Below are 55,825 nucleotides of genomic sequence, written 5' to 3'. Positions count from 1 at the left end.
ATGGTTCCGGTTGAAACGATCGAGCGCATCGAAGCCGAGCAGCACAAGCGTCTGGTCGCGGCAGGGAAAATCCCGGCCAATGCCACCCGTGTAACCTCGTTGGAACAGGCTTAAACCATGTCGAACTTAGTGACCAATGTTGGACACGCCCATGGTGACCATGGGCACGATGACCATCACCACGACTCGGGCGAGATGACCGTATACGGTTTCTGGCTCTACCTGATGACCGACTGCATTCTGTTTGCGTCGATCTTCGCGGTGTACGCAGTACTGGTAAACAACGTCGCCGGTGGCCCGTCGGGCCACGACATCTTCGAACTGCCATACGTGCTGGGCGAAACCGCTCTGCTGTTGTTCAGTTCGATCACCTACGGCTTCGCCATGCTGGCGTTGTACAAAGGCAAGAAGCAGCAGGTTCTGGGCTGGTTGTTCATGACCTTCCTGCTCGGCGCAGGCTTCATCGCCATGGAGATCAACGAGTTCCACCTGCTGATCTCCGAGGGCTTCGGTCCTAGCCGTTCGGGCTTCCTGTCGGCGTTCTTCACCCTGGTCGGTACCCACGGTCTGCACGTATCCGCGGGTCTGATCTGGATGGGCATCATGATGTACCAGGTCAACAAGCACGGCCTGACGGCGACCAACAAGACCCGTCTGAGCTGCCTGAGCCTGTTCTGGCACTTCCTGGACGTGGTGTGGATCTGCGTATTCACCGTTGTTTACCTGATGGGGACCCTGTAATGGCTAATGCACACTCCCATGACAGCCATGATGCTGGCCACGGCAGCGTAAAGTCGTACGCCATCGGCTTCATCCTGTCGGTGATCCTGACCGTCATCCCGTTCGGCCTGGTGATGTACCCGACCTTGCCGAAGTCCACGACGCTGGCAATCGTCCTGCTGTTCGCGGTAATCCAGGTGATCGTTCACCTGTACTACTTCCTGCACCTGGACCGTTCGATTGCACAACGTAACAACGTGATCGCGTTTGTCTTTACGGCCATCGTGATCCTGCTGCTGGTTGGCCTGTCGCTGTGGATCATGTTCAGCATCCACACGTACATGATGGCGAAGTGAGGTAGACCCGATGTCGCTCAAGCACTTTATCCAAATCACCAAACCGGGGATCATTTTCGGTAACGTGCTTTCTGTGGCAGGCGGGTTCTTCCTGGCCTCGAAAGGGCATGTAGATCTGGCGGTGTTCCTGGCCGCCATGATCGGCACTTCCCTGGTTGTGGCCTCCGGTTGCGTGTTCAACAACTGCATCGACCGCGACATCGACCTGAAGATGGAACGCACCAAGAACCGGGTGCTGGTGCAGGGCTTGATCTCCCTGAAACTGGCCCTGGTCTACGCGACCATCCTGGGTGTTCTCGGCGTTGCCTTGTTGTACAAGGTGGCCAACCCGTTGGCCGCCCTGTTCGCGGTAATCGGCTTCATCATCTACGTCGGCTTCTACAGCCTGTACCTCAAGCGCAAGTCGGTTCACGGCACGCTGGTGGGCAGTCTGTCGGGCGCCATGCCGCCAGTGATCGGTTACGTTGCCGTGACCAACAGCTTCGACATGGCCGCACTGACCCTGCTGGTGATGTTCAGCCTGTGGCAGATGCCGCATTCCTACGCCATCGCGATCTTCCGTTTCAACGACTACCTGGCCGCATCGATTCCGGTGTTGCCCGTCAAGCGCGGAATCGAAGTGGCCAAGAAGCACATCCTGCTCTACATCCTGGCGTTCCTCGTGGCGACCTTGATGCTGACCTTCAGCGGTTACGCCGGCATGAGCTACCTCGCCGTTGCCGCGGCCATGGGCATGTACTGGTTGTACATGGCCTGGACCGGCTACAAGGCGGTGGATGACACGGTCTGGGCACGCAAGCTGTTCGTGTTCTCGATCTTCACCATCACCGCCCTGAGCGTCATGATGTCCCTGGACTTCAAGGTGCCGGCCGAGCTGCTGCTGACGTACGCGCCGTAAGGCTCGATGGCTTCACGAAAAACCCCGCACATTGAGAGATGTGCGGGGTTTTTTGTTGGGTGCTATTTAAGGTTGAGCGTGTCTTTGGGAAACGACTGTCTGCTTATAGAGAGATCTCCTACCTTCAGAAAACTTTTCATTAGTTAGGATCCCAGAGGCTATTTTCTAATGGGGCAGGTTTGGATGAAAAAGCGCGATCTGTTTGCTGAGTTAATGCAGGGCGTCGCAGAGATGGCGGCACACCGTGAAAATGTGGCGAAGGATGCCTCAGCGGCCGGTTGCTATCACTTCGTGAAACACCTAGATTTGGATCCAACTATGTCGATGACCTGCCACAAATCGAATCTCCGGCAATCATCGGTCTTAACCTGCGGTTCTTCATGCACTGATCAAAAGGCTGGGCGAAATGACTGAGAGGATGACCTGCGACGAACGCTTCATTGCCCTGGCACAAGAGCTGAACTACGACATCTATGGCGAGAACACTGCCGGCGGCAATTACGCGCCGCTGATCCGTCATCGCGATGAGTTGTACATCAGCGGCATGGTGCCACGGGTCAATGGCAGGATTCTGTATCCCGGTCGCGTGGGGTTGGAGTTGACGCTCAAGGATGCCCAGGCTGCCGCGAGCATCAGTGCCATGCGCTGCCTGGCACTGATCGTCGATGCGGTCGGTTCGCTGGACAAGATCCGCGCCTTGTTGCGGGTCACGGTGTATGTGAAGTCGACCCCGGACTTTGTTGACCTGAGCGAGGTGGCCAACGGCGCATCGGACGTGTTCAGCCATGTGCTCGGCGATGCTGGCCGGCACACCCGCACCACGGTCGGTGTCTATCAGTTGCCGAAGAATGCTGCGATCGAGGTCGACATGATCGTTGCGGTACAGCCGGAAGTCTGACCGCCGCAACGCCCAAAAAAAGCCCCGCCTGAATCTCAGAGCGGGGCTTTTTTGTCGGCGCCGGATTTACTGCGCGGCGATGCTGTAACCCTCGAACGCCGTCTGCTGTTGCAGTGCGGTGATGATGTTCTTGCGGTTGATTGCGTGTTCGGTGCCGGCGTTGTCGACAAAGGTTTCGCCTTCCAGCTCGGCTTCTTCGCCTTCACCGACAAAAGTGAAACCGAGGAACTCCAGCGCCTCACGGTCAACGTTCATGCGCGAGCGCGGCGTGCGCAGCGGCAGGGTCACGCTGCTGCCGTCCTTGCTGATGGTGAAGATTTCGACTTCTTTCTTGGCGCGAGCAGCTTTGCCCTTGCCGCCACTCGGGTTGCTGATCGCCTGATGGGTCTGGTTCAGCACCTTGAGGGCCAGGCCGTAGACGATTTCCTGGAACGCCGGATCGTCCTTGAAGCAGGACAGGATGCGGCCGATCGAGAACTTGCTGCTCAGGTCTTCAAGGGCGGCGAGGTCGGCGGCTTCGGCGTCTTTCAGCGCCTTGAGCTGGCCCATCAGCTCATAGGCCTTGTCGTCGTCGAAGCTGTCGTGTGCCTGACGGATCGCGGCGCGCAGCTCGCGGATCTGGTCGCTTTCGCGGGTCGACTGGAAAGCGTCCAGCACCATCTCGCTGATGATTTTGGCTTGTGGGAGGTGTTGTGAAAGATTGATGGAGTTTTCGTATTCCGCTTTGGACGATTCGGTGACTACGGATTCAGCGGTGTTGAAATCGGACATTGAAATTTCACTACTTTTTTAACTTGAGTGGAAACGAGAAAGCGCGAGGTCTTTTTCAGGCCGGTTAATTTAGGGGAGCGGGGCGGCGTTGTCACGGAACAACAGTCCGGTGGTGCGGATTATTTGTCCGGCGTGTTCAGGTTCATCGAGCGCACCATCCACTGTTCCGCGGTTTGCTGATCGGTCGGCAGCGTGAAGCGGAAAGTCGCCCCGCGCCCGGCGACATCGATCAACTGAATCTCACGCCCGTGCAGTTGCAGGATACGGTGGACGATGCGCAGACCCAGTCCGCCGTCACGTCGCGCCCCGCCAATATTGAACGGACGCAGGAACAGACCTTCGCGCAGCTCCGGAGCGATGCCGGGGCCGGTGTCGCTGACGGTGACTTCGACCAAGACGCCCAGGGGTTTCACATCCAGCTCGATTTCACCGCCCGCAGGCGTGTAGCGCAAGGCGTTATCCACCAGGTTGGTCAGCACCCGTTCGATCAACCCGAGGTCGGCGCAGACCGTTGGCAGGTTGGGCACGAAGCTGGCCTTGAGTTCGACATGGCGGGCTTCGGCCGCCAGTTCGAATTTCTGGAAGATGTCCTGCAGCAGATCGATCAGTGAAAAGCGTTCCAGTACCGGTTGCACGAAACCGTGTTCCAGACGCACCAGCTCCAGCAGCGATTGCGCCAACCCGCCGACCTTGCGGCTCTGATCCAGCGCAATGCCCAGATAGCGGCGGCGTTCTTCGGCGGTGAGCGTAGCGTCCTTGAGTGACAGGGTTTCCAGATAACCGTGCAGCGAGGCCAGTGGCGTGCGCAGGTCGTGGGAGATATTCGCCACCAGTTCGCGTCGCTCCTGATCCTGGCGGGTCAATGAGCGCCACTGCTCACCGAGGCGTTTTTGCATTTGGCGGAAGGCGCCATCAAGCACGGCGATCTCATCCGGGTCAGCGCTTTTATCCACAACTGCTGACGGAGCGGGCAGCGGTTGCGGCGTGCCATCAATGTCAAAGCGGCTGACGGTTTCGGTCAACCGGCGCAAGGGGCGGGTAATCAGGTTGAACGCCGTGAGCCCCGCGATCAGGCACAACAGCGCCACCAGCCCGATCGACAGTAGCGCCGTATTGAGTGCGGCACTGGTCGCGCCCCGTTCAGCGAAGCGATCGTGTTCTTCGCTGAGCAACACCACGTACAGATAACCGGCGGATTTGCCGTTGACCTTCAATGGCGCAGCGCTGAACACCTTGCGCCCGTCGGCACTGCGCGGGTCATCACCGAGGATCGGCAGCGGCTGGTCATTGAGCAGGCGGCGGATCGGCGCCAGATCGACGGTCTCCCGGCGTAAATGGCCTTCCGGCGCCGCGTTGCCGACAATCCGTCCCTCGGGGTCGAGCAGGTATACCTCGACACTCGGGTTGACCAGCATCAGCTTGCTGAACAGTTCGCGCACGGCACCGGGCATCAGGCCATTGCTGTCCATCAGCACCGTGTCATGGGCGATGTGCTGCGCCAGGTCCCGCGACAGGCCTTGCACCACTTCCAGTTCATGCATCTTGCTCGAGCGCACTTGCAGCCATGCCGAGGTGCCGCAGCACACCAGCAGCAAAACGGCGAACACCAGCGACAGGCGCTGCGACAGGTTGAGTCTCATGGTTGTTCCGTGCCGAATTTATAGCCGCGACCCCACACGGTGAGGATGCGGGTCGGTTGCGCCGGATCGCTTTCGATCTTCGCCCGCAGGCGATTGATGTGGGTGTTGACCGTGTGCTCGTAACCTTCATGGCTGTAGCCCCACACCGCGTTCAGCAGGTCCATGCGCGAGAAAACCTTGCCCGGCTGCCGGGCGAAGAAATACAGCAGGTCGAACTCTCGCGGAGTGAGGTCCAGACGCGCGCCATTGAGGGTGACGTCGCGGGTGATCGGGTCAATGTTCAGACCATCGAGGCTGAGGCTGCCGGCGTCCATCTTCAGGTTGCGCGCCATGGCGTCGACCCGGCGCAGCAAGGCTTTGACCCGGGCCACCAGCTCCAGCATGGAAAACGGTTTGGCGAGGTAATCGTCGGCCCCCAGTTCCAGACCCAGAATGCGGTGCAGTTCGCTGGAGCGCGCGCTGGTGATGATGATCGGCGTATAGCGCGCCATCGCCCGGGCGCGGCGGCAGATTTCCAGGCCGTCGACGCCCGGCAGCATCAGGTCGAGGATCAGCGCATCCCATTGCCCCTGCTGCAACAGGCGCATGCCTTCATCGCCGTCGGCGCTGTGCACGACGTCGTAATGCTCGTCGCGCAGGTGCAGGCAAATCAGGTCAGCGATGTGTTGATCATCCTCGACCACGAGGATGCGTCTGGTCGGTTCCATCAAGCTCAATCCTTCGGCGCAATGAGTGCATTGTGCGGGTTTTCCTCGGGGCGAGTTATCACGAATTCGTTAACTTCCCGTGAGGATTTGGCGATCAACCCAAGCCTAGGCTGTGTTCCATGACAGGCACCTGGATTTTTTGGAGACGGCCATGTTTTCACGGCGACAGATTCTCGTAGCGAGCGGCGGGCTGGGGCTCGCAGCCCTGGTGGCGGGTGTATTGCCAAAATTGTCCCCGGGCACCGCGCTGGTCGAGCAGGCGCAAGCGGATGAGGCGTTTGAGGTGACCCATAGCGACAGCGAATGGCACTCGCTGCTCTCGGATGAGCAATACGCCATCCTGCGCGAAGAAGGCACTGAACGGGCCTACACCAGCCCGCTCAACAACGAACATCGCAGCGGCACATTCGCCTGCGCGGGCTGTGACCTGGCGCTGTTTTCATCGGCAACCAAGTTCGACAGCCACACCGGTTGGCCGAGTTTCTGGGCACCGCTGGAACAGGCGGTGGCCACGCGTCAGGACCGTTCCTTCGGCATGGTCCGCAATGAAGTGCACTGCCGGCGCTGCGGCGGGCACTTGGGGCATGTCTTCGATGACGGTCCGAAACCGACCGGCCTGCGCTATTGCATGAATGGCCTGGCGATGACGTTCAAACCCGTGGCGGCATGAGCCATGGCACTTTTTCGATCTTCACTTTCTACAGGACGACACCATGTGGCTCTTGGTTCTCGCTTATCTGGGCGGTGTGCTGACGATCGTCAGTCCGTGCATCCTGCCTGTTCTGCCTTTTGTCTTCGCTCGCAGCGGGCAGCCGTTTATCAAGAGTGGCTTGCCGCTATTGACCGGGATGGCGCTGACTTTCGCCCTCGTCGCCACACTGGCGGCGGTGGGCGGCGGTTGGGTGGTGCAAGTCAATCAGTACGGGCGCTGGCTCGCGTTGCTGTTCGTTGCACTGTTCGGGCTGACGCTGCTGCTGCCGCGCCTCGCCGAGCGCCTGACGCGACCGCTGGTCTCGGCCGGCAGTCGGCTGTCCGAGGCCGCCGGCCAGGACAATCGTCCGCGTCCCGGCGCCTCGTTTTTGATCGGCGTTGCCACGGGACTGCTCTGGGCGCCGTGCGCCGGACCCATCCTCGGTTTGATTCTGACCGGCGCCGCGCTGCAAGGGGCAAGCATCGCCACCACGCTGTTGTTGCTCGCCTACGCGGCGGGCGCCGCGACTTCACTGGCGGCGGCGCTGCTGCTGGGCGGTAAGGTCTTTGCGTTGATGAAGCGCTCGATTGGCACCGGTGAATGGATCCGGCGCGGGTTGGGGGCGGCGATGCTCGCGGGTGTCGCGGCGATTGCGCTGGGCCTCGATACCGGGCTGTTGGCGCGGCTGTCGACGGCGTCCACGGGCGGCATTGAACAGGCACTGGTGGGCCAACTCTCCGGCAAATCTCCCGCTGGCAACGGCGCGATGATGGCGCAGATTCCCGCGGCGGGCGCAGCCATGAAAGTCGCCGACAAGGCTCCGGGTACATTGCCAGTCGAAGGCCAGTTACCGCCGCTCAACGGCGCCGTGCAATGGCTCAATTCGCCACCGCTGGACGCTCAGGCATTAAAGGGCAAAGTAGTGCTGGTGGATTTCTGGACCTACTCCTGCATCAACTGCCTGCGCACCTTGCCATACGTCAAAGCCTGGGCGGAAAAGTACCGCGATCAAGGCCTGGTAGTGATTGGCGTGCACGCCCCGGAGTTCGCTTTCGAGCGCGATGTGGGCAATGTCACTAAGGCCATGAAGGAGCTGGGCATCAACTACCCGGTGGCCATCGATAACGACTACAAGATCTGGCGCGCTTTCAACAACGAATACTGGCCGGCGCATTATTTTGCCGATGCTCAGGGACGGATTCGTTACCACCATTTTGGCGAAGGCGACTACGCCGAATCGGAACGCGTGATCCAGCAGTTGCTGCGTGAAGCCGGGGCGAAAACCGTCGCCGACGGCTTGATCAACGCTGACGCCCAAGGCGTGCAACAGGCGCCGGACATGAATCAGGTGCTGTCACCGGAAACCTATGTCGGCTACCAGCGTGCGGAACATTTCGTACCGGAAAGCGGCCTGGTGCCTGACAAGGCCGCGACCTATAACCCACCGGTCAACCTGACGCTGAATGACTGGAGCCTTGGTGGCCAGTGGGCCGTCGGTGCCGAACGCGCTACCGCCAGCGCGCCGGCCAGCCGCATCGTCTATCGCTTCCATGCCCGCGACCTGCATCTGGTGCTGGGCCCGGGCGCGGATGGCAAACCGGTGCGTTTCAAAGTCTCGATTGACGGTCAGGCGCCAGGTGATGCCCACGGTGTCGATGTCGCCGCGGATGGCAGCGGCCGTGTGACCGAGCAGCGCCTGTACCAATTGGTGCGGCAAACCGATGCGGTGAAGGATCGGACCTTCACCATCGAATTTCTTGACCCGGGCGTATCGGCTTACGCCTTCACCTTCGGCTGATCGGGAGTGCGCAACATGAAAGCTCAAAACAACTGGCGACGTGCGTTGCTCGGTGTCGCCATGGCGGGTGTGATCGGCCAATGCTCGGCGTTCTCTTTCGGTGCAGAGGACGCGGTGGTCATCCCGCCGCCAGCCCTCGACGAAACCACTCAGGCGCACAGCGAAACGGCGGTGTTCGCCGGTGGTTGCTTCTGGGGTGTGCAAGGGGTTTTCCAGCACGTCAAAGGCGTGCAGACAGCCGTCTCGGGTTATGCCGGCGGCGCGGCGGATACGGCGGAGTATGAACGGGTCAGCGCAGGCGACACCGGTCATGCCGAGTCAGTGCAAGTCACCTTCGATCCGACGCAAGTCAGCTACGGCAGCCTGCTGCAGATCTACTTCTCGGTGGCCCACAACCCGACCGAACTCAACCGCCAGGGGCCGGACAGCGGTACGCAATATCGCTCGGCATTGTTCCCGGTCAACGCCGATCAACAACGGGTGGCCCAGGCCTACATCGCTCAACTCGACGCGGCGCATGCCTACAGCACACCGATCGTTACGAAACTGGAAACCTACAACGGTTTCTACCCGGCGGAGGACTATCACCAGGACTTCCTGACCGAACATCCGACTTATCCGTACATCGTGATCAACGACATGCCGAAGGTCGCGCAGTTGAAGCAGTTGTTTGCGCAGCGTTATCAGGAGAAGCCGGTGTTGGTGAAAAGCGGGAGTTGATTCTCACGTGTTACTTGAGCCTCGGGCGCTCCATGGCAATCACCGATGTTTCAAACCCCAAACTGGCAAAAAACGCCTCCGCACCTTCACGTCCGGCGCGCAGTACCCAAGTGATCTCCGGGTTGTCACCCATGACATGCTCGACCAGCGCGCGGCCGACGCCGGCGCGTCGATGCTGGTCATCGACCACGACCATCGACAGATAGCCGTTGGACAAACCGTCGGTGATGCCTCGGGCGAAACCGATGATCTGCTCGCCGCTCAGTGCGACGGCAGTGCGTTGCGAGTTCTCGATGAGTTGAGCGAAGTAGTCGCTGGAGCCTGTTCGGTGGCTCCAGCCATTTTGCCCAAGAAACAGCCGAACTGGCTCCACTTCGTCGGGCAACAGATCGCGTACGGTAAGGTCGTTTTTCATCGATAGCAGCATCCTTGTCGGCAATCATCGGAGCGTAGTCGATAGCAACCGGGTCAGGATCTGCCCCAGGTTTTCATCGCGAACTCGACGAAGCGCCGCAGCTTGGGCAAACGATAACGATCCGGCGCGTACAGCAGATGCAACGGACGGCTCGGTGGCTGGTAATCGGGGATCACCGTCACCAGTTTGCCGTCGCGCAGGTCCTGTTCCACCAGCGCGTCCGGCAGCATGACGATACCCATGCCGGTGCGCGCTGCCTGATGCAGGCCGGCCGAGGTGTTCATCAGCATCGGGCCGCTGACGTCGACCAGAATCTCGCCGTGCGGGCCGCTGAGGCGCCAGCGTTTTTCCACCGATTGCCAGTCGTCGCCGGCAGGGTAGGCGAACGACAGGCAGTCGTGTTGCTGCAGGTCTTGCGGGGTGATCGGCATGCCGCGCCGGGCGACGTAGGCCGGCGAGGCGCACACGGTCAGGGTGTAGTCGATCAGCGGCCGGGCGATCAGGTTCGACTGCTCGAAATGCCCCAGCCGAAATGCCACGTCGAGGCCACTTTCCAGCAGGTCCGGTCGGCTGTTGGTCAGCACCACATCCATTTTCACCTGCGGGTATTGCAGGGAAAACTCGCTGAGTGCCGGGGCCAGGCGTTCGACGCCAAAGGTCAGCGGCGCGGTGATGCGCAGCAGGCCACGGGGTTCATCAAGGGCCTGTTCGGCGAGACGTTCGGAGTCGGCCACCAAACCCAGAACGTCGAGGCAGCGCTGGTAGTAAACGCTGCCGAACTCGGTCAGCCGCTGGCGGCGAGTGGTGCGCTGCAGCAACTGCACGCCGAGCCGTTGCTCCAGTGCGCGCAGGTGATTTCCGACCATGGTGGTGGACATTTCGCACTGCAACGCGGCCGCCGTCATGCTTCCGGCTTCCACGACCTTCACGTAAACGCCCATCGCCTGCAACAGGTCCATTATCAAGCTCTGCTGTTAAATGATTGAAGTTTTGCCGAGTTTATCCAGTTCTGGTGGCTAACCATACTGCAAACACACCGACCTTCACTGGAGTTTGAAGTCATGACCGCCGCCCTGATGAACACCTACCAACCGCTGGCCTTGAGTTTCACCAGAGGCCTGGGCACTCGCCTGTGGGATCAGGCCGGTCGTGAATACCTGGATGCCGTCGCGGGTGTCGCGGTGACCAATGTCGGGCACTCGCATCCGCGCATCGTTGCTGCCATCAGCGAACAGGCCGCAATGCTGCTGCACACCTCCAACCTGTACAGCATCGACTGGCAGCAACAACTGGCGCGGAAACTCACGCAGCTGTCGGGAATGGAGCGGGCGTTCTTCAACAACTCCGGCGCCGAGGCCAATGAAACCGCGCTGAAGCTGGCCCGGTTATACGGCTGGCGCAAAGGTATCGAACAGCCGCTGGTGGTGGTGATGGCCAACGCGTTTCATGGCCGCACGTTAGGCACTTTGTCGGCCAGCGATGGCCCGGCGGTGCGGTTGGGTTTCAATGATCTGCCGGGGGATTTCGCCAAAGTGCCCTTTGGTGATCTGGCGGCGCTGGATCAGCTGCAGCAAAAGCACGGCGCGCGCATCGTGGCGATTCTGGTCGAGCCGATCCAGGGCGAAAGCGGTGTGCAACTGGCGCCGCCCGGCTACCTCAAAGCCCTGCGTGACCTGTGCAATCGGCACGCCTGGCTGCTGATGCTCGATGAAATCCAGACCGGCATCGGCCGCACCGGCCAGTGGTTTGCGTTCCAGCATGAAGGCATCGTGCCGGACGTCATGACCCTGGCCAAAGGCCTCGGCAACGGCGTGCCGATTGGCGCCTGTCTGGCACGGGGCAGAGCGGCGGAGCTGTTCACCCCCGGCAGCCATGGCAGCACCTTCGGCGGCAACCCGCTGGCCTGCCGGGTCGGCTGCACGGTGCTGGACATCATCGAAGAGCAAGGCTTGCTGGACAATGTCCGGGTGCAGGGCGAGCGCCTGCTGACCCGCCTGCGCGCCGAACTGGCAGACAACCCCAACGTGCTGGCGATTCGTGGGCAGGGCTTGATGATCGGCATCGAGTTGAAACAGCCGATCCGCGACCTGACGCTGATTGCGGCGCGGGATCATGGGCTGCTGATCAACGTGACACGGGGCAAGACGATACGGCTGCTGCCGCCGCTGACGATTGATGAGCGGGAGGTGGGGATGATTGTCAGAGGTGTGGGGCTGGCGGTCTCAACTGACTGAGAGGCAGGAAATTGAACGAAGAGGCGTCCGTATTTGCACGAATTCCATTGTGCATTTCTGCGATAGATCTCAGCAGTCTTCTAGCATTGGCCGGGGAGCTTAAAAGGTAAGTCGTTGTATCGATTTCTAAAGGGTCTGGCTTTCTTTTTCGCATGGCTCTGCTTCCTGTGTAAGGGAAGCAGAGTATGAATCAGCGATTCCAGAGATGTTTCCTTAAAAACTGTAGTCCCCTTCCGACTACTTTGACGTCTTAAATCCGCTGTATTTGTCAGGAAGTTCGGCGCCTGTTAGCAGGCAGTCGAAAACAAGCTCCGGATCTACCTGGCACAAATATACAAACCTCAGCTCTTCCAAATTGACCAGTGTCGACTGGGCATTGACCAGAAAACGAGGCTCCTGCCATTGCTGGGCAATTACAGCAAGGGCCTGAGGCCCGCGTACGATCCATGTCGCACATCCACCAGCAATGCTTGGCAGATAACCATTGTGAAGTAGTAGGCGCAGGGCGGCCTCCAGGGTTTCAATTTCTTGCAGGTTGATCCAGCGCGCATGGGGAGCCTCGCAATCATCGCCGGCATGTACGCTGTCGCGGGTGATAAGTAATCGCGAAGGTATCGTCACTGCAATCTCACTGTGGGCAAAAGAGGCCATATCAATCAGGATAATCCCCCAACTCCGGCGCCAGCATCCGCGTCTTCACCGCCCCGTTCGAATTGTGCTGAATGATCTCGCTCGGCTGCCCCTGGTCATTGAAAAACACCTGGCCGATCCCCGCCGAATTCCATAGGCGCTCGCCCGCTTCGGCATGTTCCGGGGTATAGGGCACGATGCGCATGCGCCGGCGTTTGGTGAACCAGTTCAACGGCGAGCGCGGCGAATAGAGCCAGCGGTTGAGGCGGTCGAACCATTCCAGCAGGGTTTTCGGGAACTCGTTCTTGATCCCGCTGCTGGTGATCTGCCAGATCCGTGGTCCGGCTTTGCGGTGTCGGATAAGCACTTCGTAGACGAAGGAGTAATGCACGTCACCGGACAGCACCACGTAGTTTCCGGGTGTGCGGGTGTGTCGGAAAATGTTCAGGATCACCTGCGCGGCGCCACGGTGGGCCATCCAGTTTTCCGCGTCGACCAGCAGCGGATAGCCGCACCAGCTGAAAACCTTCTGTACGGTTTCGATCAGCTTCACGCCAAAGATCGGTGCGGGGGACACGATGATCGCCGACGGATGATCCAGCAGTTCCTGCTGCAGCTCGCTCAGCGCTTCCCAGTCCAGCAAACCAGAGGGTTGCTTGAGCGCCATCTCGCTGCGCCAGCGCCGGGTACGGGTGTCGAGCACCACCAGCGCCGGGCTGCTCGGCAACACGAAATGCCAATGCTGAAAGCGCAATAAGTCGTCGATCAGCGCGTCCTGCACCGGGCTGTCGAGATAGCGATCGTCACCGCTGGCGCTCAGGCGTCGAGTGTTCTCCAGCACATCCCTGAACGCATCCGGATTGTTGCCCCAGCCTTGGCACAACATGTACGCGATCAAGGCGTTGCCGATGATGCGTTTGGAGAACGGATGGCCGTAGGCGGTTTCCTCCCATTGCGCGGAAAGATTCCAGTCATCGGTGATGTCGTGATCGTCGAAAATCATCAGGCTCGGCAGATGCGCCAAGGCTCGGGCAACGTTGCCCAAACCGGCCTTGAAGCCATCGATACGGGTTTGCTCCAGGGTGTAGCGCTGCAAGCGTTCAGGCGTCAGCGCTGGAGCAGCAGGATTGATCAACGCCCAGGCAATCGGTGACCACACCAGCAAGTACATCGCCATCACTTCGGCGAAGGTCACCAGGTGATTGTCGGCGCTGCTGCTGGTAAAAATCGGTTTGCGCGCACCGCCGAAAAAACGCTCGCGCAAGGTCTCGTTACTCTCCAGCGCCGGTAACAGATCCGCGCGGTGGTAGTAGCTGGCCGGGTGTTCGTAAAGTCTGGCGCTGTCGCTGACCACGGCACCTTCGAGGTGTTCGTCGAACAAGCCAAGACGTTCGATCAGACAGTGAATCGCCCGCAGCATCGGCCCGGCGACGTCATCGGCGTAGATCTGGTCGCCGCTCATCATCAGCAGGGCCGGACGTTGTTGCGGATCGGTTTCGCCAGAAAGCAGTTGGTCAACGCACAGCAGACCGTCTGCCGCCGGATGATGCGGCTTGCGGCAGGAACCGTGCAGCAACTGATCGATCCGCGAACGCACGACAAGGTTCGGACAACGAGCGTTAGCGTAAAGCAGATGCGGCGCCCATTCGGCGATGGGCGAGTGGCCGTCGATCAACAGGTCGTAGTCGATGCGGGTGTCGCAGGGCAGGGCGCTGTCGAGTACAACGTCGATCAGATGGACGAACGCATGACGGCCGACGGGGATGACCGTGCATTTCCCGGCATCGAGAGGGATGTCTCCTACGCCTTGCAGGCGCAGGATCGGCGCCAGTATGCGGGTGCCGACCAGCCACAGGACGATTCGCGTCGGTTCCAGCCGGCGCAGCAGCGGGCCGGCCAAGACAGGAGGCAACGGATTCAGGTCAGCAGATATCGAGGACATTCGCAGGCAAGGCTCAAGGCGCACAGGCTGGCGATGATAGCGCAGCCGGCGCCTTGAACCCTTAAACGAGGCTTAAGCGTCAGCCTTCTGCAGCTTCAGCGCCAGCAGTCGCCATTCGCTGGAAGCGGGTTGCTCCTGCACCGAGCATTCGAAGCGATAAGTGACGTCATCGCCATTCATGTTGCGTGCAGTGACCTTGTTGCTGAGGGTGTAGACTTGGCCCTTGAAGCGTTGGGTGACCACGGCGGTGCTGTCAGCGAAGCGCGCCGACGCCGGGAAACGCAAGGCCCCGGTCACGTAAGGGCTGCACATGACATACGCGAGCATCGATTTGTCGCTGTCGGCATGCTGAGCAAGCTTGTCGCGCAGCGCGCTGAATGCTTTGCGGCCCTGCGCGTCGCTCTGATCCAGAACGGTTTTTTCGGACATCGATTTCGGTGCCCGGTTGGCGTAGTTCGGCAGCAGTGCAGAGTCGCGGGGCGAAGGCTGATTGTCTGGCTCGATAGCGGCGAACCCCGGAGCGTTTTCCAGTGCCACGGGCGTCGAATCCGACTCGGCTTCCGGCAGCAGGCTGGTGGTCACTTCGTTCTGGGTAATCACCTCTTCGGTGGGCGCCCGTTTGGGTTTATGCGCCGACGGGAACAACGACAGGAAGATCGACAGCACCACCAGACCGACGATAAAACCGCCCGCCGCGCCAACGATGTTGCCGTAAAACAGATTCCAGCTGCCGCGGTTTTTCACCACCCAGCGCCACATCAAACCCCAGGCCGCAACAAATGCCAGAAAACTCAGAAACTCCATGCGATCCTTTCCTTAACCCTTCAATAGCCTGCCAAACAGCACTCACTGGCGGTGAATGCTGAGATTGGGCGGCAAGATATCAAAATAGAGGTCTGACGCCACGAAGACATTCACATGCCGAGATTGGGCGGATTGATCTGAACAAAAAACATGATCGCCGTGATGCCGGCCACAACGCCGCAAAGGCCGGCCAGTAGCTGGCGGGCGACAGGGTTTTCGACCTGCGAGCGACGGGCCACCAGCATCCATACGCCGGTCAGCGCCGCGGCAGTCGCGAGCATTTCCAGAAGCGATCCCATGACCCCCGGGACCGGTGGCCGGCTGGAGCCGAACAGACCGACACAAAGCTGCGAAACCACCAGGCCGACAATCATGCCGCTGGCCGCACCTAACACATTGGCGAGTAGCAGATTCCACGCACCACGCTGCCTGACGACCCAGACCCACATGCCTATCCAGGCGATAAAGAAAAGCGCTACATCCATCGTATCCATCCTTCGAACCAGTCGCGGTACAAACGCTCGGCACCTCGCCGACAGTGGACGGCAAGATAGCAAAATAGTAGCGTCGCGCCACTTTCTTGATTCCTGTAATGGACTACGCATGTCAAAAGTCGCTTCTGCTCTGCGCACGCTTTGTGCAATCACACTCGCCAGCGCCATTACCCCGGCATTCGCCGCCTGGAAAGAGCCGCCGGAGAGCAGTTGGCAGTATTACCTCGCCAACTGCCAGCGAATGCAGGAAAAAATCGCCGACGTCCAGAGCGGTCGCGTACCCAGCGCCTATGAGGTGATCGGCGACCTCGACAACAGCCTGCGGAGCATGAACCAGCGCCGCTCGAACCTGACGCCCCAATACCTCGGCTCCCGCGAATACGCGCAATGCGAAAACGTCGCCGCCCAGGCCGAGGCAACCATTGCGCAAGGCAATGCCGAGTTCGCCGCCAGAATGAACCAGGCCGCCGAGCAAGGCCGCATCGCCCATCAGAACTCCCCCGAATACAAACGCGCCCGTTCACTCGGCTACAGCGACGTCGGCGAGATCTCCTTCCTCAAACTCCACGAAGACATGGACGGCGAAGCCCGCCTGAAAACCATGCTGATCACCGTCGACGAAATCTGCGGCCAATACTTCCGCGCCACGCACTATGTGAAGCCGTATGTGATCTATACCGTTCGGCCTTCGGATGGCGGATGCGGCGAAGTGAAACGCATCGCGGTGGTTGGCGGTCGATCCGTGGAGAAGGGCGATTACATTGATGAGAAGGGCGAGTTTCAGTATCTGGGTTGGAAGAAGCTTGTCGGCGCTGATGGGTTCCCAACCGATATCCGAGTGCTGAAAGCCCGTCGTTGAACCAAAAAAATACCGGGATGTTTTTTTGAATATGAGGATGGACAGATGATCGACTTCAACAACAAAGGCTTCTTCAAACTCAAGCAAAACGATGAGTACGCCGAGCGCGTAAGCGCGCTGTTGCTGGACGGTGAGGAAGTGATCGACTCCTACAAGGCGATGCGTGATGGCGTGGTGTTTACCAACAAACGCATCATCGCGGTCAACGTTCAGGGCATTACCGGCAGCAAGAAGGATTTCACCTCCTTGCCATACAAGAACATCGTCGCCTACTCCGTGGAAACCTCGGGCACCTTCGATCTGGATTCGGAGCTGGAGATTTACTTCTCGTCACTGGGGAAAGTGAAGTTCGAGTTCACCGGGAAGACGTCGATGGTGGAGATTTCCAAGTACATCTCGAAGCATCTGCTGTAACGGCAAAGCCCATTACAAGATGTCTTTCAAGTAACCCTTGAGCGCGAGGAGCGGCTGATCCAGCTGCTCTAGCGAACGCGCTTCGCTGAACTCAGCGGACAACTTGTGCAACTCACGTCCCAGCGGTTTCTCGACGCCGCCCAAGGCATTCATCGCCAAGCCCAGGCATTCATTCATCTTGAGCTGAATGGTCTCGACATCCCCGCGTCGCACCAGTAGTTCGAATACGTCTTTCTGATAGTCACCCATGACCATGTCGTCTCGCAGGATCGGGCTCAGGCCTTCTTCCTCGTAAGCGAGCTTGAGGGAGAAAAGGGCGACTGTTTCCAGTGACGTTTCCATGGGGGGCCTTAGCGACGTCCGTCAATGTGAGTGTTAATGCGTAGATGCAACCACCGATGCGGTGGACTACTTTCAGAGGGGCGTGATTATACGGAGTGAGATCAACAAGTGCAGCCCAAAGGCGAGGCCGGGCACTCGCAAGCCGATCAATAACCTTCACGGGGTTGAGCGGTATTTCCATCGGAGGTCGGCGAGTATTATGGTGAACCTTCAGACACTCGACGTTAACTGTTGGATACGAATGGAGTGACGACCATGGAATACGACGACAAACTGATGGAAGACGCCGTGCTTGCCCTGTTGGCAGCACTCAGTTCCGATAAAGGAAATGCCTGGAAAGGGTTCGACTTCGAGATCATGAACCGATTGCATGAACAGGGTTTCATTAGTAATCCGGTGAACAGGAACAAGTCGGTCTGGTTGACGGAGGAGGGGCTGGAGCGGGGGCGGGCGATAGCAGCGCGATTGTTTGGGGGAGATGGTCAGGTTGAGTCTGCAACCGACTCCGATACCTGAGTCCGTGCGATGTCACGTGCTACCCGCGCGGTGGTGAGCGTTCTGCATTGCGCGTCCACTTTCCGACAGACGAAAAAAAAGGCCTTGCTAAGCAAGACCTCTCTTGATTTTGGTGCCCGAGGGAGACCGAAGGGCGCCATATAAAACGAGGCTTGCAGCTGGATTATATGATCAGGGATACAAGTAGGGATACAAATCGTAAGCCGCTAGAAACCATGGTATCCCAAGCGTTTCCCATCACACTCAGTTTCCGTAGGCGCCATAGTGCTGTCCAGCGGATTTCAATCGTTTGATATCAAGGAGCGGATGACCGTACAGAAAGCTCGGAGAAACTTCGTCCTTCGGTTTATCGGGACGTGAATGTTCGTGCATAGGGAAGAATGGCACTTCCGGGTGGTGTCGAGCTGAGTCGGCACGATAGCAGTGCTTTTCCTGACCAGGCTCAAATAGCATGTAGGCATAGTCTGAAAGCGATTTGATGCGCATACGCCAATACCACCCAGAGGGGAGCAGAACCTGGAGCTGCCATCCATTTTCCCTCCTGATAGCTGGAATCACCTCACCCCCTAATTCTTCTGCTGCCAGAGAGTGAATGACCGGGATTAGCTCATCCGGGATTGCGTCCATCTTCTGCACTGACGGCCAATCCCAAGAAAGATTGAATAGAGAAGCGAGGAAGCTAAAAGCAGATGGATGTGATTTGGCCTCAGATAAGTGTTCTGAGCAAACCGGAAGCTGGATCATAACCGCGACGAGCCCCTTTCCTACCGTTGTGGCTGCAAAGCACGAAGCCTTTTCTCCGCAGACAACGCACCCGTTCCCTTTCGCAAAAATGAATGCCTTCTCAACGGCAGTGTTCTTGAGCCGCCCTGATACGAACTCAACTGGTAGGTCCATGACCTGTTGCTTGTCTTCGTACCAGCTATCAAAGATGTGTCGGTTCGTCGGGGTGTCGAGAATTTCGTAAAGAGTTTCCTCGTTCTTGACCTCAATCCAGCTCGACTCGATAAGAGCCCTTTGATCCAACGTCGAGTCGCGCAATCGGTACGTCCTGATGTAGCCGCAGTCGATGTTTGAGTCGAACACCGCCACGCCTTCCCGTGCTTCTTTAATCCAGTAGCGCTTGCTTGAGGCGTTGATCAGCTTTTTCCAATGGGAGCAGCTACGGGTACTGAGCTCGAGTACGAAAGGTATGCGTTTCTCTATCTCATCCATGGTCTTGAAGGAGGTACTGCACACGTAAGCGTCAATAACGCCTCCGGTGATCTCATCGTCGGTGAGTGACTCCAGCGATCTATCGATATTCAGCAACCTGATCATTTTCGAGCTGTAACTCATTTTGCATTCCTTGAGAGCTAGAAAGGAGGGGGCCCCTAGAGCATTTCATTGCATACGGGGTCGGAAACCCGCGGGACTTTGGTAGCGGAAGGTGCTCCAGCTTACTGAAATTCAATCGTTGAAATTGAAAGGATCTTGAAGAAAAAGGGACATCGTTACCGGAACGGTAACGGTGATGTCTGAGCGGTGAATTTATAGGGCAAATGCACAGGTGAACAGGCAGTTCACCGAGTTCACCTGTTCACTAAGCTGGGAGTTCTCCCGCTACCAAAGTCCCGCGGGTTTCCGACCCCGTGTCTCGAAGAAAACCTCAGGGGCCCTGGCACACTGCGGGAGATACACCTGACGTTCGCTGGTGGGATTGATACTTACGGGGTGTGGGGGCATGTACCCCTCAAAAATGCGGTGTAACTCGTGTAACTGGTGTAACGATGGATTATAAGCAACTGTATTTATTGAATTTTTTCAATGTTACATCGACTTCGTACACCAATCTTTAGCCGTGTAACTCAGCCATCTGGTGTAACGCTTCTGGTGCTTGAAAGAGGAACGAACTAGGTTATGCCTATGATGCAGGAGGGTAGAGTGCTTCCCGGCCGGCAGTCGCAACAGGCCGCTTTCGGCCAGTAGCGGACATCCGGGGAACGACTGCTTCCGGCGAAAAGCGACCACTGAATTCACCAAAAATATTTGAGTTTCAGGGACTGCCTGCGGCCAAAATGGAATCTAATGAGTGGCGACATGCTCCCGCTAAAACAGTGAGCGGGTTTCGGCTATGATCAGGCAATGTTTTGACCCGCTCGCATACGGTCGAATTTAATCGCTAAGTCCTAGGGAAGAACAATGCGCGTCCGGCTCGATAAAATAGTCATCAATCATTTCAAGCGGATCGATTCGCTCGAAATCGATTTGCAGGCGGTGACCGCCTTAGTTGGCGGTAACACGAGCGGTAAAAGTAGTGCATTGCAGGCAGCACAACTTGGCGTGTCAATCCTTCAAGCTGCGCTCCGCGGTATGCGCCCTAATGGAGCGCCTGATTTTGCTGCCACTGTAGCCAACGATGCGGTGTTGTTCCGCCCCACTGAGCGGCTCCTTAACTTGAGGCGCGGAGAGAGAGCGACGCAGAATTTCGGCTACTCGATTACCTACCATGGAGTAGATATTGAAACTAATACGGACAAAGAAATAACGATCGAGGTTCGCCGTGGAAAGAACGCGAACATTGCCATCACTCGTACCGGGAATGACGACTTCGCCGCCATACTCGCGAATAGTGATCGACCGTTCTCAATATTCACCCCCGGCTTATCGGGAATTCCGATCCGCGAAGAATGGCGGACAAAGGGGGCGATGGACGCAGCAGTAATGCATGGCGACGCCAACCTCTATCTACGCACCGTGCTTGACCATCTATTCACACGGGATCTGGATGAGATGGCGAGAACGGCCTGGCGTCGGGGACGCGACATTGCCGTCTTGCCGGATAGCGGCTGGAAGACTTTTTCTAAGCTTCTCGAACGTTGCTACCCAGGTACACGCGTCATAGTAAATCATGATCAGCAACGAGATCGGCACGTTAAGGTCGAAGTCGAAACTCCCGACGCTAAGGTTACAATCGACATGGCGTCGACGGGGATGCTTCAAGTCATTCAGATCCTCGCCTACGCATGTTTCTACGCACCTCCCCTGATCCTGCTGGACGAACCCGACGCGCATTTGCATGCTGATAGCCAAGCGCGGCTCTATGATGCTCTCCGGAGCGTCGCCGCCGAGACGCAAACTCGTATCCTGTTCGCGAGCCATTCGCCCCAGTTGATCCAGCGTCTTATGTACGATCCCTACGCAGCAGTCATATGGATGAGCGAAGGTGCGAAGGTCCCGGTCGACGATTCTCAACGTCCTGCGATTCCCATTTTAATGACACTCGGCGCACTATCGGCCGGTGCCGATGCCTTCGATCCCGCCCGGCCCATTATCCTGATGACAGAAGACAAGCTGTCGCGACCGGTTACAGTACTGGCGAAAGCGAACGGTGCGCCTGAGAACCTAGCAGTACTCTCTTACAACGGCTGCGGAAATCTTCCAGCCGCGAGGCTCCTTGCAAACATGATCAGCGACATGCGCCCCGACTCTCGAATCATCTTGCATCGGGATCGAGATTTTCGGACTGAGCAAGAAATGCAATTCGAATTATCCACTGCTGCTTCAGAACGTGAGCGGAACGGTGTTACCCGAGTCACGGAGGTCTTCACTCCTTTGAATGATGTCGAGCATTCGTTTGCGCAGGCTGCTCATCTAAAGGAAGTCTTCAATGAGCTCGCCCCTGAACTCATCGACGCCGCAATTACGGATGTGGTCGCATTCAAGCGAGATGACCTAGTGAATGCAGCGCGCGTCGCTCGTGAGAAAGTTACTTCATCGCTGTACAATGCTCAGCGTAAGCGCGGTAAGCCAGAGTGGGCCGCGTCAGGGATGCCTGACAATCCTCCAGGTGTTAATGCTTTCATTCCCGCGAATGGACTGACTCCAGTGTCCTTCCAACACTCTCACGGTAAAATGCTTATGGATGGTCTTCGCCCGAAAATCCATAACCATGTTCGAGGAGCTTCCCAAGTAACTGACAGCAAGATATATACAGCGACTGATCATCTTTTTGCTGAAAGTTGGAGGCAAGCATTTGATCCGGAGTGATTCTTGCAATGCGTGCTACATTATAAATGACAGCCTTGGGGCATTTTGAGTTCTCCGCGACCGGCGGAGAGCGGCTGGAAGCGGAAAACCTGACAACACTATTTTCGGTCAAAGCCAAAATTTAGGACTCACTCAATCGAGCGGATTTGTTTTATGCAAAGATCCGCATTAAAGATTTTCTTCTTGAGCTCGTAAAAGACGAATTTTTTCTTCTCTAGTGCATGTCACACCATCAACTTGATCCATAAAAACCCCAATTCGTATTAAGTGTTGGATTACTTTTGTTGCCGCTGAAGGCGTTATACCAACCTTTTCGGCCACTAAAGCATGTATACCCTTCGGCCAAGGCTGTTCAGGAAGTGCAGCGCGTACCATACCGATTATTTCAGGATTCAGTTTTCCGCCTTGCTGTCCAATTGCTACAATTCTAAGGTCTTTTCCAAGATCGGCTCTAGACACCCTTGATAGTTCCTGACAAGCTGAACACTGAAGAATTGTAGATGCGGTCGGCCACTCATCAAGTAGTAGTTTTTGATCTTTAGTGCAATGAGGACAAGTGACCGATTCCAAAAGATTCTCTCTTGCTCTAAGAGTTACTCCAGACTGCTCATTAAATTCCGATATAAGATTGGATTCGCATATCTTGCACTGTACAGCTTTGACATCGCCGTCCTTTTCTTTTTGCTTGTATTTCAAAGTTGAAAGACACTGAGGGCAATCAATTTCAATTTGCCGGATGGAACGACTCTTGGGTCTGAATGAACCAGAATCAACCCCAGCACTGACTGCCCGCACCTCCCTTCTGAGGCTGTTGAGTTCTGCTCCAATATCGAGAAGTTCAGCACTTCCGCTAATTCCTTGTTCTATAGCCCTGATTCTATTGTCCAATTCGAGCAGTGCTTCCTGCTTATCCGAGTCATGCTTCCTTTGCTCATCAAGCTCCTCTCCAATTACACCCTGCCAATCGCTAAGGCTGGTATCATTTATTGACCTCAAGGAGCCAAGAATATGAATGGCACTTTCTATGCGCTCTTCCTTAGCAAAAAGTTCATCTTTAGCGTCTGCATATTCTGTATGCTGTAGCTCCTCTTCCAAATACACCGATAGCCTATTCAGCTCAACTGATAAGTTAGTTACTTTTTCGGCGGCCTTCAAAGCGTACATCCGAAGGTTTCTTTGCTCGTAGTCCCTTACTTCCTGAACTGCCTTTTGCTTGTCCTGATTTGCATAGTGATGAGATATCGCCCAGCCTATACCAACCGATACAAGAGTTAATAGAGTGCCGAGTAGCGTGGTCTCTTTACTGGTTAGATCAGTAATGCTTATGACAATAAGCATCAATCCAATAAAGGCGAGACCAATAAATATAGCCCAGGCTGGCAATCCCGACTCTAACTTTTGATTTGTTTTTTGCTCTCGATCAATCTTATTCACTGTCGAATCCTCAGGGCTAGATTTTTTCACTTACAAACGAACGCGCTATAATTAATTAAGTTTGTTTGAAAAATACTCGTTCCTTTTCGACCAGTCATCCAGGGTAGCTCTATTGATTTGAGGCTTATTACGCTTCTACAAAAAGCGTAGCGCATTGTAGAAAAAATGAGCGGCTTCTAGCCTCCGAACTTAAATACCATCATAAATGGCCGCTTTTGGCTGTGGATTCAACCGGTCGATGCAACACGACTAAATTCTGTGTAAGCAGAAGGAGTGTTGCAGATGAAGCAGAGACCTCGGATCTATTACACCGAAAGCCAGAAAAAACTGATGTGGGATCACTGGCAGAAAGGCGACTCTCTCCAGCACATCGCCCAACTATTTGATCGAAACCATTCATCGATACAGCGCATCTTGGCGGAAACAGGCGGTATCAGACCCGCTGTACGCCGCAGATCCAGATTGGCGCTGACGTTGTCTGAGCGTGAAGAGATTTCGCGTGCCGTGGTGGCAGGTAACTCGATCCGTTCCATGGCTGCGTTGCTAGGGCGAGCAGCCTCTACGATCAGCCGTGAGATCAGACGCAACGGTGGCCAAGGATGCTACCGGGCTAATCAAGCTGATCAGGCTGCCTGGGATCGCGCCCATCGACCCAAGGTCTGCAAACTTGTTGAGAACCGAACGGTGGCGCAAATTGTTGCAGACAAGCTTCAATTGCAGTGGTCACCGGAACAGATTGCCGGTTGGTTGAAGCGCACGTACCCGGACGATACGAGCTATCAGGTGTCACACGAGACGATCTATCGCACGCTCTTCATACAGGCTCGCGGGGCTCTGAAGAAGGAGTTGCTTGAGCATTTACGGCGCACGCGGGCCATGCGTCGCTCGCGTCATCACACGCAGAAAAAAGAAAATCACGGACGAATCACTGATGCTGTATCGATCCGTGAACGCCCGGCCGCGGCTAAGGATCGGGCGGTGCCAGGTCACTGGGAAGGCGACCTGCTGTGCGGTAGCAGGAACAGCCAAATTGCCACTCTTGTTGAGCGACATACCTGCTACGTAATGCTAGTGAAATTGGACGGTAAGGATAGCGAGACGGTCATCAGCGCCCTAATTGAAAACGCCCGTAACTTGCCCCAAGAACTCTACAAATCGCTGACCTGGGATCGCGGTAAAGAGATGGCTGACCATAAACGCTTTACGGTGGTTACCGACATCAAAGTCTACTTCTGCGATCCTCATCGTCCTTGGCAACGAGGATCAAATTAGAACACCAACGGGTTGTTAAGGCAGTACTTCCCGAAAGGAACCGACCTTGCGGAGCACTCGCAAGCCACGCTCAATGAAGTGGCAAGGCAGCTAAATAGCCGCCCTCGGAAAACGCTAGACTACGAAACACCGGCAGAACGATTTAGCCAATCTGTTGCATCGACCGGTTGAATCCACAGCCGTAAGCGGACATTCCGGGGCCGAGAAATCCATGCTACTGGCTATTGCGCAAGCCCAGGCGGACCGGGTCTATTGATTTCTGATAAGGTCGCGTTCATAGACGATCATGACAAGGAGTCAATTGTGGCGAAGCCCGCAGCACGTTTAACCGATCCGACCAGTTGCCCAATGCCAGGGCACGGTGCCCAATCCATTGCGTCCGGCTCTTCTGATGTTTTTTTCGATGGTCTTGCCGCCGCTCGAAAGGGCGATACCTGCACGTGCGGTAGCTCGTTGGTTTCCGGCGTCTCAGCGACCGTTTTTATCAACGGGAAAAGCGCAGCTTTGGTTGATACTGTCGGAACGCATGGTGACGTCGTAGTCGGCGGCTCCGGCACCGTAATCATCGGTGATTCGCATACGCCAGCCCCGTTCGTGCCTCCGATTCCGCTTGCCATCCAGAAATCCTACGGCCAGTCCTTCAGCATCACCGACAGTGAGACAGGCACACCGTTGGCTTTCCGAGACTTCGTGGCGACAGTCAACGGTATAGAGACCACGGGTGTTACCGATGCCAATGGCATTGCCCACGTCAAGACACCGACTCCCGGTGCGAAGATCTCACTGCACGTCATGTTCAGCGCTCCGGCTCGGACTCTCCATGAGCTGGCGGAGGGAGCGCAATGACCAATCCGTTTGCAACTCAAGCCACCGCACAGGAGCTGAAGCCCGGCGAGTTTATGTGTCCGATACCGATTACTGTGAATGATCGAGCGGCAACGCGTGAAGCGATCATCAAGAAGGTCCGTTCACTGAACACGACGTTTGTGGAGCGATCCTCGTGGGGAGCGGTGAAGGGTAAGCCAGATATGGTGATGGACTGGGATTACACCATGATCGCGCTGCATCACGCTGGGAGAAGCCATAGCTGTACGCCTGGTGCGGAGCAAATGCAGGAGATCCAGAAAGGGCACCTTAGCCAGAAGTACGACGATATCGGCTATCACTTCGGTATTGATTGCACTGGTCAAGTTTACGAGGGGAGAGACATTCGCCTTCAGGGTTCAAGTGTCTTGAAATTCAATACAGGCTTGATCGGCATTGTGTTGCTGGAGAACCTAACGACTCCAGAAGAAGGCGGGGATTGGGTCGCCAAGGGCCGGGTTGCGCTCGACAGCCTCGGATACAGCACGACCACTGTGATACCTGCTGCTCAGATCACCGCGTTGATGCATCTGATCGACGCGCTTAAAAGTGTGTTTGTGATCAAGCATTTTGGCGGTCACCGGGAATACCCAGGTCAAGCATCTGAAGGCAAAATCTGTCCCGGAAATATCGGCATGGAGTTAGTCAGGAATCTCAGAGCAAAAACTCAACTACTCCCACCTCCGGCGCCGCAGCAATGAAGAAACTGATTGCCCTGATAGTTCTGGTTCTGGTGACAGTGCTTTACGTTGGGTATTACGAAGCGCTTGAGGATGGGGACATCGAAACGATCCTGTTCATCAAGAAGCATCCGACGTTTCAGATGAAGTTTTACAATATCCACGCCAATGACGGGGAGATTCGTCAAGTCGAACGATTCACGGAGCAGGAGCGTAAGTGGATCATTGATTACTGCAGGTATCGCCTCGGCATCGACACGGATCTGAAAACCCAAAACGACGTTGAGGTTTGCAGGAAAAAATAGCTGGGTGAAACAAAGAAAAAGGCCTCGGTGGAGGCCTTTTCTCATTACGTATCATTTGACGTTCCCAGCTTTCGACATCGTCGGCTTGAACCTCTACGCGGCAGCTTTCTCTTCTCATGGGTGTGAAAAAATATTTGCCCCACTTTCCTGCAGACGAAAAAAAAGGCCTTGCTAAGCAAGACCTTTCTTAATTTTGGTGCCCCGAGGGAGACTCGAACTCCCACTCCTTTCGAAAACGGATTTTGAATCCGCCGCGTCTACCAATTCCGCCATCAGGGCTCAATGGCGGCGAAGTATAGAGAGGTGATTACCGTTGGTCAATCACGTTTCATGGTCAATTTTTGATAATTCCGCTAGACTTTCCGGCCCTGCTAGACGAACCCCATCATGCGCGTTGCTGACTTTACCTTCGAGCTTCCTGATTCGCTGATCGCCCGCCACCCTTTGGCCGAGCGTCGCGGTAGTCGCCTGCTGACCCTTGATGGGCCGAGCGGCGCCCTTGCACACCGTCAATTCACTGATTTGCTTGAGCATTTGCGCCCGGGCGATTTGATGGTATTCAACAATACCCGGGTGATTCCGGCGCGTTTGTTCGGGCAGAAAGCCTCGGGCGGCAAGCTGGAAATCCTCATTGAGCGCGTGCTCGATTCGCATCGCGTGCTGGCTCATGTGCGCTCCAGCAAGTCGCCGAAGCCGGGGTCTAAGATCCTTATCGACGGCGGTGGCGAAGCCGAGATGCTCGCGCGTCACGATGCGTTGTTCGAGTTGGGCTTCGCTGAAGAAGTGCTGCCGCTGCTCGATCGCGTCGGGCACATGCCGCTGCCTCCTTATATAGACCGCCCGGACGAAGGTTCGGATCGCGAGCGCTATCAGACCGTTTACGCCCAGCGTCTGGGTGCGGTGGCGGCGCCGACGGCGGGGCTGCATTTCGATCAGCCGTTGATGGAGGCGATTGCCGCCAAAGGCGTCGAGACCGCGTTCGTCACGCTGCACGTCGGTGCGGGGACGTTCCAGCCGGTACGCGTCGACAAGATCGAAGATCACCACATGCACAGCGAGTGGCTGGAAGTCGGCCAGGACGTGGTCGACGCCGTTGCCGCGTGCCGCGCGCGTGGCGGGCGGGTGATTGCCGTGGGCACCACCAGCGTGCGCTCGCTGGAAAGTGCCGCGCGCGATGGCGTGCTCAAGCCGTTCAGTGGTGACACCGACATCTTTATCTACCCGGGCCGGCCGTTCCATGTAGTCGATGCCCTGGTCACCAACTTCCATTTGCCGGAATCGACGCTGTTGATGCTGGTTTCGGCATTCGCCGGTTATCCCGAAACCATGGCCGCCTATAAAGCCGCCGTCGACAACGGGTACCGCTTTTTCAGCTACGGTGATGCGATGTTCATCACCCGTAATCCCGCCCCGACTGCCCCTGAACACACAGGCCCAGAGGAAACAGAATGAGTCGCGAATGTCGCATGTCCTTTGAACTGCTTGCCATCGATGGCAAGGCTCGTCGTGGTCGGCTGACCTTCCCGCGTGGCACTGTCGAAACCCCGGCCTTCATGCCGGTTGGCACCTACGGCACGGTCAAGGGCATGTTGCCGCGTGACATCGTCGCCACCGGCGCGGAAATCATTCTGGGCAACACCTTCCACCTGTGGCTGCGCCCGGGCACCGAGGTGATCAAGGAGCACGGCGACCTGCACGACTTCATGCAGTGGAAAGGCCCGATCCTCACCGACTCCGGCGGTTTCCAGGTGTTCAGCCTGGGCGCGATGCGCAAGATCAAGGAGGAGGGCGTTACCTTCGCTTCCCCGGTCGACGGCTCGAAAGTGTTCATGGGCCCCGAGGAATCGATGCAGGTGCAGCGCGATCTCGGTTCCGACATCGTGATGATCTTCGACGAATGCACGCCGTACCCGGCTGACGAAGACGTTGCTCGCGTTTCGATGGAGCTGTCGCTGCGTTGGGCCCAGCGCTCGAAAAACGCGCATGGCGACAACACCGCGGCGCTGTTCGGTATCGTTCAGGGCGGCATGCACCAGGATCTGCGCATGCGCTCGCTGGAAGGTCTGGACAAGATCGGCTTCGATGGCCTGGCCATCGGCGGTCTGTCGGTGGGCGAGCCCAAGCACGAGATGATCAAGGTGCTGGATTATCTGCCGGGCATGATGCCCGCTGACAAACCTCGTTACCTTATGGGCGTTGGCAAACCGGAAGATCTGGTTGAGGGTGTGCGCCGCGGTGTGGACATGTTCGATTGCGTGATGCCAACCCGTAATGCCCGCAATGGGCATCTGTTCATTGATACAGGCGTGCTGAAGATCCGTAACGCGTTCCATCGCCATGATGATTCGCCGCTGGATCCGACCTGCGATTGCTATACCTGCCAGAACTTCTCCCGCGCTTATCTGCATCACCTGGACAAGTGCGGCGAAATGCTCGGCAGCATGCTCAATACCATCCATAACTTGCGCCATTATCAGGTGCTGATGGCTGGTTTGCGCGAGGCTATTCAACAGGGTACATTGGCCGCCTTTGTCGATGCCTTCTACGCCAAACGCGGGCTCCCCGTTCCGCCTTTGGACTGAGTTTTCTGACCCCAAGATTCAACATTTGCAACTGGAGTGCTAAATGAGCTTTTTTATCTCTAATGCCATGGCTGACGCGGCTGCACCGGCTGCTGCGCCTATGGGCGGCGGCTTCGAGTGGATTTTCCTGGTCGGTTTCCTGGTCATCTTCTATCTGATGATCTGGCGTCCACAGGCCAAGCGCGCCAAAGAGCAGAAGAACCTGCTGAGCAGCCTTGCGAAGGGCGACGAAGTGGTCACCACCGGCGGCATCGCCGGCAAGATCACCAAAGTGGCCGATGACTTCGTGGTTCTGGAAGTTTCCGACACCGTGGAAATGAAGTTCCAGAAGGGCGCCATCGCCGCCACGCTGCCAAAAGGCACGCTGAAAGCGATCTAAGGTTCCAACTTCTACTCAATCGACGGGGCGCGCAAGGCGCCCCGCGTTCATAACGGGCGGCGTGATGCTGAACAAATATCCTCTGTGGAAATACATTCTGATCCTGGCGGTGCTGGCGATCGGTCTGATTTATTCCGCTCCCAATCTATACCCCGATGACCCGGCCATTCAGATCAGCGGCGCCAGCACGGCTCTGCAGGTCAATCAGGCCGATCTGGATCGCGTCAGCACCGCGCTGCGTGAATCCGGGATCAACGTCAAGGCAGCCTCGCTGGCGGCCAACGGCAAGGGCGGTCTGATCCGTCTGACGAAGGCTGAAGACCAGCTGCCGGCCAAGGACGTTGTGCGCAAGGCATTGGGTGATGACTACGTCGTCGCATTGAACCTGGCACAAACCACCCCGCAATGGCTGCGCAACCTCGGCGCGCACCCGATGAAGCTGGGTCTGGACTTGTCCGGTGGTGTGCACTTCCTGCTGGAAGTGGACATGGACAAAGCCCTCGACGCCCGCCTGAAAGTCTACGAAGGCGACGTCAAGAGCCTGCTGCGCAAAGAAAAACTGCGCTATCGCAGCCTGCCGCAACTGGGCGGCGCCATTCAGTTGGGCTTCAGCGATGCTGACTCCCGCGAACAGGCCCGTGCGCTGATCCGCAAGAACTTCAACGATTTCGACATTGTTCCGGCCGACCTCAACGGTCAACCGGTGCTGCGTCTGGCGATGACCCCGGCCAAGCTGGCGGAAATCCGTGAATACTCCATCAAGCAGAACTTGACCACGGTACGTAACCGCGTCAACGAGCTGGGTGTTGCCGAACCGATCGTTCAGCGTCAGGGCGCCAACCGCATCGTGGTTGAGCTGCCGGGCGTGCAGGACACTGCCGAAGCCAAGCGTATTCTCGGCAAGACGGCCAACCTCGAGTTCCGTCTGGCTGCAGAGCCGGGTGCTTCGAAAGCCACCTCCGAGACCTTCGAGTTCCGTGAAGGCAAGCGTCCTCCTGCGCAGATCGAGCGTGGCCTGATCATCACCGGTGACCAGGTGACCGACGCCAAGGCTGGTTTCGGCGAGCACGGCACGCCTGAAGTGAACATTCGTCTGGACGGTCACGGTGGCGAGCTGATGAGCCGCGCGACCCGTTCGAACGTCGGCCGCAGCATGGCGGTGATCTTCATCGAGCAGCGTCCGGTGACCACTTACACCAAGCAGGTTGTGGACGGCGTCGAGAAAGACGTGCCGGTTCAGACCTTCAAGGAAGAGAAGAAGATCATCAGCCTGGCGACCATTCAGTCGCCGCTGGGTGCGCAGTTCCGTATCACTGGCCTGAACGGCCAGGGCGAATCGTCCGAACTGGCGCTGCTGCTGCGTGCCGGTGGTCTGGCCGCTCCGATGTACTTCGCTGAAGAGCGCACAATCGGCCCGAGCCTGGGTGCTGACAATATCACCAAAGGTATCGATGCGTCGCTGTGGGGCATGCTGTTCGTCTCGCTGTTCATCATCGCCATCTACCGCTTCTTCGGCCTGATCGCCACGGTTGCGCTGGCGGTGAACATGGTGCTGCTGCTGGCCTTGATGTCGCTGCTGGGTGCAACACTGACCCTGCCGGGTATCGCCGGTATCGTGTTGACCATGGGTATGGCGGTCGACGCCAACGTGCTGATCTTCTCGCGGATCCGTGAAGAGATCGCCGCCGGCATGACCGTGCAGCGTGCAATCAACGAAGGCTTCGGCCGGGCATTCACTGCGATTCTCGACGCCAACCTGACCACTCTGCTGGTCGGCGGCATCCTCTTCGCCATGGGCACCGGCCCGGTGAAGGGCTTCGCAGTGACCATGTCCCTCGGGATCTTTACCTCGATGTTCACGGCCATCATGGTGACCCGCGCAATGGTCAACCTGATCTTCGGCGGACGTGACTTCAAGAAGTTGTGGATTTAAGGGGCTGCCATGTTACGTACAATCAACTTCATGGGCGTTCGCAACTTCGCGTTCGGCGTCACAGTGTTTCTCACGTTGCTGGCTATTTTCAGCGTCTTCCACAAGGGCATGAACTGGGGCCTGGACTTCACCGGCGGTACGCTCATCGAGCTGACCTACGAGCGTCCGGCTGACGTCACCAAAGTGCGTGAGCAGTTGGCGACTTCGGGTTACCACGAAGCCATCGTGCAGAACTTCGGTGCGACCACCGACCTGCTGGTGCGCATGCCGGGTGAAGACCCGCAGCTGGGCCATCAGGTAGCAGACGCGTTGCAGAAAGTCGGCGGCGACAACCCGGCGACGGTCAAGCGCGTCGAGTTCGTCGGCCCGCAGGTCGGTGAAGAACTGCGTGACCAGGGCGGCCTCGGCATGCTCCTGGCGCTCGGTGGCATCCTGATCTACCTGGCTTTCCGCTTTCAGTGGAAATTCGCGGTCGGCGCCATCGTTTCGCTGATCCACGACGTGATCGTGACCATCGGTATCCTGTCGTTTTTCCAGATCACCTTCGACCTGACGGTGCTGGCGGCGGTACTGGCGATCATCGGTTACTCGCTGAACGACACCATTGTGGTATTCGACCGGGTTCGCGAGAACTTCCGTGTGCTGCGCAAGGCTTCGCTGATCGAGAACATCAACATCTCGACCACTCAGACCCTGCTGCGGACCATGGCAACGTCGATCTCCACCTTGCTGGCGATCGCTGCGCTGCTGTTCTTCGGCGGCGACAACCTGTTCGGCTTCTCCATCGCCCTGTTCATCGGTGTGCTGGCGGGTACCTACTCGTCGATCTATATCGCGAACGTGGTGCTGATCTGGCTGAACCTGAGCACCGAGGATCTGATTCCTCCGGCCAACACCGAGAAGGAAGTCGACGACCGTCCATAACGGCCATCCTTTCTCCGGCTGTCAGCCCAGAAAAGGCGCGAGTTGAACTCGCGCCTTTTTTTATGCTCCAAGGCTGGGAGAAGCGCGGGCGCGTCCCGCATGTGATGGTCAGGAGGTTCATGTGAACAAGTCGTTGCTGGTTGGTGCGGTATTGGGTGCTGTCGGTGTGACTGCCGGGGGTGCTGTTGCCACCTACAGCCTGGTTAAAAGCGGCCCTGAGTATGCGCAAGTGCTGGCCGTAGAACCGGTCAAAACACAGATCAAGACTCCACGTGAAGTGTGCAAGGATGTTGCTGTAACCCGCCAGGCGCCGGTCAAGGATCAACACCAGATCCTCGGTACCGCGATTGGTGCGGTAGCGGGTGGTTTGCTGGGTAACCAGATCGGCGGCGGTACCGGCAAGAAGATTGCGACGGTTGCTGGTGCGGTCGGTGGTGGTTATGCCGGTAACAAGGTGCAGGAAGGCATGCAGAACCGTGACACCTACACCACCACCCAGACTCGCTGTAATACGGTGAATGACATCAGCGACAAGGTTGTCGGTTACGACGTGCGTTATTCGCTGGATGGCAAGGAAGGCAAAGTGCGGATGGATCGTGATCCGGGCAACCAGATTCCGGTCGACAAGGAAGGCAAGTTGATTCTGTCGCAGAATCAGCCGGGTCAGTAAGCGCTGACTGTTTAACAAGAAGCACCCTGCGGGGTGCTTTTTTGTGCTCGCAATTTTTGGCCGCGCCGTGCCCCTTTGTGGGAGCGAGCCTGCTCGCGAAAGCATTCTGACAATCAACGTTGATGTCGGTTGAAGCACCGCATTCGCGAGCAGGCTCGCTTCCACATGAAGATTTTGGTGATCTGAAGATCAAGTTACAGGCACAAAAAAAGCACCCCGAAGGGTGCTTTTTCGTTTCGCGGGAAGCTTAGCGCTTCAGCGAAGCCGGCAGGTGCGGCTGGATGGCCGTCAGCACGGCCTTGAAGCATTTGGTGTTGCCGGCAACGATATGGCCTTTTTCAAGGAAGTCGTGACCGCCGGTGAAGTCGCTCACCAAGCCGCCTGCTTCCTGGATCAACAGGGCGCCAGCCGCCATGTCCCACTCGGACAGGCCCGATTCCCAGAACGCGTCGAAGCGACCGGCAGCCACATAGGCCAGGTCCAGGCTGGCGGAACCGGCGCGGCGGATGCCGGCAGTCTGGCCAACCAGGGCGCGGAACATGCCCAGGTAGTTGTCGAGGTTGTCCATCTGGTCGTCACGGAACGGGAAGCCGGTACCCAGCAGGGCGCCTTCGAGGCTGGTGCGACCGCTGACGCGCAGGCGGCGACCATTCAGTTGAGCGCCGCGACCACGGCTGGCGGTGAATTCTTCCTGGCGAACCGGATCCAGAACCACTGCGTGTTCCAGGCGGCCACGGTATTTGCAGGCAATGCTGACCGCAAAGTGAGGAATGCCGCGCAGGAAGTTGGTGGTGCCGTCCAGCGGATCGATGATCCACAGGTACTCTTCGCCTTCGATGCCGTTACCGACGTGCATGCCGGTCTCTTCACCCTGGATCGAGTGATTCGGGTAAGCCTTGCGCAGCGCATCGATGATTTTCTGTTCGGCGGCGCGATCGACCTCGGATACATAATCCTTGGCGTCTTTTTCGTCGACCTTGATGGTATCCAGGCGCTCGATGGAGCGGAAGATCAGTTCACTGGCGCTGCGGGCGGCGCGCAGCGCGATATTCAGCATGGGCTGCATGGATGTGTCACCTAAGGTTGTTAAAGAAAGCCGCGCATTCTATCAGAACTTTTCTTCAGGTGAAGGTTGCTGTTCGCTTTCATAGCTTAACGGTAGGCTGTTCTGTAAGATTTGCACCCCTTTCCTGTGTCCGAGAGCGCCTCCCTTGCTGCAGAACATTCGTGTCGTCCTGGTCAATACCAGCCACCCCGGCAACATCGGCGGGGCCGCGCGCGCCATGAAAAACATGGGTCTGTCGCGGCTGGTGCTGGTCGAACCGCGCCTGTTTCCGCATCACGAAGCCGATGCCCGTGCTTCCGGTGCCGGGGATATTCTTGAAAACGCACAAGTCGTCGCCACCTTGGAAGATGCGCTGGTCGGCTGCAATCTGGTGCTCGGCACCAGCGCCCGAGACCGGCGCATTCCCTGGCCGCTGCTCGATCCCCGCGAATGCGGGAGCAAAGTGGTCGAGGAGGCCGGGCAGGGCGCGGAGATCGCGCTGGTGTTCGGTCGTGAGGACTCCGGCCTGACCAACGAAGAGTTGCAGCGATGTCACTTTCACGTGCACATCCCCTCCGATCCTGAGTTCAGTTCGTTGAACCTCGGGGCGGCGGTGCAGGTGTTGAGCTATGAAGTGCGCATGGCCTGGCTGGCCGCTCAAGGGCAGCCGACCAAGATCGAGAAAGAAGAAGTGGCCTCGGTGAAAAGTGCCGAGCTCGCGACGATGGATGAGCTGGAGCGCTTTTATGAGCATCTGGAGCAGACGCTGGTCGCCATCGAGTTTCTTGATCCGGAAAAGCCGCGGCACTTGATGGCGCGCCTGCGCCGGTTGTACGGACGCAGCTCGGTCAGCCGGGCGGAAATGAATATTTTGCGTGGCATCCTCACGGAAACCCAGAAAGCGGCCCGTGGTGAGCTTCTTAAGCGGAAGGACTGAATGATGTTTGAGCGTTTGCGTGAAGATATCCAGAGCGTATTCCATCGAGACCCGGCGGCGCGTAACGCTTTTGAAGTCCTGACCTGCTATCCCGGCATGCATGCGATCTGGATTCATCGGCTGGCCGGGATGCTGTGGCGCCACGAGCTGAAATGGCTGGCGCGACTGGTGTCGAACTTCGGGCGCTGGTTGACCGGAATCGAGATTCATCCGGGGGCCAAGGTCGGCCGGCGCTTCTTTATTGATCACGGCATGGGCATCGTCATCGGTGAAACCGCCGAGATCGGCGATGACGTGACCATTTATCAGGGCGTGACCCTCGGTGGCACCAGCTGGAACAAGGGCAAGCGCCACCCGACGCTGGGTGACGGCGTTGTCGTGGGCGCCGGCGCCAAAGTGCTCGGGCCGTTTACGGTGGGGGCGGGTGCCAAAGTCGGCTCCAACGCCGTCGTGACCAAAGAGGTGCCACCCGGTGCCACGGTGGTGGGGATTCCGGGTCGGATCATCGTCAAGTCTGATGAAGAACAGGACGCCAAGCGCAAAGCCATGGCCGAGAAGATCGGTTTCGATGCCTATGGCGTCAGCGAAGACATGCCTGACCCGGTGGCGCGTGCCATCGGTCAGTTGCTCGATCACCTGCAGGCGGTGGACGGGCGGCTGGAGGGGATGTGCGGCGCGCTGAAGGATCTGGGCAGTAATTACTGTGCGAAAGATCTGCCCGAGCTGCGCGAAGAAGACTTCGCCTGCGTCAAAGGCAAAGACGAATCCAAAGCGGGCTGACACGTCTATGCAGGAGCTGCCGAAGGCTGCGATCTTTTGATCTGATTAACAGCAAAATCAAAATATCGCAGCCTTCGGCAGCTCCTGCACAGGCATGCGGCAACCGGTGTGCCATTAAGCCGCAGACCCTGCTATCATGCGCGCGCTCTTTTGCGGGTAAACCCGACTAAAGCACTAGGTCTTATAGTTGACTTAAATGCTCGGGAATTGCATACTCCCGCCCATTCCGAACTCCGTGGTAATTGTCCATGCGACTGACTACAAAAGGCCGATACGCCGTGACCGCCATGCTTGACCTGGCGTTGCACGCGCAGCACGGGCCGGTGTCCCTGGCCGATATTTCCGAGCGCCAAGGCATCTCCCTGTCCTATCTCGAACAGCTTTTCGCCAAGCTGCGCCGCAGTAACCTGGTTTCCAGTGTTCGCGGTCCTGGCGGTGGTTACCAGCTGTCGCGCGACATGCAGGGTATCCAGGTGGCGCAGGTGATCGATGCGGTCAACGAATCGGTTGATGCTACCAAGTGCCAGGGCCAGGGCGATTGCCATTCCGGCGACACCTGCCTGACCCATCACCTGTGGTGCGACCTGAGCCTGCAGATTCACGAATTTCTAAGTGGTATCAGCTTGGCTGATCTTGTAACTCGCCGTGAGGTGCAAGAAGTAGCCCAGCGTCAGGACCAGCGCCGTTGCAACAGCAAGGCGCCACGCCTGGACAAGATTGAAGCGTCCGCCGTCGAATGACAGCCGAAGAGCTAGCGGAACGCCAGCCCTGATTTAGGAGATAGTCCATGAAATTGCCGATTTACCTTGATTACTCTGCGACCACCCCGGTCGACCCGCGCGTTGCGCAAAAGATGAGTGAGTGCCTGCTGGTCGACGGAAACTTCGGTAACCCGGCGTCCCGTTCCCACGTGTTCGGCTGGAAAGCTGAAGAGTCCGTCGAAAACGCCCGTCGTCAGGTGGCCGATCTGGTCAATGCCGACCCGCGTGAAATCGTCTGGACCTCTGGCGCTACCGAGTCCGACAACCTGGCTATCAAGGGTGCGGCACATTTCTACGCTTCCAAAGGCAAGCACCTGATCACCAGCAAGATCGAGCACAAGGCTGTCCTCGACACCATGCGCCAACTGGAGCGTGAAGGTTTCGAAGTCACCTACCTCGAGCCGACCGAAGACGGCCTGATCACTCCGGCGATGATCGAAGCGGCACTGCGCGAGGACACCATTCTGGTGTCGGTGATGCATGTGAACAACGAAATCGGCACCATCAACGACATCGCTGCCATTGGCGAACTGCTTCGTTCGAAGGGCGTCCTGTTCCACGTCGACGCGGCTCAGTCCACCGGCAAGGTCGAGATCGACCTGCAGAAGCTGAAAGTCGACATGATGTCGTTCTCCGCCCACAAAACCTACGGCCCTAAAGGCATCGGCGCGCTGTACGTCAGCCGCAAGCCGCGTGTGCGCATCGAAGCGACCATGCACGGCGGTGGTCACGAGCGTGGCATGCGTTCCGGTACCCTGGCGACGCACCAGATCGTCGGCATGGGTGAAGCGTTCCGTGTAGCCAAGGAAGACATGGCTGCCGAAAACGTGCGCATCAAAGCCCTGAGCGACCGCTTCTACAAGCAGGTCGAGCATCTGGAAGAGCTGTACGTCAACGGCAGCCTGACCGCCCGCGTTCCGCACAACCTGAACCTGAGCTTCAACTACGTTGAAGGCGAGTCGCTGATCATGGCGCTCAAGGATCTGGCGGTATCGTCCGGTTCGGCCTGCACCTCGGCGTCCCTGGAGCCTTCGTATGTTCTGCGCGCCCTCGGCCGCAACGACGAACTGGCACACAGCTCGATCCGTTTCACCTTCGGCCGTTTCACCACCGAAGAAGAAATCGACTACGCCGCGCAGAAGGTCTGCGAGGCCGTTACCAAGCTGCGCGCCCTGTCGCCGCTGTGGGATATGTACAAAGACGGTGTCGACATTTCGAAAATCGAGTGGGCGGCACACTGATTTCAAGTCGCCGCGAACCGACCCTGCGACCCAAGGTTGCAGGGTTTAAAGAGCGACTCTCTGATGAGTGAGGATTAAGCACCATGGCTTACAGTGAAAAGGTCATCGACCACTACGAAAACCCGCGCAACGTCGGCAAGATGAACGCGGAAGATCCGGATGTCGGCACCGGCATGGTCGGCGCTCCGGCGTGCGGCGACGTGATGCGTCTGCAGATCAAGGTCAACGATCAGGGCGTTATCGAAGACGCCAAGTTCAAGACCTACGGCTGCGGTTCGGCAATCGCTTCCAGCTCCCTGGCCACCGAGTGGATGAAGGGCAAGACCCTGGACGAAGCCGAGACCATCAAGAACACGCAGCTGGCCGAAGAACTGGCCCTGCCGCCAGTGAAAATCCACTGCTCGGTACTCGCTGAAGACGCTATCAAAGCGGCTGTTCGCGACTACAAGCAGAAGAAAGGCTTGATCTAAGCATTGCGCGACGAGTAAGGAGTCAACGATGGCTATCAGCATGACAAAAGCGGCTGCTCTACACGTGCGACGCTCCCTCAATGGGCGCGGCAAAGGTGAAGGGATTCGTCTGGGTGTTCGCACCACAGGCTGTTCCGGCCTTGCCTACGTGCTGGAGTTTGTCGACGAGGTGGTTGCCGAGGATCAGGTGTTCGAAAGTCACGGCGAGAAAGTGATCATCGACCCGAAAAGCCTGGCTTACCTGGACGGCACCGAGCTCGATTTCGTCAAGGAAGGGTTGAACGAAGGCTTCAAGTTCAACAACCCCAACGTCCGCGGTGAATGTGGCTGCGGCGAAAGCTTCAACATCTGAGGCTTGTCGTGGGTATTCCTTGTCATTTCGCTTTATTCGAGCTGCAACCGAGCTTCCGCCTGGATCTCGAGCAGTTGGCCACGCGCTATCGTGAGTTGGCGCGCGGTGTTCATCCTGACCGCTTTGCCGACGCTTCCGAGCGCGAGCAGCGGTCGGCGCTCGAGCAGTCTGCGCGGCTCAACGATGCCTACCAGACGCTCAAGAGTCCTGCCCAGCGCGCACGCTACCTGCTGACCATCAGCGGGCATGAAGTGCCGATGGAAGTCACGGTGCATGATCCCGAGTTTCTCTTGCAGCAGATGCAGTGGCGCGAAGAGCTCGAAGACCTCCAGGACAGCGCCGACCTCGACGGTGTCGCGGTATTCAAGCGTCGCTTGAAAGTCGCTCAGGAACAGTTGAACGAAAGCTTCGCAGCTTGTTGGGACGATGCAGCGCAGCGCGAGCAGGCCGAACGCCTGATGCGGCGCATGCAGTTCCTCGACAAGCTCACCTACGAAGTGCGCCAGTTAGAAGAGCGCCTCGACGATTAACCCAGTGCCGCTCCGGTCGCACGCCTGATATACAGATAAGTCCTGATCACGATGGCCCTACTGCAGATCGCCGAACCCGGCCAAAGTCCTCAACCGCACCAGCGTCGTCTGGCTGTGGGGATCGACTTGGGCACTACCAATTCGCTGGTCGCTGCGTTGCGCAGTGGTCTTTCCGAACCACTGGCCGACGCTGACGGGCAGGTCATCCTGCCGTCCGCCGTGCGTTATCACGCCGACCGCGTCGAGGTTGGCGAGTCGGCCAAGCTGGCCGCGTCCTCCGATCCCTTGAACACTGTACTGTCGGTCAAGCGCCTGATGGGCCGTGGTCTGTCCGACGTCAAGCAATTGGGCGAGCAACTGCCGTACCGCTTTGTCGGTGGCGAATCGCACATGCCGTTCATCGACACCGTGCAAGGCCCGAAAAGCCCGGTCGAAGTCTCCGCCGACATCCTCAAGGTGCTGCGTCAGCGTGCTGAAGCGACCCTGGGTGGCGAACTGGTCGGTGCGGTGATTACTGTTCCGGCGTATTTCGATGATGCTCAGCGTCAGGCCACCAAGGATGCGGCGAAACTCGCCGGTCTGAACGTGCTGCGCCTGCTCAACGAGCCGACTGCTGCCGCAGTGGCGTATGGTCTGGATCAACACGCCGAAGGTCTGGTCGCAATCTATGACCTGGGCGGCGGCACCTTCGATATTTCGATTCTGCGTCTGACTGGCGGCGTATTCGAAGTGCTGGCCACCGGCGGCGACAGCGCGCTGGGCGGCGATGACTTCGATCACGCGATTGCTGGCTGGATCATCGAGAGCGCCGGCTTGTCCGCCGATCTCGACCCGGGTGCGCAACGCAATCTGCTGCAAACCGCCTGCGCGGCCAAAGAGGCCCTGACCGATGCGCCCAACGTCGAAGTCGCCTACGGTGACTGGAAAGCGCAGCTGACCCGCGAAGCCTTCGATGCGCTGATCGAGCCAATGGTTGCCCGCAGCCTGAAAGCCTGCCGCCGCGCCGTGCGTGATTCCGGTGTCGAACTGGAAGACGTGCATGCCGTGGTCATGGTCGGCGGTTCGACCCGTGTGCCGCGTGTTCGCGAGGCGGTTGCCGAAGCCTTCGGTCGTCAGCCATTGACCGAAATCGACCCGGATCAAGTGGTGGCCATCGGGGCCGCGATCCAGGCGGATACGCTGGCTGGCAACAAGCGCGATGGCGGCGAACTGCTGCTGCTCGACGTGATTCCACTGTCCCTGGGGCTGGAAACCATGGGCGGGCTGATGGAGAAGGTGATTCCGCGCAACACCACCATTCCGGTGGCCCGCGCGCAGGATTTCACCACGTATAAAGATGGTCAGTCGGCCATGGCGATCCATGTGCTGCAGGGTGAGCGCGAGCTGATCAGCGACTGCCGCTCCCTGGCGCGCTTCGAACTGCGCGGCATTCCGGCGATGGTGGCTGGCGCGGCGAAGATTCGCGTGACCTTCCAGGTCGATGCCGACGGTCTGCTCAGCGTGTCTGCCCGTGAACTGGGTTCGGGCGTTGAGGCGAGCATTCAGGTCAAGCCGTCCTACGGCCTGACCGACGGTGAAATCGCCAAGATGCTCAAGGACTCGTTCCAGCACGCCAACGACGACAAGGTCGCCCGTGTCCTGCGCGAGCAGCAAGTTGATGCCCAGCGTCTGATCGAGGCGGTGCAGGGCGCTCTGGAGGCCGATGGCGAGCGCTTGCTCGACGCCGAAGAGCGCATGGTCATCGAGTTGCAGATGCAGGAACTGGCCGAACTGATGAAAGGCACCGATGGTTACGCCATCGAGCAACAGACCAAGCGTCTGTCGCAAGTGACCGATGCTTTTGCTGCCCGCCGCATGGATCTGACGGTGAAAGCCGCTCTGTCGGGGCGCAACCTGAATGAAATCGAGGATATCTGATGCCGCAGGTCATTTTTCTGCCCCACGAGAAGTTCTGCCCTGAAGGGATGGTCGTCGAGGCCGAGCCTGGCACTTCGATTCTCGAGCTGGCTCACGAACACCACATCGAGATGGAAAGTGCCTGCGGCGGCGTTTGCGCCTGCACCACTTGCCACTGCATCATTCGCGAGGGTTTCGACTCGCTGGAAGAGGCCGACGAACTGGAAGAAGACTTCCTTGATCGTGCCTGGGGTCTGGAAGCGCAATCGCGCCTGGCCTGTCAGGCGATCGTCGGTGAAGAAGATCTCACCGTCGAGATTCCAAAATATTCGCTTAACCATGCGGCCGAAGCGCCGCACTGACTGGTAAGACTGTCATGAGCTACGGTTGGAATGATGTTCAACGTATTGCAGAAGAGCTGGCCGAGGCCCACGAGGGGCTCGATCCGTATTCTGTAGGTTTTGTCCGTCTGCAGCAGATGATTCTTGAGCTGCCGGATTTCGACAGCACTTCTGGCCGGGTCGGCGAGAAGGTGCTCGAGGCGGTTCAGGAGCTCTGGGCCGCAGAATTGGACTGATCCTCCCCGCAGGTTAGGCAATACCCAAGAACCCGCGTATAATTCGCGGGTTTAATTTTTCGCAAATTACTGTTTCTGGAGTTACACCATGGCTGTTCAACGTACTTTCTCCATCATCAAGCCTGACGCCGTTGCTAAAGGCGCTGCCGGCGAAATCGTTACCCGTTTCGAAAAGGCTGGTCTGAAAGTGGTTGCTTCGAAAATGAAGCAGCTGTCCAAAGCCGAAGCTGAAGGCTTCTACGCTGAGCACAAAGAGCGCGGTTTCTTCGGTGACCTGGTTGCTTTCATGATCTCCGGTCCAGTGGTTGTTCAGGTTCTGGAAGGCGAAAACGCTATCGCTCGCAACCGTGAGCTGATGGGCGCTACCAACCCTAAAGAAGCTGCTGCCGGCACCATCCGTGCTGACTTCGCCGAGTCGATCGACGCCAACGCCGTTCACGGTTCGGACTCCGAAGCCGCTGCTGCTCGCGAAATCTCGTACTTCTTCGCAGCTACTGAAGTAACCACTCGCTAAGCATTGCTTAAAGAGTGAAGGTGAATCCATGACGACATCGACTGTGAAAACTAACCTGCTGGGTCTGACCCAGCCGGAAATGGAAAAATTCTTCGACTCAATCGGGGAGAAGCGTTTCCGTGCCGGTCAGGTAATGAAATGGATTCACCACTTTGGCGTCGATGATTTCGACGCCATGACGAACGTCAGCAAGGCCTTGCGCGAAAAACTCAAGGCTGTTGCTGAGGTCCGTGGTCCCGAAGTGGTCAGCGAGGACATTTCCAGCGACGGCACCCGCAAGTGGGTGGTGCGCGTGGCGTCCGGCAGCTGTGTCGAGACCGTGTACATTCCCCAGGGCAAACGCGGCACTCTGTGCGTTTCGTCCCAGGCAGGCTGTGCCCTGGACTGCAGTTTCTGCTCCACCGGCAAGCAAGGCTTCAACAGCAACCTCACCGCCGCCGAAGTCATCGGTCAGGTGTGGATTGCCAATAAATCCTTCGGCAGTGTTCCGGCTACCATCGACCGCGCCATCACCAACGTGGTGATGATGGGCATGGGCGAACCGCTGCTGAACTTCGACAACGTCGTGGCCGCCATGCATCTGATGATGGATGACCTGGGCTACGGGATCTCCAAGCGCCGCGTAACCCTGTCCACCTCGGGCGTGGTGCCGATGATCGATGAGCTGGCCAAGCACATCGACGTCTCCCTGGCGTTGTCCCTGCACGCACCGAATGACGCATTGCGTAACCAATTGGTGCCGATCAACAAGAAATATCCGCTTAAGATGCTGCTCGAGTCGTGCCAGCGCTACATGTCCGCCCTGGGCGAGAAACGTGTGCTGACCATCGAGTACACCTTGCTCAAGGACGTCAACGACAAGCTTGAGCACGCGGTGGAAATGATCGAGTTGCTCAAAGACATTCCGTGCAAGATCAACCTGATTCCGTTCAACCCGTTCCCGCATTCCGGTTACGAGCGGCCGAGCAATAATGCCATTCGTCGGTTCCAGGATCAGTTGCATCAGGCCGGCTTTAACGTCACTGTCCGCACCACCCGTGGTGAAGACATCGACGCCGCATGTGGTCAATTGGTAGGGCAGGTGCTGGATCGCACCCGTCGCAGCGAACGTTACATCGCCGTGCGCGAGTTGAGCGCCGACAGCGATCTGGCACAGAACGCCGCGAACACTAACTAAGAGAGGATCTCTATGTCCCTGCGCTTTGCGCTGCTGTTGCTGATGGCCAGCCTGTGTGCTGGTTGTGTCCTGTCGGGTGACTACAACCCGATGAAGACCAGCAAGGGCCGCGACGAAGCGCGTGCCGCCTACGTGCAGCTGGGACTGGGATACTTGCAGCAAGGGATGACCGAGCGCGCCAAGGTGCCGCTGAAGAAGGCGCTGGAGCTGGACGGCTCCGATGCTGATGCCAATGCTGCCCTCGGACTGGTGTTCCAGGCCGAAATGGAGCCGAAACTGGCCGATGAGCATTTCCGCAAAGCCCTGTCCTCGCGTCCCGCCGATGCACGCATCCTCAATAACTACGGCAGTTTTCTCTACGAAGAACAGCGTTACAAGGAAGCCTACGAGCGTTTTGAGCAGGCAGCCGCCGATACCCTGTATCCTGAGCGTTCGCGGGTGTTCGAGAACCTCGGCATGACCGCCTCGAAGCTCGGGCAGCGGGATCTGGCACAACAGCAACTGGAAAAAGCCCTGCGGCTGAACCGTCAACAACCGCGCGCTTTGCTGGAAATGGCTGAGTTGTCCTTCGAAGACAGGCATTATGTGCCCGCGCGTGACTATTACGACCGTTTCAGCCTGCTAACCGAGCAAAATGCACGTAGTCTATTGCTCGGCGTTCGGCTGGCAAAAGTGTTTGAAGATCGCGACAAGGCCGCCAGTTACGGCCTGCAATTAAAACGACTCTATCCCGGTACGCCGGAATATCAGCAATACCTGTCGGAGCAATGATGAAAGCGGCGCATCCCGAAGTTGTAGCAGCGACTCGCGTTAATCCCGGTGAGACCTTGCGCCAGGCACGCGAAAGCAATGGCTGGTCGCTGGCCGAAGTGGCCCTCAAGCTCAACCTCACCGTGACTTCCCTGAGCAATCTTGAGGCTGGCGCTTTCGACAAGCTGCCGGGGCATACTTTCGCTCGCGGTTACATTCGCGCTTATGCCAAATTGCTCGGCATGGACCAGACCGTTCTGGTCCAGCAGTTCGACCAGTCCACTGGCACCGACTCACAAGGCAGCAATGTGCATGCATTGGGTCGTATTGAAGAGCCGGTGCGGGTGTCCCACACCATTTTGCGGATCGTCAGCCTGCTGTTGCTGATTGCGGTCATCGGCGGCGGTTTCGTCTGGTGGCAGGATCAGACCTCGCTGCGCACCAAGGATTTGACCAGCCTCGCCCCGGAGCACGTTGAAGTCGAAGGCGCCGACGGCACCACGCAGATTCACCCGATCGACGAGCCGGAAGACCAGGCCGTGGCCGAAGGTCAGTCCGAGGGCGCGACCGCTCTGGCGCTGCCACAGTCGGAAACCACCGCTGAATCGACCGGTGCCGAGCCTGCCGCTCCGGCCGCGGCACCAGCAGCACCGGCCGTAACGCCGGCCGCCCCGGCTCATACTCCGGCTCCGGTGGTTGCCACTCCGGCTACACCTGCACCGAACGTTCCGGCTGCTCCGGCACCGACCGTGACTGCGCCAGTGGTGGCGGCCACTCCAGCGCCAACCGCAGAAGCGGCTGCTCCGGCGGCCGGCGATGGCCAGGTACAATTGCAGTTCAGCGCCGATTGCTGGGCACAGGTCACCGACGGTCGCGGCAAGGTATTGTTCAGCGGTCTGAAACACAAAGGCGACAGCGTCTCGGTTTCCGGCAAGCCGCCACTGGCGGTACGCCTGGGTGTGGCCCGTGCCGCACAGGTCAGCTACAACGGCCAACCGGTCGATATCGCTCCGTTCACCAGTGGCGAGACTGCTCGCCTGAAGTTGGGTCAATAAGTCATGCACGGCGAATCTCCAATCAAACGTCGCGTTTCGCGCAAGATCTGGGTCGGTAACGTGCCTGTCGGCGGCGATGCGCCCATCGCTGTGCAGAGCATGACCAACAGCGACACCAATGATGTGGCGGCCACCGTTGCCCAGATCAATCGTCTGGAAGCGGCCGGCGTCGATATCGTCCGCGTTTCGGTGCCGGACATGGACGCCGCCGAGGCGTTTGGCAAGATCAAGCAACTGGTCAAGGTGCCGCTGGTTGCCGACATCCACTTCGACTACAAGATCGCGCTGCGCGTCGCCGAACTCGGTGTGGACTGCCTGCGCATCAACCCGGGCAACATCGGTCGTGAAGACCGGGTGCGCGCGGTGGTCGATGCCGCCCGTGACCGCGGGATTCCGATCCGTATCGGCGTCAACGCCGGCTCCCTGGAAAAAGACCTGCAGAAGAAATACGGCGAACCGACTCCGGCTGCACTGGTCGAGTCCGCGCTGCGTCACGTCGAGCACCTCGAACGCCTGAATTTCCAGGACTTCAAGGTCAGTGTGAAAGCCTCCGATGTGTTCATGGCCGTTGAAGCCTACCGTCTGCTGGCCAAGGAAATCGTCCAGCCGCTGCACCTGGGCATCACCGAAGCCGGTGGTTTGCGTTCGGGCACAGTGAAATCCGCCGTGGGCCTAGGTATGCTGCTCGCCGAGGGGATTGGCGATACTATCCGCATCTCGCTGGCGGCCGATCCGGTCGAGGAAGTGAAGGTCGGTTACGACATTCTCAAGTCTTTGCATCTGCGTTCCCGTGGCATCAACTTCATCGCCTGCCCGAGTTGCTCGCGGCAGAACTTCGATGTGGTCAAGACCATGAACGAGCTGGAAGGGCGCCTTGAAGACCTGCTGGTGCCGCTGGATGTCGCGGTGATCGGTTGCGTGGTCAACGGCCCCGGCGAAGCCAAGGAAGCCCATATCGGCTTGACCGGCGGTACGCCAAACCTGATTTACATCGACGGCAAGCCGTCGCAGAAACTGACGAATGACAATCTGGTGGACGAGCTGGAAAAGCTGATCCGCGAGAAAGCGGCCGAGAAGGTCGAAGCTGACGCAGCGGTCATCGCGCGCGGCTGACCTGACTGAAGCGCCGAACGAATTTAAGGATTTAAAGTGAGCAAGTCTCTGCAAGCCATTCGTGGCATGAACGACATCCTGCCCGAACAGACCCCGCTGTGGCGTTATTTCGAGGGTACAGTCGCGCGTCTGCTGGATAACTACGGTTACAAGCAGATCCGCATGCCGATTGTCGAATTCACCGAGCTGTTCAAGCGCTCGATCGGTGAAGTGACCGACATCGTCGAAAAAGAGATGTACACCTTCGAAGATCGCAACGGCGACTCCCTGACCCTGCGTCCGGAAGGCACTGCAGCGTGTGTGCGTGCGGTGCTCGAGCACGGCATCACCGGTGGTGGCCAGGTGCAGAAGCTTTGGTACATCGGCCCGATGTTCCGTCACGAGCGTCCGCAGAAAGGCCGTTATCGCCAGTTCCACCAGATCGGTCTGGAAGTGTTCAACCTCGACGGCCCGGACATCGATGCCGAGCTGATCATCATGACCTGGCGCCTGTGGGGCGAGCTGGGTATCCGTGATGCGGTCAAGCTCGAACTCAACAGCCTGGGGACCAGCGAGTCCCGTGGTCGCTATCGTGAAGCGCTGGTCGAGTACCTCTCGGCGCACCACGATAAGCTCGACGAAGACAGCCAGCGTCGCCTGAAAACCAACCCGCTGCGCGTGCTCGACACCAAAAATGCCGACACTCAGGCGGTATTGGTCGATGCGCCGAAAATGGCCGACTACCTGGACGACGAATCCCGTGCGCACTTCGAAGGTCTGAAGGCGCGTCTGGACGCGGTTGGCATCCCGTACGTGCTCAACCCGAAACTGGTACGCGGCCTCGATTACTACAGCAAAACCGTATTCGAATGGGTCACCGACAAGCTCGGCGCCCAAGGCACTGTCTGCGCGGGCGGTCGTTACGACGGTCTGGTCGAGCAGATGGGCGGCAAGCCGACCGCAGGCGTCGGTTTCGCCATGGGCATCGAGCGTCTGGTGTTGATGCTCGAAACCCTGGAGCAGATCCCGGAAGAAATCTCCCGTCAGGTCGACGTCTACCTCTGCGCCTTTGGCGAGCAGGCCGAACTGGCCGGCCTGGCCCTGGCCGAGCGAGTACGTGACCAGCTTCCAAACCTGCGTCTGCAAGTCAATGCCGGCGCCGGCAGCTTCAAAAGCCAGTTCAAGAAAGCCGACAAGAGCGGTGCGCTGTATGCACTGATCCTGGGTGACGACGAAATGGCCCAGCAAGTGGTAGGTTTCAAACCCCTGCGTGGCCAGGGCGAACAACAAAGCATTGCCTGGGATGCGCTTGCCGCTCACCTGGCCACCTGCGTCGTGCAGGGTTGAAGCTGTCCAAACAGCCGATTTAGCGATTAAGGAGTATTGGGGTGTCGAGTACCGAAGACGAACAGTTGGCGGATTTGAAGGACTGGTGGACACGCAACGGCAAACCTCTGGTCACCGGCGGCCTGTTGGCGCTGGTCATCGTGTTCGGCTGGCAGGCTTTTCACAAGTATCAGAGCAACCAGGCGCAAGGCGCCTCGGTGCTCTATCAGCAACTGCTGGAAACCACGCTGACCCCGGACGGCAAGCCTGACGCTGCCCGCGTTGCGGACCTGGCCGGCAAACTCAACAGCGAATTCGGCGGCACCGCGTACGCACAGTACGGCAGCTTGTTCGTGGCCAAGGTAGCGGTCGACAGCGGCAAGCTGGACGACGCCGCCACCGAACTCAAGGCCATCGTTGCCAAACCGGCCAACCCGGCGCTGGGCGAAATCGCCCGTCAGCGTCTGGCGCAGGTGCTGGGTGCGCAGAACAAGGCTGATGAAGCCCTGAAACTGCTCGACGGCGATGCCGACAAGGCGTTCCTGGCCACTCGCGAAGAACTCAAGGGTGACTTGCTGGTTCAGTTGGGTCGTACCGACGAGGCGAACACCGCGTATCAAAAAGCCAAGGCGGCACTGTCGGATGAAGCGGCAGTCGGTGGCCTTCAAATCAAGCTCGACGACCTGGCCAAAGGGGATGCGTGACGTGATCCGTTGGAAGCATGCAGCATTGCTGGCTCTGGCCATTCTGGCCGCGGGTTGCAGCAGCAACAGCAAAAAAGAACTGCCACCGGCCGAGCTGACCGACTTCAAGGAAGAAGTGGTTCTGCAAAAGCAGTGGAGCCGTTCGATCGGTGACGGTCAGGGTGAAACCTACAACATGCTGGTTCCGGCGATTGATGGTGACACCATCTACGCGGCCGATGTGACCGGCATTGTTATGGCCATGGATCGCGGCAATGGTGACGTGAAGTGGAAAAAGGATCTTGAGCTGCCTGTTTCCGGCGCCGTTGGCGTGGGTTATGGTCTGGTCACGATCGGTACTCTGAAAGGTGAAATCGTTGCCCTCGACGCCATCAACGGCGAAGAGAAGTGGCGCGCCCGGGTTTCCAGCGAAGTCCTCGCGCCGCCGGCCAACAACGGTGACGTTGTCGTGGTGCAGACTCAGGACGATCGTCTGATCGGCCTGGACGCTGCCACTGGCGACCGTCGCTGGACTTACGACAGTACCCCTGCGGTCCTGACCCTGCGCGGCACCAGCGCACCCGTCGTGACCAACCGCCTCGCGGTGGCTGGCCTGTCGACCGGTAAAGTGGTTGCCCTGGACATTTCCAACGGCGTGCCGGTCTGGGAGCAGCGCGTTGCGATTCCAACCGGTCGTTCCGAACTGGAGCGCGTGGTCGACATCGACGGCGGTCTGCTGCTGTCCGGTGAAACCCTTTACGTCGCCAGCTATCAGGGCCGCGTCGCGGCACTCGATCTGCAAAGCGGCCGTCAACTCTGGCAGCGCGATGCATCGAGCTATGCCGGTGTTGCCCAGGGTTTCGGCAACGTTTACGTGAGCCTGTCTTCGGGCACCGTTGAAGGCGTTGACGAGCGTTCGACCACTGCGCTGTGGAGCAACGACTCGCTGGCCCGCCGCCAGCTGTCGGCGCCGGAAGTGTTCTCCAGTTACGTAGCCGTCGGTGACCTGGAAGGTTACCTGCACCTGTTGAGCCAGGTGGACGGTCGTTTTGTGGGTCGTGAGCGTATCGACAGTGACGGCCTGCGTGCCCGTCCGCTGGTGGTGGGCAACACGATCTATGTGTATGGCAACAGCGGCAAACTGGAAGCCCTGACCATCAAGTAACAACTATGCTTGGGGTTAACCCCCAAGCGGCCCCGGATTTCCGGGGCTTGCAGCGCTAACCGGCGTTGCCCCGAGCACCAGCCGCTGCCTCGCAGCGGCTTTTGTATTTTCTGAAATAACGAAGTGGAGAGCCGCATGGTTCCCGTAATCGCCCTGGTGGGCCGACCGAACGTCGGCAAATCCACCTTGTTCAACCGCCTGACCAGGACTCGCGACGCCATCGTCGGCGACTTGTCCGGTCTGACCCGTGATCGCCAGTACGGTGAGGCCAAGTGGCAAGGGCGTTCCTACATTCTGATCGACACCGGCGGTATCTCCGGTGACGAACATGGTATGGACGAAAAAATGGCCGAGCAGTCGCTGCTGGCCATTGAAGAAGCGGATGTTGTGCTGTTCCTGGTAGATGCCAAGGCCGGTTTTACCGCTGCCGACCAGATGATCGCCGAACACTTGCGCAAGCGTAACAAGCGCTCCCACGTGGTCGCCAACAAGGTCGACAACATCGACCCGGAAATGGCCCGAGCTGAATTCGCCCCGCTGGGCATGGGCCACGCGATCCCGATCGCCGGTGCTCATGGCCGTGGTATCACTCAACTGCTGGAAGCGGCACTGAGCGATTTCCCGCGTGATGAAGACGAGCCGCAGGAAGGCGAAGAAGAAGAGATCGTCGCCGAAGGCGAGGAAGCCAAGCGCATTCCTGGCCCGAGCGAAAAAGACGGGATCAAGATCGCCATCATTGGCCGTCCGAACGTCGGCAAGTCGACGCTGGTCAACCGCATGCTCGGTGAAGACCGGGTCATCGTCTATGACCAGCCCGGCACCACCCGCGACAGTATCTACATTCCGTTCGAGCGTAACGACGAGAAGTACACGCTGATCGACACCGCCGGTGTGCGCAAGCGCGGCAAGATCCACGAAGAAGTCGAAAAATTCTCCGTGGTCAAAACCCTGCAGGCGATCAAAGACGCCAACGTGGTGATCTTCGTGATGGACGCCCGCGAAGGTGTGGTCGATCACGACCTCAACCTGCTGGGCTTTGCCCTTGAAGCCGGTCGTGCGCTGGTGATCGCGATCAACAAATGGGACGGCATGACCCCGAGCGAGCGCGACTTCGTCAAGGTCGAGCTGCAACGTCGTCTGTTCTTCGTCGACTTCGCCGACATCCACTTCATTTCGGCATTGCACGGTACAGGCGTGGGCAACCTCTACGCCTCGGTGCAGAACTCGTTCAAGTCCGCGGTGACCCGCTGGCCGACCAGCCGCCTGACGCAGATTCTCGAAGACGCGGTCAGCGAGCACCAGCCGCCGATGGTCAACAGCCGCCGGATCAAGCTGCGTTACGCTCACCTGGGTGGCGCGAACCCGCCGATCATCGTGATCCACGGTAACCAGATCGAGAAAGTGCCGAAGTCGTATGTGCGCTATCTGGAGAACACTTACCGCCGTGTGCTGAAGCTGGTCGGTACGCCGATCCGCATCGAGTTCAAGGGCGGCGAGAACCCGTACGAAGGCAACAAGAACACGCTGACCGACCGTCAGGTCAACAAGAAGCGCCGCTTGATGTCGCACAACAAGAAAGCCAGCAAGAAACGTCGCGACAAGAAGTGATCAATTTGATTGTTCCCACAATTTCGTGGGAATGCTCAACCGCTTCTGTAGGCGCTGGCGAAGCCTGCGATCTTTTGACTTTGCTTTGAAGGCAAGATCAAAAGATCGCAGCCTGCGGCAGCTCCTACAGGTCCGGCGATAAAGAGGGTGCTCAGTTGAGCGCCCTTTTTTTATGGGCGCCGGATGGGCTATTCTCGGGCTCTCCCGCGCCGCCGTCAGAGCCGGGTGTAGAGCAGGGAACCCCTCGATGATCACCAGTAAGTTGCCGAACGTCGGCATCACTATTTTCACGCAGATGTCTCAGCTCGCGGCGCAGACCGGAGCGATCAACTTGTCCCAGGGGTTCCCTGACTTCGACGGCCCGCAATCCCTGCGTGACGCGGTCGGTCGGCATATCGCCAGCGGCCACAACCAGTATTCACCGATGACCGGCCTGCCGGCGCTGCGCGAGCAGATCGCGGCGAAGATCGCGCGCAGTTACGGCGTGAAAGTCGATGCCGACAGCGAAGTGACCGTCACGCCGGGCGCAACCCAGGCGATCTTCTGTGCGATTCAGGCGGTTATCCACAGCGGCGACGAAGTCATCGTGTTCGACCCGTGCTACGACAGCTACGAACCGGCGACGCAGTTGGCGGGTGGTCGTTGCGTGCATGTGCAACTGAACCCGACCGACTTTTCCATCGATTTCGACAAGCTCGCCGCGGCCCTCAGCCCGCGCACGAAAATGATCGTCATCAATACCCCGCACAACCCGAGCGGAGCGCTGATCAGCCGTGCCGAACTGGATCAACTGGCAGCGTTGATCCGTGGGCGCGACATCTACCTGATCAGCGATGAAGTCTACGAACACCTGGTGTTCGACGGCGTGCCGCATGTCAGCGTGTTGGCCCACGAAGAGCTGTATCAGCGTGCGTTTGTGGTCAGTTCGTTTGGCAAGACCTACCACGTCACCGGCTGGAAAACCGGCTACGTGGTTGCGCCCCCGGGGCTGACCGCCGAGCTGCGCAAGGTGCACCAGTACGTCAGTTTCTGCGGCGTGACACCGCTGCAATACGCCCTGGCCGATTACATGGCCGAGCACCCGGAACACGTTGAAGAGCTGCCGGGTTTCTATCAGGCCAAGCGCGACCTGTTTTGCGATCTGCTGGCGCCGTCGCGTTTCACCTTCACCCGCGTTACCGGCACGTATTTCCAGCTGGTCGACTACTCGCAGATTCGCCCTGATTTGAACGACGTCGACATGGCGATCTGGATGACCCGCGAACATGGCGTGGCGAGCATTCCGGTGTCGGTGTTCTATCAGGATCCACCGCAAGGCCAGCGTCTGGTGCGCCTGTGCTTTGCCAAACGCGAGGAGACGCTGCGCGAGGCAGCGGCAAAACTATGCGTGATCTGAGTGCGTTGCCCGATCTCAATCTGGCGCTGATCCAGACCAGCCTCGCCTGGCATGACCGTCAGGCCAACCTTGAGCACTTCGACGTGCTGCTGGAGCAGGCCCGAGGCGCCGACCTGATCATCCTGCCGGAGATGTTCACCACCGGTTTCTCCATGGCGTCGGAGACCCTCGCCGAAGCCGAGCATGGCCCGACCCGCAAATGGATGAAGGCGCAGGCCGCGAAGCTCAATGCAGTGATCACCGGCAGCGTGATCATTCAGGCGGCGGATGGCAGCCATCGCAATCGCCTGCTGTGGGCACGCCCGGACGGCGAAGTCTGGCATTACGACAAGCGCCACCTGTTCCGTATGGCGGGTGAGCACAATCACTACACGCCCGGCGAGCGTCAGGTGCAGTTCGAACTCAAGGGCTGGCGGATTCGGCCGCTGATTTGCTACGACCTGCGTTTCCCGGTGTGGAGTCGCGATGCGCAGGACACCGATCTGCTGCTGTACACCGCCAATTGGCCGGGCGCACGGCGTCTGCACTGGAACCGCTTGCTGCCGGCGCGGGCGATTGAAAACCTGTGCTACGTGGCGGCGGTGAACCGGATCGGCACCGACGGCAAGGGCTTTGCCTATACCGGCGACAGTCAGGTGCTGGATTTCCAGGGCGAGACCTTGCTGGCGGCGGGGGAGGCAGACGGCGTGTTCAAAGCGGTGCTGGAAGCGGCACCACTGGCGGCGTATCGCGAGCGCTTTCCGGCGAATCTGGATGCGGATAGCTTCGAGTTCACCTGAAAAACCAAAGATCGCAGCCTGCGGCAGCTCCTACATCGGGACGGCGTACATCCTGTAGGAGCTGCCGAAGGCTGCGATCTTTTGATCTAAACAAAAAGGCCCCAGAGTTCACACTCCGGGGCCTTTTGCATGTCAGCGAAGGCTTAAGCTGCTTTCGCCTCAGGCTGGCTCAGCGAGCGGTTCAGGGCACTGAACAGCGCCTTGAAGCTGGCGGTGGTGATGTTTTCATCGATACCCACGCCGTGCACCGCACGTTCACCGTTCACGCGCAGCTCGATGTAAGCCGCTGCCTTGGCGTTGGTACCCGCGCCGATGGCGTGTTCGTTGTAGTCCATGATTTCCACCGGGATCGGCAGACCGGCCACCAGGGCTTCCAGCGCACCGTTGCCCTTGCCGCGCCAGTGCAGGTTGGTTTCGCCCTGACCCTTGCTCGCCACTTCCACTTCAACGGCACTGTTACCGTTTTCTTCCTGCAGGCGATGGCTGACCAGCGCGTAAGGCGTGTTGGCTTGCAGGTATTCGCTGATCAACAGCGAGTGGATCTGCTTGGCCGTCATCTCCAGGCCGAGGCGGTCGGTTTCACGCTGCACCACCTGGCTGAACTCGATCTGCATGCGACGTGGCAGGCTGATGCCGTATTCCTGCTCCAGCAAGTAGGCGATGCCGCCCTTGCCCGACTGGCTGTTGACGCGGATCACCGCTTCGTAGCTGCGACCGATGTCGGCCGGGTCGATCGGCAGGTACGGCACTTCCCACAGGGTATCCGGTTTCTGCTGGGCGAAGCCCTTGCGGATCGCGTCCTGGTGCGAGCCGGAGAATGCGGTGTGGACCAGGTCGCCGACGTACGGGTGACGCGGGTGCACCTGAATCTGGTTGCACTCTTCGACGACTTTGCGCACGCCGTCGATGTCGGAGAAGTCCAGCTCAGGGTCAACGCCCTGGGTGTACATGTTCAGTGCGACAGTAACGAGGTCGACGTTACCGGTGCGCTCGCCGTTGCCGAACAGGCAGCCTTCGACGCGATCCGCACCGGCCATCAGGCCCAGCTCGGTGGCGGCGACGCCGGTGCCACGGTCGTTGTGGGTGTGCAGGCTGATGATCACGCTGTCACGACGGTTGATGTTGCGGCCGAACCATTCGATCTGGTCGGCGTAGACGTTCGGCGTCGCGCATTCAACGGTGGCTGGCAGGTTGAGGATCATCTTGTGCTCAGGCGTCGGGTTCCAGACCTCGATCACCGCGTCACAGACTTCCTTGGCAAACTCCAGCTCGGTGGCGCTGAAGGTTTCCGGCGAGTATTCGAAGGTCCACTCGGTGTCCGGCTGCATCGCCGCGTATTTGACGAACAGCTTGGCGGCGTTCACTGCGATGGCCTTGATGCCGTCCTTGTCCTGGTTGAAGACGATGCGACGGAAAGACGGCGAGGTGGCGTTGTACAGGTGAACGATGGCCTTCTTCGCCCCGCGCAGGGATTCGAAGGTGCGCTCGATCAAGTCTTCACGGCCCTGGGTCAGCACCTGAATGGTGGTGTCGTCCGGGATGTGGCCTTCTTCGATCAGGGTACGCACGAAGTCGAAGTCGGTTTGCGAAGCGGCCGGGAACGAGGCTTCGATTTCCTTCACGCCGACCTGCACGAGGGTTTTCCAGAAGCGCAGCTTTTTCACCGCGTCCATTGGCTCGATCAGCGACTGGTTGCCGTCACGCAGGTCGGAGCTGCACCAGATCGGCGCGGCGTCGATGGTCTTCGACGGCCAGGTGCGGTCCGGCAAGTTGATGACGGGAAACGCGCGGTATTTCGAAGACGGGTCTTTGAGCATGCTCATCGGGAAATTCCTTATTGTCTGGGCCGAAAAGAGGCGGCCTGCCGGTGGAACGAATGTTCGGGAAAACGCTTGGGACGAGGCGCAGCGATTCAGCCCGGCAGTCGTGCGCTGACGAGGCACAGACTGCGGTGCTGGCGAAGCTGAATAAGGGTGTGAGAGGTTTTCATGCCTTCAACCCTAACCGCGAGGGGAGAGGATGGCAAGCAGTCGAAAAAAATTGAGAGGAATACTCGAAATACTGGATTTTGCAGAATTTTATTGCTTGTAAGTCGGCGTTTCTTGTTGATGTTTGCGTGAGGTTAGATTGGGGCGCAATTGATGTTGGTTGGGTTTCTTCAATATTTTCGGATTGGATAGACCGCATTCGCGGGCAAGCCCGCTCCCACAGTGTCCGTGTCGTACACGAACATTATCTACACCCGAGAAACCTGTGGGAGCAGGCTTGCCCGCGAAGAGGCCATTGGCCTCAATACATAATTCAGGGCTGGAATGCACCAATGAAAATCGCCGGATCCACCCGCGCATCGTTCAGGCTGATGTTCCAGTGCATGTGCGGCCCGGTCGCTCGCCCGGTCGAACCGACCTTGCCAACCACTGCACCACGGGCCAGTTGATCGCCGACCTTCACATCGATTTTCGACATGTGGCAGAACATGCTGATAAAGCCCTGCCCGTGATCGACAAACACCGTGTTGCCGTTGAAGAAGTAGTTGCCGGTCAGGATCACCTTGCCCGCCGCCGGGGTCTTGATCGGCGTGCCTGCCGGCACCGCAAAGTCGAGGCCCGCATGCGGGTTGCGCTCTTCGCCATTGAAGAAGCGGCGCACGCCGAACTTGCTCGACAGCGGCCCGTTGACCGGTTTGTCCAGCAACAGGTTGCTCGGGGTGTTCGGGCTGAAACTGCGGTAAGCCTTGATCTGCTCGGCCAGCTCACCCTCGATGCGCTTG

The 55,825-nt window shown here is 58.5% G+C and carries 58 protein-coding genes, 1 tRNA gene and 1 pseudogene (2 of these 60 running past the window's edge); 44 read left to right on the top strand and 16 right to left on the bottom strand.

Going from position 1 to position 55,825, the window contains the following annotated elements; translation table 11 throughout:
• The 5 genes from cyoB to AC193Q_RS14860 all read left to right on the top strand — a co-directional run.
• A protein-coding gene (gene cyoB, locus AC193Q_RS14880) for a cytochrome o ubiquinol oxidase subunit I (RefSeq protein WP_047296376.1) crosses the window boundary here: on the top strand, positions 1–114 show its 3' end. 1,914 nt of this gene lie to the left of the window's left edge; only the last 114 of its 2,028 coding nucleotides appear in the window; its start codon lies off the left edge, out of view; its stop codon occupies positions 112–114.
• A 3-nt stretch (positions 115–117) separates the two neighbouring features.
• Positions 118–741 (top strand): cytochrome o ubiquinol oxidase subunit III, encoded by a 624-nt coding sequence (gene cyoC, locus AC193Q_RS14875; RefSeq protein ID WP_003227982.1) that lies wholly within the window; start codon positions 118–120, stop codon positions 739–741.
• A complete protein-coding gene (gene cyoD / locus AC193Q_RS14870; RefSeq protein WP_041071757.1) occupies positions 741–1,076 on the top strand; it encodes a cytochrome o ubiquinol oxidase subunit IV in 336 nt (111 codons plus the stop codon). The genes cyoC and cyoD overlap by 1 nt, the downstream gene beginning before the upstream one ends.
• 10 nt (positions 1,077–1,086) lie before the next feature.
• Positions 1,087–1,974 carry a heme o synthase gene (gene cyoE, locus AC193Q_RS14865; protein ID WP_003227980.1) on the top strand — a complete coding sequence of 296 codons (888 nt, stop codon included), beginning with the start codon at positions 1,087–1,089 and terminating at the stop codon, positions 1,972–1,974.
• A 406-nt stretch (positions 1,975–2,380) separates the two neighbouring features.
• Positions 2,381–2,872, top strand: a complete 492-nt coding sequence (locus tag AC193Q_RS14860; RefSeq protein ID WP_041071759.1) for a RidA family protein — start codon at positions 2,381–2,383, stop codon at positions 2,870–2,872.
• Between the two features lie 66 nt (positions 2,873–2,938).
• Here the strand turns inward: AC193Q_RS14860 and AC193Q_RS14855 are convergent, their stop codons facing one another.
• The 3 genes from AC193Q_RS14855 to AC193Q_RS14845 all read right to left on the bottom strand — a co-directional run bounded on the left by AC193Q_RS14855 (position 2,939) and on the right by AC193Q_RS14845 (position 5,990).
• Positions 2,939–3,643 (bottom strand): hypothetical protein, encoded by a 705-nt coding sequence (locus AC193Q_RS14855; RefSeq protein ID WP_047296374.1) that lies wholly within the window; start codon positions 3,641–3,643, stop codon positions 2,939–2,941.
• A 119-nt stretch (positions 3,644–3,762) separates the two neighbouring features.
• Positions 3,763–5,283, bottom strand: a complete 1,521-nt coding sequence (locus AC193Q_RS14850) for a sensor histidine kinase (RefSeq protein ID WP_121187105.1) — start codon at positions 5,281–5,283, stop codon at positions 3,763–3,765.
• Positions 5,280–5,990, bottom strand: coding sequence for a response regulator transcription factor (locus tag AC193Q_RS14845; protein ID WP_041071765.1), 711 nt, complete (start codon positions 5,988–5,990; stop codon positions 5,280–5,282). Before AC193Q_RS14845 ends, AC193Q_RS14850 begins: the two co-directional genes overlap by 4 nt.
• A gap of 151 nt (positions 5,991–6,141) precedes the next feature.
• Here AC193Q_RS14845 and msrB point away from each other — a divergent pair, with 151 nt between their 5' ends.
• Genes msrB through msrA form a run of 3 tightly spaced genes read left to right on the top strand, consistent with a single transcriptional unit; the run spans position 6,142 to position 9,199 of the window.
• Positions 6,142–6,660: a peptide-methionine (R)-S-oxide reductase MsrB gene (gene msrB / locus AC193Q_RS14840; protein WP_086791664.1), complete on the top strand. Its 519-nt coding sequence runs from the start codon at positions 6,142–6,144 to the stop codon at positions 6,658–6,660.
• A gap of 43 nt (positions 6,661–6,703) precedes the next feature.
• A complete protein-coding gene (locus AC193Q_RS14835; RefSeq protein WP_121187103.1) occupies positions 6,704–8,479 on the top strand; it encodes a cytochrome c biogenesis protein DipZ in 1,776 nt (591 codons plus the stop codon).
• A 15-nt stretch (positions 8,480–8,494) separates the two neighbouring features.
• Entirely contained in the window at positions 8,495–9,199 is a 705-nt protein-coding gene (gene msrA, locus AC193Q_RS14830; protein WP_483878566.1) for a peptide-methionine (S)-S-oxide reductase MsrA, read from the top strand.
• Positions 9,200–9,209: 10 nt separating this feature from the next.
• On the opposite strand, the gene AC193Q_RS14825 is transcribed toward msrA, so the two are convergent.
• Both AC193Q_RS14825 and AC193Q_RS14820 read right to left on the bottom strand, forming a co-directional pair.
• On the bottom strand, positions 9,210–9,614 hold the full coding sequence (locus AC193Q_RS14825) for a GNAT family N-acetyltransferase (protein WP_121187099.1): 405 nt from the start codon (positions 9,612–9,614) through the stop codon (positions 9,210–9,212).
• Positions 9,615–9,667: 53 nt separating this feature from the next.
• Complete coding sequence (locus tag AC193Q_RS14820) at positions 9,668–10,573, bottom strand: LysR family transcriptional regulator (protein ID WP_121187097.1); 906 nt, start codon at positions 10,571–10,573, stop codon at positions 9,668–9,670.
• Between the two features lie 102 nt (positions 10,574–10,675).
• Between AC193Q_RS14820 and AC193Q_RS14815 the strand changes: the two genes are divergently transcribed.
• Positions 10,676–11,848 (top strand): aspartate aminotransferase family protein, encoded by a 1,173-nt coding sequence (locus AC193Q_RS14815; protein ID WP_121187095.1) that lies wholly within the window; start codon positions 10,676–10,678, stop codon positions 11,846–11,848.
• Positions 11,849–12,085: 237 nt separating this feature from the next.
• Here AC193Q_RS14815 and AC193Q_RS14810 read toward each other — a convergent pair whose 3' ends face one another.
• From AC193Q_RS14810 to AC193Q_RS14795, 4 genes are all read right to left on the bottom strand, one after another.
• Positions 12,086–12,499, bottom strand: coding sequence for a hypothetical protein (locus AC193Q_RS14810; RefSeq protein ID WP_047296366.1), 414 nt, complete (start codon positions 12,497–12,499; stop codon positions 12,086–12,088).
• A 1-nt stretch (position 12,500) separates the two neighbouring features.
• Positions 12,501–14,420: an alkaline phosphatase D family protein gene (locus AC193Q_RS14805; RefSeq protein WP_121187093.1), complete on the bottom strand. Its 1,920-nt coding sequence runs from the start codon at positions 14,418–14,420 to the stop codon at positions 12,501–12,503.
• Between the two features lie 72 nt (positions 14,421–14,492).
• Positions 14,493–15,224 carry a hypothetical protein gene (locus tag AC193Q_RS14800; RefSeq protein WP_121187091.1) on the bottom strand — a complete coding sequence of 244 codons (732 nt, stop codon included), beginning with the start codon at positions 15,222–15,224 and terminating at the stop codon, positions 14,493–14,495.
• A 110-nt stretch (positions 15,225–15,334) separates the two neighbouring features.
• On the bottom strand, positions 15,335–15,709 hold the full coding sequence (locus AC193Q_RS14795) for a hypothetical protein (protein WP_121187089.1): 375 nt from the start codon (positions 15,707–15,709) through the stop codon (positions 15,335–15,337).
• A 118-nt stretch (positions 15,710–15,827) separates the two neighbouring features.
• Here AC193Q_RS14795 and AC193Q_RS14790 point away from each other — a divergent pair, with 118 nt between their 5' ends.
• Both AC193Q_RS14790 and AC193Q_RS14785 read left to right on the top strand, forming a co-directional pair.
• Positions 15,828–16,577, top strand: a complete 750-nt coding sequence (locus tag AC193Q_RS14790; protein WP_121187087.1) for a hypothetical protein — start codon at positions 15,828–15,830, stop codon at positions 16,575–16,577.
• 45 nt (positions 16,578–16,622) lie between these two features.
• Positions 16,623–16,991, top strand: coding sequence for a PH domain-containing protein (locus tag AC193Q_RS14785; RefSeq protein ID WP_034156100.1), 369 nt, complete (start codon positions 16,623–16,625; stop codon positions 16,989–16,991).
• 12 nt (positions 16,992–17,003) lie between these two features.
• Here AC193Q_RS14785 and AC193Q_RS14780 read toward each other — a convergent pair whose 3' ends face one another.
• A complete protein-coding gene (locus AC193Q_RS14780; RefSeq protein ID WP_121187085.1) occupies positions 17,004–17,333 on the bottom strand; it encodes a hypothetical protein in 330 nt (109 codons plus the stop codon).
• Between the two features lie 255 nt (positions 17,334–17,588).
• Between AC193Q_RS14780 and AC193Q_RS14775 the strand changes: the two genes are divergently transcribed.
• A complete protein-coding gene (locus AC193Q_RS14775; protein ID WP_121187082.1) occupies positions 17,589–17,849 on the top strand; it encodes a DUF6429 family protein in 261 nt (86 codons plus the stop codon).
• 243 nt (positions 17,850–18,092) lie between these two features.
• On the opposite strand, the gene AC193Q_RS14770 is transcribed toward AC193Q_RS14775, so the two are convergent.
• Positions 18,093–19,187: a hypothetical protein gene (locus AC193Q_RS14770; RefSeq protein WP_121187080.1), complete on the bottom strand. Its 1,095-nt coding sequence runs from the start codon at positions 19,185–19,187 to the stop codon at positions 18,093–18,095.
• Between the two features lie 843 nt (positions 19,188–20,030).
• On the opposite strand from AC193Q_RS14770, the gene AC193Q_RS14765 reads away from it, so the two are divergent.
• Positions 20,031–21,878, top strand: a complete 1,848-nt coding sequence (locus tag AC193Q_RS14765) for an AAA family ATPase (RefSeq protein ID WP_121187078.1) — start codon at positions 20,031–20,033, stop codon at positions 21,876–21,878.
• A 168-nt stretch (positions 21,879–22,046) separates the two neighbouring features.
• Here the strand turns inward: AC193Q_RS14765 and AC193Q_RS14760 are convergent, their stop codons facing one another.
• The gene (locus AC193Q_RS14760) at positions 22,047–23,312 is read right to left on the bottom strand and encodes a hypothetical protein (protein ID WP_121187076.1); all 1,266 of its coding nucleotides are present in this window, start codon (positions 23,310–23,312) and stop codon (positions 22,047–22,049) included.
• A gap of 282 nt (positions 23,313–23,594) precedes the next feature.
• Between AC193Q_RS14760 and AC193Q_RS14755 the strand changes: the two are divergent.
• The 4 genes and pseudogenes from AC193Q_RS14755 (at position 23,595) to AC193Q_RS14740 (ending at position 26,433) form a co-directional block, all read left to right on the top strand.
• Positions 23,595–24,755: pseudogene (locus AC193Q_RS14755) on the top strand (IS30 family transposase).
• A gap of 132 nt (positions 24,756–24,887) precedes the next feature.
• A complete protein-coding gene (locus AC193Q_RS14750) occupies positions 24,888–25,430 on the top strand; it encodes a PAAR domain-containing protein (RefSeq protein WP_121187822.1) in 543 nt (180 codons plus the stop codon).
• Complete coding sequence (locus tag AC193Q_RS14745) at positions 25,427–26,149, top strand: N-acetylmuramoyl-L-alanine amidase (RefSeq protein WP_121187074.1); 723 nt, start codon at positions 25,427–25,429, stop codon at positions 26,147–26,149. The genes AC193Q_RS14750 and AC193Q_RS14745 overlap by 4 nt, the downstream gene beginning before the upstream one ends.
• The gene (locus AC193Q_RS14740; protein ID WP_121187072.1) at positions 26,146–26,433 is read left to right on the top strand and encodes a hypothetical protein; all 288 of its coding nucleotides are present in this window, start codon (positions 26,146–26,148) and stop codon (positions 26,431–26,433) included. The genes AC193Q_RS14745 and AC193Q_RS14740 overlap by 4 nt, the downstream gene beginning before the upstream one ends.
• Before the next feature lie 194 nt (positions 26,434–26,627).
• On the opposite strand, the gene AC193Q_RS14735 is transcribed toward AC193Q_RS14740, so the two are convergent.
• A tRNA-Leu gene (locus AC193Q_RS14735) sits at positions 26,628–26,712 on the bottom strand.
• Between the two features lie 108 nt (positions 26,713–26,820).
• Here AC193Q_RS14735 and queA point away from each other — a divergent pair.
• From queA to AC193Q_RS14705, 6 genes are all read left to right on the top strand, one after another.
• Positions 26,821–27,885: a tRNA preQ1(34) S-adenosylmethionine ribosyltransferase-isomerase QueA gene (queA, locus tag AC193Q_RS14730; RefSeq protein WP_121187070.1), complete on the top strand. Its 1,065-nt coding sequence runs from the start codon at positions 26,821–26,823 to the stop codon at positions 27,883–27,885.
• Between the two features lie 14 nt (positions 27,886–27,899).
• A complete protein-coding gene (tgt, locus tag AC193Q_RS14725) occupies positions 27,900–29,015 on the top strand; it encodes a tRNA guanosine(34) transglycosylase Tgt (RefSeq protein ID WP_183082888.1) in 1,116 nt (371 codons plus the stop codon).
• Positions 29,016–29,058: 43 nt separating this feature from the next.
• Entirely contained in the window at positions 29,059–29,394 is a 336-nt protein-coding gene (gene yajC, locus AC193Q_RS14720; protein ID WP_041071802.1) for a preprotein translocase subunit YajC, read from the top strand.
• A gap of 64 nt (positions 29,395–29,458) precedes the next feature.
• Positions 29,459–31,327 carry a protein translocase subunit SecD gene (gene secD, locus AC193Q_RS14715; protein ID WP_041071804.1) on the top strand — a complete coding sequence of 623 codons (1,869 nt, stop codon included), beginning with the start codon at positions 29,459–29,461 and terminating at the stop codon, positions 31,325–31,327.
• Between the two features lie 9 nt (positions 31,328–31,336).
• Positions 31,337–32,251: a protein translocase subunit SecF gene (secF, locus tag AC193Q_RS14710; protein ID WP_041071806.1), complete on the top strand. Its 915-nt coding sequence runs from the start codon at positions 31,337–31,339 to the stop codon at positions 32,249–32,251.
• Positions 32,252–32,372: 121 nt separating this feature from the next.
• Positions 32,373–32,921 carry a glycine zipper 2TM domain-containing protein gene (locus AC193Q_RS14705; RefSeq protein ID WP_041071808.1) on the top strand — a complete coding sequence of 183 codons (549 nt, stop codon included), beginning with the start codon at positions 32,373–32,375 and terminating at the stop codon, positions 32,919–32,921.
• Between the two features lie 247 nt (positions 32,922–33,168).
• On the opposite strand, the gene suhB is transcribed toward AC193Q_RS14705, so the two are convergent.
• Positions 33,169–33,987, bottom strand: a complete 819-nt coding sequence (gene suhB / locus AC193Q_RS14700) for a type III secretion system regulator SuhB (protein WP_007964419.1) — start codon at positions 33,985–33,987, stop codon at positions 33,169–33,171.
• A gap of 145 nt (positions 33,988–34,132) precedes the next feature.
• Here suhB and trmJ point away from each other — a divergent pair, with 145 nt between their 5' ends.
• The 21 genes from trmJ (at position 34,133) to AC193Q_RS14595 (ending at position 53,055) form a co-directional block, all read left to right on the top strand.
• Positions 34,133–34,903: a tRNA (cytosine(32)/uridine(32)-2'-O)-methyltransferase TrmJ gene (gene trmJ / locus AC193Q_RS14695; RefSeq protein WP_041071810.1), complete on the top strand. Its 771-nt coding sequence runs from the start codon at positions 34,133–34,135 to the stop codon at positions 34,901–34,903.
• Positions 34,904–34,906: 3 nt separating this feature from the next.
• Positions 34,907–35,683 (top strand): serine O-acetyltransferase, encoded by a 777-nt coding sequence (gene cysE, locus AC193Q_RS14690; RefSeq protein ID WP_041071871.1) that lies wholly within the window; start codon positions 34,907–34,909, stop codon positions 35,681–35,683.
• 248 nt (positions 35,684–35,931) lie between these two features.
• Positions 35,932–36,423 (top strand): Fe-S cluster assembly transcriptional regulator IscR, encoded by a 492-nt coding sequence (gene iscR, locus AC193Q_RS14685; protein ID WP_003227911.1) that lies wholly within the window; start codon positions 35,932–35,934, stop codon positions 36,421–36,423.
• 47 nt (positions 36,424–36,470) lie between these two features.
• Positions 36,471–37,685 carry an IscS subfamily cysteine desulfurase gene (locus AC193Q_RS14680; protein ID WP_041071812.1) on the top strand — a complete coding sequence of 405 codons (1,215 nt, stop codon included), beginning with the start codon at positions 36,471–36,473 and terminating at the stop codon, positions 37,683–37,685.
• Between the two features lie 83 nt (positions 37,686–37,768).
• A complete protein-coding gene (gene iscU / locus AC193Q_RS14675) occupies positions 37,769–38,155 on the top strand; it encodes a Fe-S cluster assembly scaffold IscU (RefSeq protein ID WP_003227907.1) in 387 nt (128 codons plus the stop codon).
• Positions 38,156–38,183: 28 nt separating this feature from the next.
• Positions 38,184–38,507 (top strand): iron-sulfur cluster assembly protein IscA, encoded by a 324-nt coding sequence (gene iscA / locus AC193Q_RS14670; RefSeq protein ID WP_483878565.1) that lies wholly within the window; start codon positions 38,184–38,186, stop codon positions 38,505–38,507.
• A gap of 8 nt (positions 38,508–38,515) precedes the next feature.
• The gene (gene hscB, locus AC193Q_RS14665) at positions 38,516–39,037 is read left to right on the top strand and encodes a co-chaperone HscB (RefSeq protein WP_003227901.1); all 522 of its coding nucleotides are present in this window, start codon (positions 38,516–38,518) and stop codon (positions 39,035–39,037) included.
• Between the two features lie 51 nt (positions 39,038–39,088).
• Positions 39,089–40,954 (top strand): Fe-S protein assembly chaperone HscA, encoded by a 1,866-nt coding sequence (hscA, locus tag AC193Q_RS14660; RefSeq protein ID WP_239778054.1) that lies wholly within the window; start codon positions 39,089–39,091, stop codon positions 40,952–40,954.
• Positions 40,954–41,295 (top strand): ISC system 2Fe-2S type ferredoxin, encoded by a 342-nt coding sequence (fdx, locus tag AC193Q_RS14655; protein WP_041071821.1) that lies wholly within the window; start codon positions 40,954–40,956, stop codon positions 41,293–41,295. Before hscA ends, fdx begins: the two co-directional genes overlap by 1 nt.
• A 14-nt stretch (positions 41,296–41,309) precedes the next feature.
• On the top strand, positions 41,310–41,510 hold the full coding sequence (gene iscX, locus AC193Q_RS14650) for a Fe-S cluster assembly protein IscX (RefSeq protein ID WP_047296339.1): 201 nt from the start codon (positions 41,310–41,312) through the stop codon (positions 41,508–41,510).
• An 88-nt stretch (positions 41,511–41,598) separates the two neighbouring features.
• Positions 41,599–42,024 (top strand): nucleoside-diphosphate kinase, encoded by a 426-nt coding sequence (gene ndk / locus AC193Q_RS14645; protein WP_003227894.1) that lies wholly within the window; start codon positions 41,599–41,601, stop codon positions 42,022–42,024.
• Between the two features lie 28 nt (positions 42,025–42,052).
• Complete coding sequence (gene rlmN, locus AC193Q_RS14640) at positions 42,053–43,201, top strand: dual-specificity RNA methyltransferase RlmN (RefSeq protein ID WP_007964428.1); 1,149 nt, start codon at positions 42,053–42,055, stop codon at positions 43,199–43,201.
• 12 nt (positions 43,202–43,213) lie between these two features.
• Positions 43,214–43,972: a type IV pilus biogenesis/stability protein PilW gene (gene pilW, locus AC193Q_RS14635; protein ID WP_047296336.1), complete on the top strand. Its 759-nt coding sequence runs from the start codon at positions 43,214–43,216 to the stop codon at positions 43,970–43,972.
• Positions 43,972–45,006, top strand: coding sequence for a RodZ domain-containing protein (locus AC193Q_RS14630; RefSeq protein ID WP_047296335.1), 1,035 nt, complete (start codon positions 43,972–43,974; stop codon positions 45,004–45,006). Before pilW ends, AC193Q_RS14630 begins: the two co-directional genes overlap by 1 nt.
• 3 nt (positions 45,007–45,009) lie before the next feature.
• Positions 45,010–46,119: a flavodoxin-dependent (E)-4-hydroxy-3-methylbut-2-enyl-diphosphate synthase gene (gene ispG, locus AC193Q_RS14625; RefSeq protein WP_025109215.1), complete on the top strand. Its 1,110-nt coding sequence runs from the start codon at positions 45,010–45,012 to the stop codon at positions 46,117–46,119.
• 36 nt (positions 46,120–46,155) lie between these two features.
• A complete protein-coding gene (gene hisS, locus AC193Q_RS14620) occupies positions 46,156–47,445 on the top strand; it encodes a histidine--tRNA ligase (RefSeq protein WP_003227887.1) in 1,290 nt (429 codons plus the stop codon).
• Positions 47,446–47,486: 41 nt separating this feature from the next.
• The gene (locus AC193Q_RS14615) at positions 47,487–48,128 is read left to right on the top strand and encodes a tetratricopeptide repeat protein (protein WP_041071830.1); all 642 of its coding nucleotides are present in this window, start codon (positions 47,487–47,489) and stop codon (positions 48,126–48,128) included.
• Positions 48,121–49,272, top strand: a complete 1,152-nt coding sequence (gene bamB, locus AC193Q_RS14610; protein ID WP_047296334.1) for an outer membrane protein assembly factor BamB — start codon at positions 48,121–48,123, stop codon at positions 49,270–49,272. The genes AC193Q_RS14615 and bamB overlap by 8 nt, the downstream gene beginning before the upstream one ends.
• Positions 49,273–49,407: 135 nt before the next feature.
• Complete coding sequence (gene der / locus AC193Q_RS14605; RefSeq protein WP_041071834.1) at positions 49,408–50,880, top strand: ribosome biogenesis GTPase Der; 1,473 nt, start codon at positions 49,408–49,410, stop codon at positions 50,878–50,880.
• Between the two features lie 247 nt (positions 50,881–51,127).
• Entirely contained in the window at positions 51,128–52,276 is a 1,149-nt protein-coding gene (locus AC193Q_RS14600; protein WP_121187056.1) for a pyridoxal phosphate-dependent aminotransferase, read from the top strand.
• Entirely contained in the window at positions 52,264–53,055 is a 792-nt protein-coding gene (locus AC193Q_RS14595; protein WP_121187054.1) for an amidohydrolase, read from the top strand. Before AC193Q_RS14600 ends, AC193Q_RS14595 begins: the two co-directional genes overlap by 13 nt.
• A 143-nt stretch (positions 53,056–53,198) precedes the next feature.
• Here AC193Q_RS14595 and leuA read toward each other — a convergent pair whose 3' ends face one another.
• Positions 53,199–54,878 carry a 2-isopropylmalate synthase gene (leuA, locus tag AC193Q_RS14590; RefSeq protein ID WP_027612129.1) on the bottom strand — a complete coding sequence of 560 codons (1,680 nt, stop codon included), beginning with the start codon at positions 54,876–54,878 and terminating at the stop codon, positions 53,199–53,201.
• 478 nt (positions 54,879–55,356) lie between these two features.
• Positions 55,357–55,825: the 3' portion of a peptidoglycan DD-metalloendopeptidase family protein gene (locus AC193Q_RS14585; RefSeq protein ID WP_121187051.1), read on the bottom strand. 356 nt of this gene lie beyond the right edge of the window; 469 of the gene's 825 nt are visible here — the last part of the coding sequence; its start codon lies beyond the right edge, outside the window — the gene reads right to left on this strand; the stop codon is at positions 55,357–55,359.

The organism is Pseudomonas sp. F2 (genome assembly GCF_057174385.1).
Note: the sequence above shows the minus strand (reverse complement) of the source record. Positions and strands in the feature narration are given on the sequence as shown.

Bases quoted from the DNA above. Each gene is read 5' to 3' on its own strand.
- cyoC (WP_003227982.1), top strand. From the start codon at position 118: ATGTCGAACTTAGTGACCAATGTTGGACACGCCCATGGTGACCATGGG.
- cyoD (WP_041071757.1), top strand. From the start codon at position 741: ATGGCTAATGCACACTCCCATGACAGCCATGATGCTGGCCACGGCAGC.
- cyoE (WP_003227980.1), top strand. From the start codon at position 1,087: ATGTCGCTCAAGCACTTTATCCAAATCACCAAACCGGGGATCATTTTC.
- AC193Q_RS14860 (WP_041071759.1), top strand. From the start codon at position 2,381: ATGACTGAGAGGATGACCTGCGACGAACGCTTCATTGCCCTGGCACAA.
- AC193Q_RS14855 (WP_047296374.1), bottom strand. From the start codon at position 3,643: ATGTCCGATTTCAACACCGCTGAATCCGTAGTCACCGAATCGTCCAAA.
- AC193Q_RS14850 (WP_121187105.1), bottom strand. From the start codon at position 5,283: ATGAGACTCAACCTGTCGCAGCGCCTGTCGCTGGTGTTCGCCGTTTTG.
- AC193Q_RS14845 (WP_041071765.1), bottom strand. From the start codon at position 5,990: ATGGAACCGACCAGACGCATCCTCGTGGTCGAGGATGATCAACACATC.
- msrB (WP_086791664.1), top strand. From the start codon at position 6,142: ATGTTTTCACGGCGACAGATTCTCGTAGCGAGCGGCGGGCTGGGGCTC.
- AC193Q_RS14835 (WP_121187103.1), top strand. From the start codon at position 6,704: ATGTGGCTCTTGGTTCTCGCTTATCTGGGCGGTGTGCTGACGATCGTC.
- msrA (WP_483878566.1), top strand. From the start codon at position 8,495: ATGAAAGCTCAAAACAACTGGCGACGTGCGTTGCTCGGTGTCGCCATG.
- AC193Q_RS14825 (WP_121187099.1), bottom strand. From the start codon at position 9,614: ATGAAAAACGACCTTACCGTACGCGATCTGTTGCCCGACGAAGTGGAG.
- AC193Q_RS14820 (WP_121187097.1), bottom strand. From the start codon at position 10,573: ATGGACCTGTTGCAGGCGATGGGCGTTTACGTGAAGGTCGTGGAAGCC.
- AC193Q_RS14815 (WP_121187095.1), top strand. From the start codon at position 10,676: ATGACCGCCGCCCTGATGAACACCTACCAACCGCTGGCCTTGAGTTTC.
- AC193Q_RS14810 (WP_047296366.1), bottom strand. From the start codon at position 12,499: ATGGCCTCTTTTGCCCACAGTGAGATTGCAGTGACGATACCTTCGCGA.
- AC193Q_RS14805 (WP_121187093.1), bottom strand. From the start codon at position 14,420: ATGTCCTCGATATCTGCTGACCTGAATCCGTTGCCTCCTGTCTTGGCC.
- AC193Q_RS14800 (WP_121187091.1), bottom strand. From the start codon at position 15,224: ATGGAGTTTCTGAGTTTTCTGGCATTTGTTGCGGCCTGGGGTTTGATG.
- AC193Q_RS14795 (WP_121187089.1), bottom strand. From the start codon at position 15,709: ATGGATGTAGCGCTTTTCTTTATCGCCTGGATAGGCATGTGGGTCTGG.
- AC193Q_RS14790 (WP_121187087.1), top strand. From the start codon at position 15,828: ATGTCAAAAGTCGCTTCTGCTCTGCGCACGCTTTGTGCAATCACACTC.
- AC193Q_RS14785 (WP_034156100.1), top strand. From the start codon at position 16,623: ATGATCGACTTCAACAACAAAGGCTTCTTCAAACTCAAGCAAAACGAT.
- AC193Q_RS14780 (WP_121187085.1), bottom strand. From the start codon at position 17,333: ATGGAAACGTCACTGGAAACAGTCGCCCTTTTCTCCCTCAAGCTCGCT.
- AC193Q_RS14775 (WP_121187082.1), top strand. From the start codon at position 17,589: ATGGAATACGACGACAAACTGATGGAAGACGCCGTGCTTGCCCTGTTG.
- AC193Q_RS14770 (WP_121187080.1), bottom strand. From the start codon at position 19,187: ATGAGTTACAGCTCGAAAATGATCAGGTTGCTGAATATCGATAGATCG.
- AC193Q_RS14765 (WP_121187078.1), top strand. From the start codon at position 20,031: ATGCGCGTCCGGCTCGATAAAATAGTCATCAATCATTTCAAGCGGATC.
- AC193Q_RS14745 (WP_121187074.1), top strand. From the start codon at position 25,427: ATGACCAATCCGTTTGCAACTCAAGCCACCGCACAGGAGCTGAAGCCC.
- AC193Q_RS14740 (WP_121187072.1), top strand. From the start codon at position 26,146: ATGAAGAAACTGATTGCCCTGATAGTTCTGGTTCTGGTGACAGTGCTT.
- queA (WP_121187070.1), top strand. From the start codon at position 26,821: ATGCGCGTTGCTGACTTTACCTTCGAGCTTCCTGATTCGCTGATCGCC.
- tgt (WP_183082888.1), top strand. From the start codon at position 27,900: ATGTCCTTTGAACTGCTTGCCATCGATGGCAAGGCTCGTCGTGGTCGG.
- yajC (WP_041071802.1), top strand. From the start codon at position 29,059: ATGAGCTTTTTTATCTCTAATGCCATGGCTGACGCGGCTGCACCGGCT.
- secD (WP_041071804.1), top strand. From the start codon at position 29,459: ATGCTGAACAAATATCCTCTGTGGAAATACATTCTGATCCTGGCGGTG.
- secF (WP_041071806.1), top strand. From the start codon at position 31,337: ATGTTACGTACAATCAACTTCATGGGCGTTCGCAACTTCGCGTTCGGC.
- suhB (WP_007964419.1), bottom strand. From the start codon at position 33,987: ATGCAGCCCATGCTGAATATCGCGCTGCGCGCCGCCCGCAGCGCCAGT.
- cysE (WP_041071871.1), top strand. From the start codon at position 34,907: ATGTTTGAGCGTTTGCGTGAAGATATCCAGAGCGTATTCCATCGAGAC.
- iscR (WP_003227911.1), top strand. From the start codon at position 35,932: ATGCGACTGACTACAAAAGGCCGATACGCCGTGACCGCCATGCTTGAC.
- AC193Q_RS14680 (WP_041071812.1), top strand. From the start codon at position 36,471: ATGAAATTGCCGATTTACCTTGATTACTCTGCGACCACCCCGGTCGAC.
- iscU (WP_003227907.1), top strand. From the start codon at position 37,769: ATGGCTTACAGTGAAAAGGTCATCGACCACTACGAAAACCCGCGCAAC.
- iscA (WP_483878565.1), top strand. From the start codon at position 38,184: ATGGCTATCAGCATGACAAAAGCGGCTGCTCTACACGTGCGACGCTCC.
- hscA (WP_239778054.1), top strand. From the start codon at position 39,089: ATGGCCCTACTGCAGATCGCCGAACCCGGCCAAAGTCCTCAACCGCAC.
- fdx (WP_041071821.1), top strand. From the start codon at position 40,954: ATGCCGCAGGTCATTTTTCTGCCCCACGAGAAGTTCTGCCCTGAAGGG.
- iscX (WP_047296339.1), top strand. From the start codon at position 41,310: ATGAGCTACGGTTGGAATGATGTTCAACGTATTGCAGAAGAGCTGGCC.
- ndk (WP_003227894.1), top strand. From the start codon at position 41,599: ATGGCTGTTCAACGTACTTTCTCCATCATCAAGCCTGACGCCGTTGCT.
- rlmN (WP_007964428.1), top strand. From the start codon at position 42,053: ATGACGACATCGACTGTGAAAACTAACCTGCTGGGTCTGACCCAGCCG.
- pilW (WP_047296336.1), top strand. From the start codon at position 43,214: ATGTCCCTGCGCTTTGCGCTGCTGTTGCTGATGGCCAGCCTGTGTGCT.
- AC193Q_RS14630 (WP_047296335.1), top strand. From the start codon at position 43,972: ATGAAAGCGGCGCATCCCGAAGTTGTAGCAGCGACTCGCGTTAATCCC.
- ispG (WP_025109215.1), top strand. From the start codon at position 45,010: ATGCACGGCGAATCTCCAATCAAACGTCGCGTTTCGCGCAAGATCTGG.
- bamB (WP_047296334.1), top strand. From the start codon at position 48,121: ATGCGTGACGTGATCCGTTGGAAGCATGCAGCATTGCTGGCTCTGGCC.
- der (WP_041071834.1), top strand. From the start codon at position 49,408: ATGGTTCCCGTAATCGCCCTGGTGGGCCGACCGAACGTCGGCAAATCC.
- AC193Q_RS14600 (WP_121187056.1), top strand. From the start codon at position 51,128: ATGATCACCAGTAAGTTGCCGAACGTCGGCATCACTATTTTCACGCAG.
- AC193Q_RS14595 (WP_121187054.1), top strand. From the start codon at position 52,264: ATGCGTGATCTGAGTGCGTTGCCCGATCTCAATCTGGCGCTGATCCAG.
- leuA (WP_027612129.1), bottom strand. From the start codon at position 54,878: ATGAGCATGCTCAAAGACCCGTCTTCGAAATACCGCGCGTTTCCCGTC.